This is a genomic window from Hymenobacter coalescens (assembly GCF_054783195.1).
Map to the genome: position 1 here is coordinate 173,015 of NZ_BAAGRA010000003.1, position 57,475 is coordinate 230,489.

The 57,475-nt window shown below is 66.4% G+C and carries 45 protein-coding genes (2 of these 45 cut by a window edge); 24 read left to right on the forward strand and 21 right to left on the reverse strand.

The features are described from left to right. The 3 genes from ACYVKQ_RS02815 to ACYVKQ_RS02825 form a co-directional block, all read left to right on the forward strand. Positions 1–439, forward strand: partial view of a superoxide dismutase gene (locus ACYVKQ_RS02815; RefSeq protein WP_460575402.1) — the 3' portion only. Its footprint begins 311 nt before the window's first position; only the last 439 of its 750 coding nucleotides appear in the window; the start codon falls outside the window, past its left edge; the stop codon is at positions 437–439. 517 nt (positions 440–956) lie between these two features. Further along, positions 957–1,994 (forward strand): aspartate--ammonia ligase, encoded by a 1,038-nt coding sequence (asnA, locus tag ACYVKQ_RS02820; RefSeq protein WP_460575404.1) that lies wholly within the window; start codon positions 957–959, stop codon positions 1,992–1,994. A gap of 148 nt (positions 1,995–2,142) precedes the next feature. Next, entirely contained in the window at positions 2,143–2,790 is a 648-nt protein-coding gene (locus tag ACYVKQ_RS02825; RefSeq protein ID WP_460575406.1) for a YIP1 family protein, read from the forward strand. An 88-nt stretch (positions 2,791–2,878) separates the two neighbouring features. Here ACYVKQ_RS02825 and ACYVKQ_RS02830 read toward each other — a convergent pair whose 3' ends face one another. From ACYVKQ_RS02830 to ACYVKQ_RS02850, 5 genes are all read right to left on the reverse strand, one after another. Further along, on the reverse strand, positions 2,879–3,883 hold the full coding sequence (locus tag ACYVKQ_RS02830) for a zinc dependent phospholipase C family protein (RefSeq protein ID WP_460575408.1): 1,005 nt from the start codon (positions 3,881–3,883) through the stop codon (positions 2,879–2,881). 192 nt (positions 3,884–4,075) lie between these two features. Then, the gene (locus ACYVKQ_RS02835) at positions 4,076–4,297 is read right to left on the reverse strand and encodes a PID-CTERM protein-sorting domain-containing protein (protein WP_460575410.1); all 222 of its coding nucleotides are present in this window, start codon (positions 4,295–4,297) and stop codon (positions 4,076–4,078) included. 82 nt (positions 4,298–4,379) lie between these two features. Next, a complete protein-coding gene (locus ACYVKQ_RS02840; RefSeq protein WP_460575412.1) occupies positions 4,380–7,499 on the reverse strand; it encodes a nidogen-like domain-containing protein in 3,120 nt (1,039 codons plus the stop codon). A 180-nt stretch (positions 7,500–7,679) separates the two neighbouring features. Next, positions 7,680–8,972, reverse strand: coding sequence for a flavin monoamine oxidase family protein (locus tag ACYVKQ_RS02845; RefSeq protein WP_460575414.1), 1,293 nt, complete (start codon positions 8,970–8,972; stop codon positions 7,680–7,682). A gap of 249 nt (positions 8,973–9,221) precedes the next feature. Next, positions 9,222–10,133 (reverse strand): NAD(P)/FAD-dependent oxidoreductase, encoded by a 912-nt coding sequence (locus tag ACYVKQ_RS02850; RefSeq protein ID WP_460575416.1) that lies wholly within the window; start codon positions 10,131–10,133, stop codon positions 9,222–9,224. Between the two features lie 132 nt (positions 10,134–10,265). Here ACYVKQ_RS02850 and ACYVKQ_RS02855 point away from each other — a divergent pair, with 132 nt between their 5' ends. After that, a complete protein-coding gene (locus tag ACYVKQ_RS02855) occupies positions 10,266–10,601 on the forward strand; it encodes a winged helix-turn-helix transcriptional regulator (protein ID WP_460575417.1) in 336 nt (111 codons plus the stop codon). A gap of 12 nt (positions 10,602–10,613) precedes the next feature. Here ACYVKQ_RS02855 and ACYVKQ_RS02860 read toward each other — a convergent pair whose 3' ends face one another. From ACYVKQ_RS02860 to ACYVKQ_RS02870, 3 genes are all read right to left on the reverse strand, one after another. After that, positions 10,614–11,312 carry a ClpP family protease gene (locus ACYVKQ_RS02860; protein WP_460575419.1) on the reverse strand — a complete coding sequence of 233 codons (699 nt, stop codon included), beginning with the start codon at positions 11,310–11,312 and terminating at the stop codon, positions 10,614–10,616. A gap of 111 nt (positions 11,313–11,423) precedes the next feature. Continuing rightward, complete coding sequence (locus tag ACYVKQ_RS02865) at positions 11,424–11,720, reverse strand: hypothetical protein (RefSeq protein ID WP_460575420.1); 297 nt, start codon at positions 11,718–11,720, stop codon at positions 11,424–11,426. A gap of 4 nt (positions 11,721–11,724) precedes the next feature. Next, the gene (locus ACYVKQ_RS02870) at positions 11,725–12,312 is read right to left on the reverse strand and encodes an RNA polymerase sigma factor (RefSeq protein WP_460575422.1); all 588 of its coding nucleotides are present in this window, start codon (positions 12,310–12,312) and stop codon (positions 11,725–11,727) included. 95 nt (positions 12,313–12,407) lie between these two features. On the opposite strand from ACYVKQ_RS02870, the gene ACYVKQ_RS02875 reads away from it, so the two are divergent. Both ACYVKQ_RS02875 and ACYVKQ_RS02880 read left to right on the forward strand, forming a co-directional pair. After that, positions 12,408–13,271 (forward strand): hypothetical protein, encoded by an 864-nt coding sequence (locus ACYVKQ_RS02875; protein WP_460575423.1) that lies wholly within the window; start codon positions 12,408–12,410, stop codon positions 13,269–13,271. Between the two features lie 206 nt (positions 13,272–13,477). After that, positions 13,478–14,389: a cation diffusion facilitator family transporter gene (locus ACYVKQ_RS02880; RefSeq protein WP_460575425.1), complete on the forward strand. Its 912-nt coding sequence runs from the start codon at positions 13,478–13,480 to the stop codon at positions 14,387–14,389. An 88-nt stretch (positions 14,390–14,477) separates the two neighbouring features. Here ACYVKQ_RS02880 and ACYVKQ_RS02885 read toward each other — a convergent pair whose 3' ends face one another. Next, positions 14,478–15,002 carry a DinB family protein gene (locus ACYVKQ_RS02885; protein WP_460575427.1) on the reverse strand — a complete coding sequence of 175 codons (525 nt, stop codon included), beginning with the start codon at positions 15,000–15,002 and terminating at the stop codon, positions 14,478–14,480. Between the two features lie 65 nt (positions 15,003–15,067). Then, the gene (locus ACYVKQ_RS02890; RefSeq protein WP_460575429.1) at positions 15,068–16,045 is read right to left on the reverse strand and encodes a helix-turn-helix transcriptional regulator; all 978 of its coding nucleotides are present in this window, start codon (positions 16,043–16,045) and stop codon (positions 15,068–15,070) included. A gap of 537 nt (positions 16,046–16,582) precedes the next feature. Here ACYVKQ_RS02890 and ACYVKQ_RS02895 point away from each other — a divergent pair. Beyond that, entirely contained in the window at positions 16,583–17,701 is a 1,119-nt protein-coding gene (locus tag ACYVKQ_RS02895) for a pectate lyase family protein (protein ID WP_460575432.1), read from the forward strand. A gap of 181 nt (positions 17,702–17,882) precedes the next feature. On the opposite strand, the gene ACYVKQ_RS02900 is transcribed toward ACYVKQ_RS02895, so the two are convergent. After that, complete coding sequence (locus ACYVKQ_RS02900) at positions 17,883–22,841, reverse strand: LamG-like jellyroll fold domain-containing protein (protein ID WP_460575434.1); 4,959 nt, start codon at positions 22,839–22,841, stop codon at positions 17,883–17,885. Positions 22,842–23,243: 402 nt separating this feature from the next. Here ACYVKQ_RS02900 and ACYVKQ_RS02905 point away from each other — a divergent pair, with 402 nt between their 5' ends. Further along, positions 23,244–24,299 (forward strand): bifunctional transcriptional activator/DNA repair enzyme AdaA, encoded by a 1,056-nt coding sequence (locus ACYVKQ_RS02905; protein ID WP_460575436.1) that lies wholly within the window; start codon positions 23,244–23,246, stop codon positions 24,297–24,299. Between the two features lie 168 nt (positions 24,300–24,467). Continuing rightward, on the forward strand, positions 24,468–25,007 hold the full coding sequence (locus tag ACYVKQ_RS02910) for a DinB family protein (RefSeq protein ID WP_460575438.1): 540 nt from the start codon (positions 24,468–24,470) through the stop codon (positions 25,005–25,007). Between the two features lie 129 nt (positions 25,008–25,136). On the opposite strand, the gene ACYVKQ_RS02915 is transcribed toward ACYVKQ_RS02910, so the two are convergent. Continuing rightward, positions 25,137–26,090 carry a hypothetical protein gene (locus ACYVKQ_RS02915; protein ID WP_460575440.1) on the reverse strand — a complete coding sequence of 318 codons (954 nt, stop codon included), beginning with the start codon at positions 26,088–26,090 and terminating at the stop codon, positions 25,137–25,139. Positions 26,091–26,609: 519 nt separating this feature from the next. Between ACYVKQ_RS02915 and ACYVKQ_RS02920 the strand changes: the two genes are divergently transcribed. From ACYVKQ_RS02920 to uvrA, 5 genes are all read left to right on the forward strand, one after another. Then, complete coding sequence (locus tag ACYVKQ_RS02920; RefSeq protein ID WP_460575442.1) at positions 26,610–27,008, forward strand: cupin domain-containing protein; 399 nt, start codon at positions 26,610–26,612, stop codon at positions 27,006–27,008. 135 nt (positions 27,009–27,143) lie between these two features. Then, positions 27,144–28,748 carry a protein adenylyltransferase SelO gene (locus ACYVKQ_RS02925; protein ID WP_460575513.1) on the forward strand — a complete coding sequence of 535 codons (1,605 nt, stop codon included), beginning with the start codon at positions 27,144–27,146 and terminating at the stop codon, positions 28,746–28,748. A 64-nt stretch (positions 28,749–28,812) separates the two neighbouring features. Then, positions 28,813–30,156, forward strand: coding sequence for a leucine-rich repeat-containing protein kinase family protein (locus ACYVKQ_RS02930; RefSeq protein WP_460575444.1), 1,344 nt, complete (start codon positions 28,813–28,815; stop codon positions 30,154–30,156). Positions 30,157–30,158: 2 nt separating this feature from the next. Beyond that, positions 30,159–30,605 carry a peptide-methionine (R)-S-oxide reductase gene (gene msrB / locus ACYVKQ_RS02935; RefSeq protein ID WP_460575446.1) on the forward strand — a complete coding sequence of 149 codons (447 nt, stop codon included), beginning with the start codon at positions 30,159–30,161 and terminating at the stop codon, positions 30,603–30,605. Positions 30,606–30,858: 253 nt separating this feature from the next. After that, the gene (uvrA, locus tag ACYVKQ_RS02940; RefSeq protein WP_460575448.1) at positions 30,859–33,417 is read left to right on the forward strand and encodes an excinuclease ABC subunit UvrA; all 2,559 of its coding nucleotides are present in this window, start codon (positions 30,859–30,861) and stop codon (positions 33,415–33,417) included. Between the two features lie 39 nt (positions 33,418–33,456). On the opposite strand, the gene ACYVKQ_RS02945 is transcribed toward uvrA, so the two are convergent. From ACYVKQ_RS02945 to ACYVKQ_RS02965, 5 genes are all read right to left on the reverse strand, one after another. Then, entirely contained in the window at positions 33,457–33,732 is a 276-nt protein-coding gene (locus tag ACYVKQ_RS02945) for a hypothetical protein (protein WP_460575450.1), read from the reverse strand. 138 nt (positions 33,733–33,870) lie between these two features. Further along, entirely contained in the window at positions 33,871–34,164 is a 294-nt protein-coding gene (locus ACYVKQ_RS02950) for a hypothetical protein (protein WP_460575452.1), read from the reverse strand. Between the two features lie 44 nt (positions 34,165–34,208). Further along, positions 34,209–34,517, reverse strand: coding sequence for a hypothetical protein (locus ACYVKQ_RS02955; protein WP_460575453.1), 309 nt, complete (start codon positions 34,515–34,517; stop codon positions 34,209–34,211). A 228-nt stretch (positions 34,518–34,745) separates the two neighbouring features. Continuing rightward, entirely contained in the window at positions 34,746–35,600 is an 855-nt protein-coding gene (locus ACYVKQ_RS02960; protein WP_460575455.1) for a universal stress protein, read from the reverse strand. Between the two features lie 301 nt (positions 35,601–35,901). Then, positions 35,902–36,675, reverse strand: a complete 774-nt coding sequence (locus ACYVKQ_RS02965; protein WP_460575457.1) for a hypothetical protein — start codon at positions 36,673–36,675, stop codon at positions 35,902–35,904. Between the two features lie 513 nt (positions 36,676–37,188). Here ACYVKQ_RS02965 and ACYVKQ_RS02970 point away from each other — a divergent pair. Continuing rightward, positions 37,189–38,694 (forward strand): NCS1 family nucleobase:cation symporter-1, encoded by a 1,506-nt coding sequence (locus tag ACYVKQ_RS02970; protein WP_460575459.1) that lies wholly within the window; start codon positions 37,189–37,191, stop codon positions 38,692–38,694. A gap of 122 nt (positions 38,695–38,816) precedes the next feature. Here ACYVKQ_RS02970 and ACYVKQ_RS02975 read toward each other — a convergent pair whose 3' ends face one another. After that, positions 38,817–39,005: a hypothetical protein gene (locus ACYVKQ_RS02975; protein WP_460575461.1), complete on the reverse strand. Its 189-nt coding sequence runs from the start codon at positions 39,003–39,005 to the stop codon at positions 38,817–38,819. A gap of 131 nt (positions 39,006–39,136) precedes the next feature. Between ACYVKQ_RS02975 and ACYVKQ_RS02980 the strand changes: the two genes are divergently transcribed. From ACYVKQ_RS02980 to ACYVKQ_RS02990, 3 genes are all read left to right on the forward strand, one after another. Further along, complete coding sequence (locus ACYVKQ_RS02980; RefSeq protein ID WP_460575463.1) at positions 39,137–39,745, forward strand: class I SAM-dependent methyltransferase; 609 nt, start codon at positions 39,137–39,139, stop codon at positions 39,743–39,745. Positions 39,746–39,909: 164 nt separating this feature from the next. Further along, the gene (locus tag ACYVKQ_RS02985) at positions 39,910–40,725 is read left to right on the forward strand and encodes an alpha/beta fold hydrolase (protein WP_460575465.1); all 816 of its coding nucleotides are present in this window, start codon (positions 39,910–39,912) and stop codon (positions 40,723–40,725) included. After that, on the forward strand, positions 40,722–41,915 hold the full coding sequence (locus ACYVKQ_RS02990) for a PAS domain-containing sensor histidine kinase (protein WP_460575467.1): 1,194 nt from the start codon (positions 40,722–40,724) through the stop codon (positions 41,913–41,915). The genes ACYVKQ_RS02985 and ACYVKQ_RS02990 overlap by 4 nt, the downstream gene beginning before the upstream one ends. Before the next feature lie 10 nt (positions 41,916–41,925). Here ACYVKQ_RS02990 and ACYVKQ_RS02995 read toward each other — a convergent pair whose 3' ends face one another. Beyond that, positions 41,926–43,380: a SulP family inorganic anion transporter gene (locus ACYVKQ_RS02995; RefSeq protein WP_460575469.1), complete on the reverse strand. Its 1,455-nt coding sequence runs from the start codon at positions 43,378–43,380 to the stop codon at positions 41,926–41,928. A gap of 311 nt (positions 43,381–43,691) precedes the next feature. Here ACYVKQ_RS02995 and ACYVKQ_RS03000 point away from each other — a divergent pair, with 311 nt between their 5' ends. From ACYVKQ_RS03000 to ACYVKQ_RS03025, 6 genes are all read left to right on the forward strand, one after another. Further along, complete coding sequence (locus tag ACYVKQ_RS03000; RefSeq protein ID WP_460575472.1) at positions 43,692–43,982, forward strand: hypothetical protein; 291 nt, start codon at positions 43,692–43,694, stop codon at positions 43,980–43,982. 253 nt (positions 43,983–44,235) lie between these two features. Then, positions 44,236–46,032 (forward strand): carboxypeptidase regulatory-like domain-containing protein, encoded by a 1,797-nt coding sequence (locus ACYVKQ_RS03005; protein WP_460575474.1) that lies wholly within the window; start codon positions 44,236–44,238, stop codon positions 46,030–46,032. A 240-nt stretch (positions 46,033–46,272) separates the two neighbouring features. Next, positions 46,273–46,503 (forward strand): DinB family protein, encoded by a 231-nt coding sequence (locus ACYVKQ_RS03010; protein WP_460575516.1) that lies wholly within the window; start codon positions 46,273–46,275, stop codon positions 46,501–46,503. A gap of 70 nt (positions 46,504–46,573) precedes the next feature. Beyond that, positions 46,574–46,810 carry a DinB family protein gene (locus ACYVKQ_RS03015; RefSeq protein WP_460575514.1) on the forward strand — a complete coding sequence of 79 codons (237 nt, stop codon included), beginning with the start codon at positions 46,574–46,576 and terminating at the stop codon, positions 46,808–46,810. 252 nt (positions 46,811–47,062) lie between these two features. Then, a complete protein-coding gene (locus ACYVKQ_RS03020; RefSeq protein WP_460575476.1) occupies positions 47,063–48,070 on the forward strand; it encodes an SDR family oxidoreductase in 1,008 nt (335 codons plus the stop codon). Positions 48,071–48,397: 327 nt separating this feature from the next. After that, entirely contained in the window at positions 48,398–50,179 is a 1,782-nt protein-coding gene (locus ACYVKQ_RS03025) for a DUF885 domain-containing protein (protein ID WP_460575479.1), read from the forward strand. A gap of 146 nt (positions 50,180–50,325) precedes the next feature. Here the strand turns inward: ACYVKQ_RS03025 and ACYVKQ_RS03030 are convergent, their stop codons facing one another. Together ACYVKQ_RS03030 and ACYVKQ_RS03035 are read right to left on the reverse strand one after the other, a co-directional pair. Further along, positions 50,326–52,998 carry a TrlF family AAA-like ATPase gene (locus ACYVKQ_RS03030; RefSeq protein WP_460575481.1) on the reverse strand — a complete coding sequence of 891 codons (2,673 nt, stop codon included), beginning with the start codon at positions 52,996–52,998 and terminating at the stop codon, positions 50,326–50,328. 273 nt (positions 52,999–53,271) lie between these two features. Next, positions 53,272–57,475, reverse strand: partial view of a DNA repair ATPase gene (locus ACYVKQ_RS03035; RefSeq protein ID WP_460575483.1) — the 3' portion only. It continues 824 nt past the right edge of the window; the window shows 4,204 of its 5,028 coding nt (coding positions 825–5,028); the start codon falls outside the window, past its right edge; it ends in the stop codon at positions 53,272–53,274.

Consider the following 57,475-nt stretch of genomic DNA (forward strand, 5'->3'; position numbering starts at 1 on the left):
CAAGCAGCCCGACGCGGTGCGCAACAACGCCGGCGGCCACTGGAACCACTCGTTTTTCTGGCAGCTGCTGGCCGCTAAGGGTGGCGGGCAGCCCACCGGCGAGCTGGCCGCCGCCATCACCAAGGACTTCGGCTCCTTCGACAAGTTCACGGAGGAATTCACCAAAGCCGCGACCGGCCGGTTCGGCTCCGGCTGGGCCTGGCTGATCCACGACCCCAAAGCCGGCAAGCTGGCCATTACCAGCACCCCGAACCAGGACAACCCGCTGATGGACCTGCCCGGCATTCAGCGCGGCACGCCCATCCTCGGCCTCGACGTGTGGGAGCACGCCTATTACCTGAAGTACCAGAACAAGCGCCCCGACTACGTGAAGGCCTTCTGGAACGTGGTGAACTGGACCGAAGCCGGCAAGCGCTACGAGGCCGCCAAGAAGGGCTAGCGCCGCTTCGCTGTCGGTCATCAACGGCCTTTCCACTGCCGCAACCGAGCCATCGGGTGCGGCAGTGGTCTGCCGGGAGCTTGGTCGACTGAATTCCGGGCCGACGGATGCATATGGCGGTATTTCCCGTTCGCCGCGTAGGCGCGAAGGGGTTGTCTTGGAAAAATTATTTGCTGATTATTTTTGCTGCGTAAATTTACGTTTCTATTTTGGCTCCTGAAACGCCCAAAAAGCACCTGCATGCGTCATTTCGCCAACAGCCTCAATAACCAAAACCGGAACAATAATCTGTTCCGCGATGGAAGGCTATTGGTCTGATCGACAGACTCAAAATCATGAATTGATTTCGTCAGCCTTCCGATTTTCGGAAGGCTTTTTTTTCGCCCTTACGCGCGCATTTCCGGGTTTCCGTCACCGAAAAAAACCATTGTTTTTTCGGCCGGGCACCGCCTTGTCTTTGCTTGGCATAATTCAAAAAACAAGTCACCTACATCGTACACACAAAAGCCCCCTGATTATGGAAACGGCCACCGCCTCCGCCCACACCCTGAGCCCCGTCGGGCTGCTCAAAACCGAGGAAGCCATTGGCTTCGTGAAGGACACCTTCGCCCGCGAGCTGGCCCGGCAGCTGCAGCTCACCAAGGTCTCGTCGCCCATCGCCGTGCTCGACGGCACCGGCATCAACGATGATCTGAACGGCATTGAGCGCCCTGTATCGTTCCCCGTCAAGGCCCTGGACGAGCGGCGCGCCGTGGTGGTGCACTCCCTGGCCAAGTGGAAGCGTCTGCGCCTCACCGAACTGGGCATTCCGGCCGGCCGCGGCATCCTCACCGACATGCGCGCCCTGCGCCCCGACGAGGATTACTCGCCGATCCACTCCATTTACGTGGACCAGTGGGATTGGGAAAAGCACATCCGGCCCGAGCAGCGCACCGTAGCCTTCCTGCAGGAAACGGTGACGAAAATCTACGACGCGCTGCGCACCACCGAGCTGCGCGTGGCCGAGGAGTACCCCGACATCACGCCGATTCTGCCCGCGCAAATCACGTTTATCCACGCCGAGGACCTGCTGCAGCGCTACCCCGAGTTGACGGTGAAGCAGCGCGAAACCGAAGCCGCCCGCGCGTACGGCGCCGTGTTTCTCATCGGCATCGGCGGCGAGCTGAGCCACGGGCAGAGCCACGACGGCCGCGCCCCCGACTACGACGACTGGAGCACCGAAACCGCCGCCGGCCGCTGTGGCCTGAACGGCGACATCCTGCTCTGGCACCCCGGCCTGCACACGGCCTTTGAGGTGTCGTCCATGGGCATCCGCGTCGACCAGGCGGCCCTGCGCCGGCAGCTGGACGTGCGCGGCTGCTCCGAGCGCGCCGAACTGCCCTTCCACAAAATGCTGCTCGACGGGCAGCTGACCGAAAGCATCGGCGGCGGCATCGGCCAGTCGCGCGTGACGATGTTCATGCTGCGCAAGACGCACATCGGCCAGGTGCAGGTGAGCATCTGGCCCGAGGCCGTGCGCGCCGAACTGCTGGGCACGGGCGTGGAGCTGCTGTAGGGAAGGACCAAGGGAATAAGGGTTTGACCCGCAGCGGGCAGGAGCATCGGCTTCTGCCCGTTGTTTTTTATTGCTGAAGCCGATGCCAGCGGGTAGCTTGGCGGGTATTTTTCCTGGCCAAGCCCCGCGGGCCCTATTCACTCTCTTTATGTCTATCGACTCCGTTCGATTCCTGCCGTTCTGGTCGGCCCTGTACCTGCGGCCCCGCGCGTTTTTTCGCGGTTACCTCGTCGAGACGGACCGCCCACCTTACTTTATCCTGGCCATCCTGCTCTACGGCATGGGGCACGGGGTGGAGCGGGCCGATAAGCAGCTGACCAAGGCTGACCTGGGAGGACGTCTGGAGCAGGTCGAGTGGCTGAACCACTGGCCCAGCTACTGGACGGTCGCGGTGTTGGCCGGGGTGCTGGGGGGCTACCTAGCCTATCTGGTGGCCGGCTGGTTTTACGACGTGCGCCTGCGCTGGTCCGGCGCCCGCAGCAACCTGCCCCTCGCCCGTCAGCTTTACCTGTATTCGAGCGTGGTGGGTAGCGCCGCATACGTGCTGAACGCGCTGCTGGCTACTTTCCTGCTGCCGCGACCCTACGGCGTCGAAGACGACTTTTCCACCACCGAGGGCGTGGGCAGCGCGGTTATGCTGTTTTTCATGTTTTACTCGGTGTACGTCAGCTACTGTGGTGTGGTCACGGTCACCGATGCCGCGCCGCGCAAGGCCCGGTGGTGGTTTCTGATCCTGCCCGGGGCGCTGTACGTCATGGCGCTGGGCGTGCTGGGGTGGGCGCTTGCCCGGGCCTGAGGCCTGCCCGGGGCCGCCCCGAAAACGCAAGCCCCGCTGCGGTGCCGGTTGGCTGCAGCGGGGCTTGCGTTTTGAGCGAAGAACCGGCTTACTTCGGAAACTCCGTGAACGAGGAAAAGTCCACCATTTTGCCTTTCTCCAGCAGCTTCAGCTCGGCCTTCAGGTTCTTGGCGTTGCTCTTGGTGGTGTACTCCGTGTCGAGCTTCGTGAGGTCGGGCTTGCCGGCGTTGACCCAGGCCGTATACCAGAAGTTGGCCGTGGCCTGGGCCGCCACGCGCAGCTGCCGCTGCACCAAGCCGTTCAGCGCCTTGTGGTAGGCGGCCGTGTAGGCCGGAGTGTGGTAGGAGCTGTTGAACATGTTCTTGCGCGGTTTGTCGCCGGCCATTACGTACACCTGGGCGGCCGGCACCTCGGCGGCGGCCAGCTTCTCGGCGGCCAGCAGGGTATCGGCGGCGGCGTGGCTCTGGCGGATGATGCGCCAGATTTCGGCCACCGGGTCCTGAATCAGCTTCGGCTCGGCGAGCTTGAAGTGGTAGGTCGGCCCGAACTGCTCCACCGTCTGCGACTCGAAGAAAGCGTGGATGCCCTTTTGCCCGGTTTTCTGGCCGTCGTGGTTGGAGGAAGTGTGCAGCGGCTGGGTAGCGTCGCCGAAGTAATGGCCCATGTCGGCGGCCAGGAAGAGGATTTCGTCCTTCCGCTGATTCTTCATGGCCGTGGTCAGTTTGGCGAGCATGTCCTGCAGGTACCAGGGCAGGCGGCCCTGCTTGTCCAGGGTGGCCGCGTCGTATTTGGCGTAGGCATCGGCCGCCACGAGCGGCACCTCGCTGAGGGTGCCGTAGTCCTCCAGGTCGATGAAGTGGCGCGGAAACTCGGCCTTGTCGTTGATGGTGTACTTGCGCGAGTCGGGAATCACGGCCTCCGTGACCACAAAGTCGATGTGGTTGTAGAAGAACGTGCGCATGGGCGCGGGCAGGGCCAGCACCGCAGCGCGGTTGATGCGCTGGTGCCCCCAGTTGCCCCAGGCCAGCAGCAGCGAGGGAGCGGTAACGAGGAGCGCAGCGGCCAGCACCGCGCGGCGACGAATCGAAAACATGGCAGAGGAAAGAATGGGAAATCGGAACCGCAAAGGTCCGAGGTTTGGCGACGGCGTGCAACGGAAAAAATCGGCGTCGACCGGGCTCGGGTGCCCCACCCAGGACACAAGCAACAAGCCCGCCGCAGCGGGGGCTGCAACGGGCTTGTATCCGGCGGCCCACCCCGGAAGGCGCAGGCCGCTAACCACCGCTTACCGGCGCTTGCGCAGGCGGCTGAGGGCGTACGTCGCGCCGCCAGCCAGCAGCAGCGAGGCGCCGCCGTCGAGGGGCACGGCCGTGGGGTCGGCGGGTGGCTCATTGCTGGGCGCGGGGCCGCCCGAGCCCGGCGTCTGCGCCTGCAGAGAGGAAGCGTGGCACAGCAGCAGCGCCGTCAGGCCCAGGCCCGCGCGCAAAGTCTTCAACAAAGGAGTCATGAAAGGGAGGGTTGATGGGGCGCTGCCGGCAGGGAAAGCCCGCGGCAGCGCCCGGTAATCAATAGAGGTAAACCCGGCGGCGTTATTCCACCACTAGGCGCTTGGTCGCCGTGCCGTCGGGCAGCGTCACGCGCACCGAGTACACGCCCTTGGCCAGGCCGGTGAGCGGCAGGGCCACCGCCGCGCCGCGAGCCGCGGGCACGTGCTGCGTGAGCACCTGCTGGCCCAGGGCGTTCAGGATGCGCACTTCCACGGGCCGCTGCGTAGCCGGCAGCCCAAGCGACACCGTGCCCCGGGCCGGGTTCGGGTACACCGATACCGCCGCGTTCAGCTGCGCCTGGTGCGCGCCCGTTACGCTGCGCGGGGCAAACTCCACCGTGAAGCGGCCCGCGGCCTGGTTGGGCGCCAGGCTGCAGCTGTAGGCGGGCTGCTGCCGCAGGTCGATGGCCGCGCCGGTTTGCGCGTCGCGCAGAGTGGCGGCCCAGCCTGCGGGCAGGTTCAGCAGCTGCGCGGCCTGCAGGGTGTAGGTGCCGGCCTGCGCCACGCGCACCGTCAGGGGCACCGTCACGGGCGCCGCGGCCAGGGCGGGCAGGCCGCTGACGGACAGCTCCTGGGTGCCGGCCACGGCGCCGATCTGCACGGCGTTGCCGTTGCCGAGGCGGAAGGCGTCGTAGCCCGCGTCGAAGCCCGGTGTGGCGCCGCCCTCAAAGTACAGGGCTACCTCCTCGGAGGCCGTGCCGGATGCGTTGCGCAGCTCCAGCCGCAGCAGCGGGCGCGTCTCCACGGCCGTGCTGCGCTGCACCGCCGGGTTTTGGTAGGTCGTGAGGCGGGCGGCGTTGGTGAAGGTCAACGCGCCGGCGGTACCCGGGGCCGAAGTGCGCACGAAGAAGGCCTGGCCCATCGGCAGGATGTTGGAGCCGCCGTTGGCGGGCACGCCGTTCACGTAGCTGGCGTACGAACCCGCGTACTGCCCGCTCGAGCGGAACACGTACACGGCGTTGTCGAGGCCGGTGCGGGTGAGCTGGTTGAAGTCCACCGGGGCGGGGTAGGGGTTGCCCAGCAGGTGCCAGCCGGCCTGGTTGCCCGCGTCGCGGGCGAGGCCGATGCGGGCCAGGTCGCCGTTGCCGAGCGTGCCCACAAAGTCCATGATCTGGCGGCCCATCAGGTTCACCGTGTAGCCCCGGCCGGGCACCATCGGCTCGCCGGTGCCGAAGGGCGACACCCAGCCGCGGTCAAAATCGGCCACGGTGTTGCCGGCCGTCACGCGGCTCTGTTCGTAGCTGAACACGTTCGGGAAGGGCGTCACGCTGCCCGGGTTCGGGGCCGAGTTGTAGGCCGGGTTGACCACCGGGCTGAAGCCACCGGCCGGAATGGTCAGGTCGGCCAGCGTGGTGTTGGTGACGGGTGCCGCGAGGTGGCGGTAGCCCATCTGGGCCAGGCTGGGCGGCCCGATGAAGCGCTCCACCGTGGCCGCGCCGAGCACGGCGGCCGTGCCGTTGTTCACGACCATAGCGGTTTCCGAGCCGTCGAAGCGGGAGTGCAGGGTCAGGCGGCCGTTGGAGGTCAGGTTGCCGTTCAGCGTGAGCACGCGGTCGAGCAGCAGCGGCTGGTTCAGCACCGCGCCGGCCGCCCCGATGGTCACGCTGTAGATGCTCGTCTCGCCCGAGCCGCTGAACGTCTGGGCCGTCGCGCCGTTGGTTTGCAGCAGGCCGGCGCCGAGCAGCAGGCCGTTGTTGGTGAGGTTGCCGCCGAGCGAGAACACGCCGCCCGCGGCCACCGTCAGGTTGGCGCCGCTGGCAATGGTGAGGTTGTTGACGGCCGCCGCGCTGCTGAGCACCGGCATGTGGGGTACGCCGGCGGGCACCACCACGTCGTCGGTGGCGGTGGGCACGGCGCCGGCGCTCCAGTTGGCCGGGTTGGTGTACACGCTGCTCACCGCGCCGGTCCAGCGGTTCACGGGCAGCACCACCACCGTCAGGTTAAACTGCTGCTGCCCCACGGGCGTGCCGTTGTCCACGGCCAGCAGGCTGATGGTGTGGGTGCCCACGTTGCAGGCCGCGCCGGTCACGCTCAGGCTCACCGTGGGGTTGGCCGTGCCGTTGTTGCTGACGGTGGTGCTGCAGAGGCCGTTGGTGTTGGTGGTTACGGTAACCGTCTGCCCGGTTTCCGGCCCGAGGAATTGCAGGGCCAGGTTGCGGGTTTCGCCCAGGGCCAGGGTGATGGTGCTGCCGGGCGGCATGCCCGCCACCGTGGGCTGCGCGTTGGTGGTCACGCTGCCCACGCGGAAGGAGAGGCACTGGTTGTCGAGCCAGTTGATGCCGCTCTCGTCCTGGTTGTTGGGGTGCGAGCTGTCGTTGATGTTGAAGCGGCCGACCTGCACGAAGCTGGTGCCGTCGCCCTTGTTGATGCCCACCGTGGCCGGCGTGCCGCCCACCCCGAAGCCGAAGCCGTTCTGCCCGTTGTCCGCGTCGCCGGTGGTCCACTGCATGTCGCCGTAGGAGAAGAACACGTCGTCGCCGGTGAAGCCCGGGGCGGTGTTGGCCTTGATGACGAGCTGAAAGGTGTTTTTCAGGTCCGAGTGGCGGGCGAAGTAGGCCACACGGTTCCACGTCACCACGAACTTATCCGGAAACTTCTTGAAGTAGATGTTGCCGCTGCTGTGCGTGGCCGTCGTGTCGTCCATTTCCACGTCCACGTCGGCCCAGAACGGGGCAATCATGGGCGTTGTCGTGGGGAAACCCGTCGCCGTGAAAGTGGTGAAGCCCGCCCCGAAGGAAATGTTGCCGTTCGAGTTGACGTACACTTCGTTGTAGACCTGCCCGTACAGCGAGAAGTTGAAGCCCAGCGGAATCGGGCCGATGAAGGCGTCGTCGTTGCCGTCGGTACGGGGGAAGTGCTGCCAGCCGCCCGCGGCCGTGGTGTCCAGCGGCTCGAAGCAGGCCGGCAGCGTAATGGCAGCAGGCGCGGAGCCCGTCGTCGACGCCGTGCGCGGCCGGGTTTGGCGCGCCGGCGCCGGGAGAGGGGCCAGGCCGGCCCGCTGTCGTTTGCGGGCAGCATAGGTGGGGTCGGCAAAAGCCGGTGACCACGACGCGGAAGCGGGTCGGGCGGGCCGCTGCTGGGCCTGCGCCGGCTGCAGGGCGGCCCAAGCCAGCAGCGCGGCCGGTGCGAGCAGAATGGGTAAGCGGGGAAGGGGTGCCGTCATAGCTGGGAAATAGGTAGAAAAGGGGAAGACGGCACGAATGTATTTCCCCAATCCGCATAAAAACACCCTTGTCACATCATCATGTGACAGCTACTAAACCCCCGTTCACGCGCTGGATTAAGCCTTCTGAAGCAAGGCAAACGGCCACTGCTGCTCCCCGTCAACGCCCTTGCCGCCGGCTCAGATGAGCTGCTGCGTAACGGCCACGGCGCTGGCCAGCGCGGCCTCCACGGTGCCGCCGGCCGGACCGGCGTACAGGGCCTCGCCGGCGAAAAACAGCGTGTCGGCTACCGGCGTGGCCAGCACCCGCCGGGCGCGGTCGGCGTCCACGGTGGCGTAGGTGTAGGCGCCGCGCGTCCACGGATCGGCGCCCCAGTTGGCGACGCGGTGCGCCCGCAGCCGGGCCCGTAGCCAGGCCTCGGTGGTGCCCAGTACCTGCGCCAGCGAGGCCAGCGCCTCGCTCAGCACCGCTTCTTCCGACGCCGCCGGATCGGCCGCCGGGCCCCCGAGCCAGCCCGTGAGCAGCGGGCGCGGGTCGGGCTGCTGGCTCCACCAGGTGGGCACCGGCGCGTCGGCAAACAGGAAGCCCAGGCCGGGCAGCGGGCGAAGCAGATCAGGGCCGGCCTCTTCCCAGAACGGCGCGTCGAACTCCAGCACCACCTTGATAACCGCGCCGAAGCCCAGTGCCCGCGCCGCCGCCCGCAGCCCCGGCAGCTCCGGCTCCAGGCGCAGGCCGCCCGCCGCGCCGGGCGGCACCTGCAGCACGCCCAGCGGCACGGTTACCAAAGCCTGCCGGGCCTCGAAGGTGGCGGTAGGGCCCGCGCAGTGGGCCGTTACGTGGCCTGCCGACCAGTGCAGGGCGTGCACCGGCGCGCCGCAGTGCAGGCGCACGCCCGCCGCCCGGCACTGGGCCAGCAGCAGCTGCACCAGGCCGTCGTAGCCGCCCACCGGGCGCGGCGAATCTTCGGCGCCGCCGGCGGCCCACTCCTCGCGCAGGGCCAGGGTGCTGGCGCGGCGCGGGTCAGCCAGGTCGTAGCCCTCGGCGAAGCGCGTGACCTGCTCGCGCAAGGTGGCGTTGGCCGCGCCGGGAAAGTGGCGCTGCAGGAAGTCGGCGAGCGGCAGGTCTTCCTGCAGCGCCTCCAAAGCCGCCAGCAGCCGCGGCATTTCGGCAATGAATTCCTCGGACTCCTGCAGCTGGCCGTCTTGGTACTGGTAGGCCGTGCCGGCGGTATCGTGCCAGGCCACGTCCGCCTCGCGCAGCAGCGCCCGCGTCAGCGGGGCGTCGCCGTGGATAAACTCGGCCCCCAGCTCCACCGGCGCCGAAAAACCGTGCCCCGTGAGGGTGTGGATGCGGCCGCCCACCCGGTCGCGGGCTTCAAGCAGGGTGACGCGGCGGCCGGCGCGGGCCAGGTCGCGGGCCGCCAGCAGGCCGGCCACGCCGGCACCGATGATGAGAATGGCAGATTCGGACATACACAAGGGTTCTGCCCGCTATACGGCTGCCGCCGGCCGCAGATGCCCGGCTGGGGCCGAACTCCCAGGCCGGCACCGGCTCAAAAACCGATAACGCAAGCGCCGCCCGAACGCCTCCAGCGCCCTGCCGACCTGCCAGACTGGGTAGAAACGGGGCTTAGCACCGCTGGCCTGCCCTCTGCCCACGCCGGCGGTCGGCTGCCCGCGCTGCGGCCTCACGGCCAGGTAGCCGCAGCGCGTGGCCGGGAATCAAAAGTCAGCCGCAATCAGCTCGTGGTTGAGCATGGCCGCCGCGAAGGCGCCTTTGGCCACGGCCGCCGCCAGCTGCCGCAGGGGGGAGGCGTTGTCGCCGGCGGCGTACAGGCCCGGCACGCTCGTGCGCCCGGCCTCGTCGCAGCGCAGCAGGCCCGTTTCCGTCAGCTCAGCGCCCAGCTGGGTGACTATATCCGAGGCCTGCGCGAAGGGCACGCGGGCAAACAGCGCCCGCAGCGGCAGCCGGGCGCCGCCGGCCAGGTGCAGGTGCTGCAGCTGGCCAGCGGCGTGCTCCAGGGCCCGGATTGGGTCCTCGACAACGGTAATGCCGTGGGCCGTCAGCCGGGCCGCCTGCTCCGCCGTGAAGGTGGCCGGGCCGTTGGTAAACAGGCGCAGATTGGGGCTCCAGTGGTGAATCAGGCGCGCGAATTCAAAGCCCACGTCGCCGTTGCCGAGCACGCCCAGGGGCTGGTCGCGCACCTCGTAGCCGTGGCAGTACGGGCAGTGCAGCACCGAAATGCCCCAGCACTCGGCAAAGCCCGGCACGGGCGGCAGCTCGTCGCGCAGGCCGGTGGCCAGCAGCAGCCGGCGTCCCTGAAAAGCCTCGCCCCCGGCCGTTTCCACGCTGAAGCCGTCGGCCAGCGCGGTGGCCTGGGTGGCCGTGGCGGGCCGCAGCTCCACGGTCGGGTAGGCGCCCAGCTGCGCGCGGGCCAGGGCGGCCAGCTCGGCGGGCGGCACCCCGTCGCGGGTGAGGAAGCCGTGCGAGTGGGGCGACTGGCGGTTGCAGGGCTGGCCGGCGTCGAGCACCAGCACCCGGCGGCGCGAGCGGCCCAACGTGAGGGCCGCGCTCAGGCCGGCGTAGCTGCCGCCGATGATGAGCACATCGTAAGGAGCGTCGTGAGAAGGCATAAAGCACGAGGAAAGGAGCGTGGGGCGCCGGCCGGCAAACCTTTCCCGCAGCGGCGCGCTTTACAAAACTACAGTCGGCCTCCGCCCCCGCCGCTGTAGCTTTGTAGAGCTACTTTCCGTTTGTATAGGCCGATGTCCAACCCGACCACCCAGGAACTTCGCCCGCTCTGGGACGCCCTTGCCGTCGTGTGCGGGCGTTGGCGGATGCCCATTATTCATTGCCTGTGCGGCCAGCCGCTGCGCTTTTCCGAGCTGGAAGCGCACCTCGACTGCATCACGCCCAAGGCCCTGGCCGAGCACCTGCGCGCCCTGGAGCTGAACGGGCTGGTGAGCCGCGAGGTGGTGCCCTCGCGGCCCGTCGTCACGCGCTACGGCCTGACGGAGTACGGCCACTCGGTGCTGCCGCTGCTGCGGGAAATGCGCCGCTTCGGCGAGACCCACCGGCAGCACCTCACGCAGCAGGGCTAGCGGCCCGCGGGGCTACGCCGGCGTGCGTTCCAGCACCTCGTCCACCAGGCCGTACGCCTTGGCTTCGTCGGCGCGCAGCCAGTAGTCCCGGTCGGAGTCGGCGTGGATTTGCTGGATGGTTTTGCCGGTGCGCTCGGCGTAGATGCTGTACAGCTCCTGGCGCAGCTTTACCACTTCCCGAGCCGTTATTTCAATATCGGCCGACGGGCCCTGCACGCCGCCCGAAGGCTGGTGAATCATCACGCGGGCGTGGGGCAGGGCCGAGCGTTTGCCCAAGGCGCCCCCGCACAGCAAAAACGCGCCCATGGAAGCGGCCAGGCCGGTGCAGATGGTGGCCACATCGGGCCGGATGTACTGCATCGTGTCGTACATGCCCAGGCCGGCGTACACCGAGCCGCCGGGCGAGTTGATGTAGAGCAAGATGTCCTTCTGGGCATCCACCGATTCCAGGAACAGCAGCTGGGCGACGATGATGTTGGCGATGTTGTCGTCGACGGCGGTGCCCAGGAACACGATGCGGTCCATGATCAGGCGCGAAAACACGTCGATTTCGGCGAAGCGCGTCGGGCGCTCCTCGATAACCGAGCGCGTCATGCCCGTGACGACCGGCCGGGCCAGCCCTTCCACGTGGTGTTGGTACTGGTCGAGGCGCAGGCCGCTCAGGCCCTGGTGCCCGACGGCAAAGCGGCGGAATTCGGCGGAGTAGTTCATTGCAGAAACGGGGTAAAAGAAGGCAAGACGAAGCCGGGCCACGGCAAAACGGCCGCGGCAACAGGTGAAGAAATCAGGGAAGAAGAAGTGCGTTGGAAAGGGCCCGAACGCCTAGCCGCGCGGGCGGAAGCGGCGCCGGAGTAGGGCGCGCAACCCCGCCGCAGCCCCGCGCAGCCAGCCCCCAGACGCGGGGCCGTACAGCTCCCGGTGAATCTGGCGCAGCTCGCGGCGCAGCTGCTGCCGGCCCGCCAGCTGCAGGCCCTCGTACAGCTGCTGCTGCGTGGCCGCGTCGTGGGCCAGCGCCGGGTCGAGCAGCAGCTCGAGTTGCCAGGCGGCGGCTGCGGCGGGCGCGGCCGGGGCCAGCAGGTGCGCTTCGATGCGCTGCAGGCGGGTTAGTTCGGGGCGCATGGCATCAGGCGGTTAGGGCGTCGGCGGTGTGCTGCCAGGCCTGGCGCACGGCGCGGCGCAGGTGTTCAAGGCACTTAAACTTCTGCACCGTGGCCGAGCGCACGCTGCGGTACGCGTGGGTGTGGGCAATCTGCTCTAGCGGCTGGCGGTGGTAATAAAACGCCAGCAGGATGCTCTGGCACTTCTCGCCGAGCTGTGCCACGTAGTCGAGCACCGAGCGGGCTTCTTCGTCGGCGGGCGGCTCGGGCTCAGACCACGCCGCCGCGTCCGCATCGAGGTCGGTGAGGGGCAACTGCCGGCGCCGGTGCAGCTCGCGCCGCCACAGGTTGCGGCTGATGGCGACCAGAAAGGTGCTCGGGGCTGCCGTGAGCACCAGCGTATCGGCCACGGCCTTTTCGTAGAGCACGATCAGCGCGTCCTGAAACACATCCTGGGCATCCTGCGCCGAGCCGCCGCGCTGCTGCACGTGCCGCCGCACCAGCGGAAAGGCGCGCCGGTAGAGGCGGGTAAGCGTACCCGCGCGGTCGGTGCGCAGGGCCGTGCGCAGCGCGGCGGCGTGGTCGGCGGGCGGAGCAGAGAGGGCAGCAGTCATGGCAGCAGCGGGGAGTGGTACTGGTTAATCGGCGGGGCGGCGAAATATCACCCGGGGCAGGCTAAAAATTACGGATTTTGCTTTCCGTCAGGTACTTGTTTCTTTGCGGGGCCGCCGCCCTCACCCTGTCGCGCCCCCTGCTGATGCTCTACGCCGATTTCGCCCTATCCCAGCGCCTGGAGCGCACCGAAGCCCAGTGCAACGTCGCCTTCGTGGAGGCGCGGGCGCGGCGGCAGCCCGGCAGCGGGGCCGCGTGGCGGGCGGTAGCCGGCGCCTACGCCATGTTCGACGGCCCCGAGTCACCGCTGACGCAGACTTTCGGCCTGGGCCTGTTTGACCCGGTAGGGGCGGCCGATTTGGACGAGCTGGAGCAGTTTTTTACCGTGCGCGGTGCACCCGTCATGCACGAAATCAGCCCGTTGGCCGAGGCGTCGTTGCTGCCCTTGCTGGCCGAGCGCGGCTACCGCCCGCTGGAATACACCAGCGTGCTGTACCGCCCCCTGACGGCCGAGGCGGCCTTCCCGGCCGCACCGCAGGGCCCGCTCCGCGCGCGCCGCATCGAGCCGGGCGAGGAGCTGCGCTGGGCGCAGACCTCGGCCGCCGGCTGGGACACCGAAATGCCCGGCCTCGCCGACTTCATGCTGGACTTCTGCCAGATCAGTGCCCACAGCGCCGGCACCGAACCTTTTCTGGCCGAGTGGGAGGGCGAGGCCATTGCCGCCGGCGGCCTGTTCGTGCACGCGGGCGTGGCGCTGCTGGCCGGCGCCAGCACCGTGCCCACCGGCCGGCGCCGGGGGGCGCAGCTGGCCCTGCTGGAGGCCCGGCTGCGGCTGGCCGCGGCCCGCGGCTGCACGGTGGCCATGATGGGGGCACTGCCGGGCAGCCAGTCGCAGCGCAACGCCGAAAAGCAGGGCTTTCGCATCGCCTACACCCGCACGAAGTGGGCCCTGGCGCGTTAGGCCGGGATTTGCCCACCGCGGGGCGGAACTTGGCGGCGCGGCAGCGGGTTTGAGCAGGCCGTAACCGCCGCTGAGGCCGGCCCTGGTCGGAAATTGTGCGTGGCGCCGGCGCAACGGCGCGTCTGCTTGCGCCGCTGCGCCGTACTTTTGCGGGCTACGCCTCGTCATTGTTGGCCCCGCGGCTTTTGCTTCACCCGCTTTCACCCATGCAAGAATCGACTCCCTCCGTGCGGCCCACCGTGGCCCGCGTACAGCGCGGGCAGCGCAGCACCCTCGTGGGCATCGGGGCCAACCTGCTGCTGGCGGTGGTGAAGGCGGCGGCCGGCGTGCTGGGCAATTCCTACGCCCTCATCGCCGATGCCATTGAGTCGACGGCCGACGTGTTTACCTCGCTGATGGTGTGGCTGGGGCTGCGCACGGCCGCGCGCGAGCCCGACGAAAATCACCCCTACGGCCACGGCAAGGCTGAACCCCTGGCCTCGCTGCTGGTGGCCGCCGCGCTGGTGGTGGCCGCCGCGCTCATCGTGTGGCAAAGCGTGCTGCACATCCTTACCCCACACAAGGTGCCTTCGCCCTTTACCCTGCTGGTGCTGGCCGGGGTGGTCATCGTGAAGGAATGGCTGTTTCGCCACATCGACCAGGTGGGGCAGGAGGTGGGCAGCGGGGCCGTCAAGGCCGACGCCTGGCACCACCGCAGCGACGCCATCACCTCGCTGACGGCCTTCGTGGGCATCAGCATTGCCATCGTGGGCGGGCCCGGCTACGAGGCCGCCGACGACTGGGCCGCCATCGGCGCCTCGCTGATCATAGTTTTCAACGCCTACCACATTTTCCGGCCGGCCCTCGGCGAAATCATGGACGAGGCCCCCGCCGGCTCCTGGCCCGACGACGTGGCGCGCATCGCGCGCACCGTGCCCGGCGTGCTGGGCACGGAGAAGTGCATCGTGCGCAAGATGGGCCTGGAGTACTTCGTGGATTTGCACGTGCTCGTCGACGGCGACATCAGCGTGCGGGAAGGACACGCCGTGGCCCACGCCGTGAAAGACACCGTCATTGCCGAGCTGCCCATGGTGTACGACGTGCTGGTGCACATCGAGCCGGAAGACTGGCACCAGTAGGGACAGTCGGGCGAATCCAGCGCAAAAAGAGAACGTCATTCCGAGCGAAGTCGAGGAATGACGTTCTCTTTTTGCGGCTAACCGCGGCTTAGCTCGGCCAGTTCTGTTCGTCGGCGCTGGGGCCGTAGGGGCCGGGCACGGGCACGTCGAGCAGGCGCAGGTACACGGTGAGCTGCCCGCGGTGGTGAATCATTTGGCTGATGAGGTGGCGCACCACCGAGGCGCGCGACTGGCGTACGAGCACCTGCTCGCCGCTGCGCATGGTCCAGATTTGCTCCAGGTCATCGGCCGTGGCGGCCTGCAGGCCCGCGGTGGCCGCGGCGGCGCGCTCCTCCAGGTAGGCCAGCAGCTCGGCGGTGCTGCCGATGGGCGTGGCCGGCGCGTTGTCGAACACCGCCACGTCCAGGTCGGTGGACTCCAGCGTGTCCTTGATCCAGCCGAGGACGTCGGCGGTGTGGCGCAAGAGCTGGCCCAGGCGCATGGACTTGGCGTGGGGCTGCCAATCGAGCTGGGCTACCGGGGCGCGCTCGAACACGCGGCGGGTCTGGGGCACTTCTTCGTGCAGCTCGGCGAGAAATACTTGGGCGGGGGCGGCTACCAGGGCGGTTTCCATGGGCTTGTGTGGGGTTTGGGTTGATTGATAGCCCAAACTTCCGGCCCCCAGGTGACAGCCCTATGTCAGCAGACTTCGGCCGGGGCGCAAAAAAAATCGTGGGCGGCGCGGGCCAGCTCGCGCACCCCATCCTGCAGGCTCAGCGGGGCCAGCACCTGCACCTGCCCGGCAAACAGCAGCAGCCAGCGGCCAAACTGCTCCAGGCAGCAGGGCACCAAGGTCATTTCCACCCAGCCGGTGGCGTCGGGCGCCAGCTCGTGCTTCCAGCCGAAATGGTGCTTCTCGAACTGGACCTGGTTGAGCACCCGGGGCCCGAAGCGCACCACCACTACCTCGCGCTGCCAGAGCCGCGCCTGGTCGGCCCAGTAGGTTTGCAGGGTGTCGGGGCGCGCATCGAAGGCCTCGTCGAGCACCTGCAGGCCGGCAATGCGGTCGAGGCGGAAGTCGCGGAACTCCTGGCGCAGGCGGCAGAACGCCACCACGTGCCAGTGCTGCCCGAAGTACAGGCCGATGGGCTCCACGTCGCGGCGGGAAGGCGTGCCCTGATGGCCGGCGCGGTACTCCAGGCGCACCACGCGCTGGCGGGCAATGGCGTCGAGCAGGGGCTGCTGGGTGCCAGTGGCGGGCGCGGACAGCAGCTGCGGGTGCCGACGCGGGCCGCTCACCACCCGGATGCGCGAGCTGAGGGCCTCCACGTAGTCGCGGTCGGGGCGGCGGAGCACGGCGCGCAGCTTGTCCATGGCTTCCTGGCTGAGGCGGGCGGTGTGCTCGTCGGCCAGGCGGGCGGTCAGCTTTTCGGCGGTGAGCAGGGCCGTGGCTTCCTCGCGCGAGAACATGACCGGCGGCAAGCGGTAGCCCTCGGCCAGCGAGTAGCCCACGCCGGCCTCCCCGCAGATGGGCACGCCGGCTTCTTCCAAGGTGCGCAGGTCGCGGTAAATCGTGCGCAGGCTTACCCCGTAGCGTTCGGCCAGCTCGGGGCCCTTCACCACGCGTTTGGCCTGCAGCTGCACGAACAGGGCGGTGATTCGGTCGAAGCGGTTCATGGTGCGGGCAAGGTAACAAGCAGCGGGCTGAAACGGGAAGCAGCGCCGGCCCGGCTTACTCAATGGCGTGCCGCCAGAGAAGCCTCGTTGGGCAGCCTTGGTCACTCGGATGGCCAGCCAGGGGCTGCGGACTACACGCCGCGCTACCGCCATCCTCTCCTGAGCCGGGCCCGGATGCCGGCCAGAATAGCGGCGTGTTGGAAGTCGGTGGTTTTGTGAAACAACAACACGGCGGGCCGGGGCCGTCGTGAGGGCAAGCGCTTGGCGGCCGGCCGCGGAAAGCACACCGGCGGTAAAATCCCAAGTAGAACAACGCTTTTCATTGCGTCGCTTGCCAACAGCAAAGGCAAGGTACGCGGCCCGCGCGGGCAAGCTGGCCTCGCGCCGGATGCCTTAGGCAACGTTCCCGACAACGTTTGCATAAATAAACCGGGCGCAAGGGTGCCGATTTTTCTCCCCGGCCAGGAAATTGTACCGTGCCGGGCTTTACCCGGGTCCTCCGCGGCACCTTCCCTCTGACTCGCTTTTCCCTTTAGCATGATCAATCTTTCCCCTGATTTGGGAGCCGGCCCTGGCCGCAAGGCCACGCAGGCCGCACGCACCCTGCTACTAAGCGGTGCGCTGCTCACCGCCCTGCTCAGCTGCGGCACCAAAAACAAGCCCACCGACCCGGCACCGGCGCCCACGGAAACGCCCGGCACCCCTGAGCCGGCGGCGTTTGTCCAGACGGGCTTCTCCACCCAGAACGGCGGCACCACCGGCGGGGCGGGCGGGGCGGTGGTCACGGCCACCACGCTCGACGAGCTGCGCACCTACGCCACGAGCAGCACGCCCTACATCATCAAGATTGACCGCACCATCTCGGGCGGCGCGCAAGGGGCGGCCATCAACGTGAATTCCAACAAAACCCTGCTGGGCGTGGGCACGGCGGGTTTCCTGGAAGGCGTGGGGCTGAACATCAGCAGCAAGCGCAACATCATCGTGCGCAACCTGAAGTTTACCATGTCCACCGTCACCACCACCTTCATCAACGACGAAGGCCGCCCGCAGGTGGCTGCCAACGACGGGGACTGCGTGACCATTCAGGGCAGCAGCCAGAACGTGTGGATCGACCACTGCGAGTTCTTCAACCGCGACCCGGCCACGCAGCCCAATCAGGACCTTTACGACGGCCTGGTGGACGCGAAGGGCAACAGCGAGTACATCACCGTGTCGTGGTGCTACTTCCACGACCACCACAAGTGCCACCTCATCGGCTCGTCGGATACGGATACCTACGACCGGAAGATGACCTTCCACCACAACTACTACTCCAACATCAAGGAGCGCGTGCCAAGCTACCGCGGCGGCACGGCCCACGTGTTCAACAACTACTTCAAGCACGTGGCCGGCTCGGGCGTCAACAGCCGCGTGGGCGCCTGCCTGCTGGTGGAGAAGAACGTGTTTGAGGACGTGCGCGACCCGGTGGTGTCGAAGAACAGCACCGTGCTCGGGAAGTGGTCGGCCAGCGCCAACCAGTACCTGAACTGCACCGGCTCGCAGCCCACCAACGCCTCGTGCACGCTCACGCCGCCGTATGCCTACTCCGGCGTGCTCAACAGCGAAGCCGACGTGAAGGCCGAGGTCGTGGCCAAGGCCGGCGTCGGCAAGCTGTAGCCAACCCAACCGCTCGCAACAACACAGGCTCTGGCAACCGCCGGAGCCTGTGTTGTTTTCAGACGCGCCGACGCCCGCCGGGCCCCGCGCCGGCCGAAGCGCGACGACCGGCTGCCGCGCAAAATAAAACCGGGCCTCCGCCACTGGCGAAGGCCCGGTTCGAAAAGCCGAGGCCGGGGCGCTACGGCACCACCACGCGGCTGGTGAAGCTTCCCGTGGCCGTCGTCAGGCGCACCAGGTAGGTGCCCGCTGCCAGGCCGGTTACGGGCAGCGTGCCCTTGGCCGTGGCCGCCACGCTGTGGCGGGCCAGCTGCCGACCGGCCAGGCTCAGCAGCTCCAGCTGGCCGGCTTCGGCCGCGCTGAAGTGTAGCACGCCGTCGGTAACGGCGGTGGGATACACCGTGAAGGACGCCAGGCCGCTGGCCGCGCGGGCGGCTTGCGGCCGCAGATCCGCAGAGGCCGCCGGGGCGCTGGCCGTGGCGCCGCGCAGGGCCGTGGGGCAGGCGCCGAGGCTGCAGCCGTGCTGCAGGTGCGCCGGCACGGCGCTGGCCGCTACGCTGATGAGGTTACCGTCGTGGCACACTGTCACCTTGTTGCCGTGGGGGCCGCTGCGGGCATCAATCACCTCGATGGTCACCTCCGCCGTGGCCGCGCAGCCGAACTGGTTGGTGGCCGTTACGGTGAAGGTGTAGCTACCGGCAGCGGTGGGGGTGAAGACGGGGTTGGCCGCGGCCGCGTTGCTCAGGCCGGCGGCCGGGCTCCAGGCGTAGGTGGTCGTCGCGCCGTGGGCGGGCACCGAGGCCGTCAGCGTGAGGGCCTGCGCGCCGTAGCCGAGCACTACGGTGCGGGCGTCGGTGCCGGTGGGCGTCTGGTCGAGGCGGCTCACGGCAACGGCCGGGGCCGGCACGGCACCCACCACCGTCACGGTAGCGCGGGCCGACGCCTGGTTGCCGTTGGCGTCGGTGGCCGTCAGCACCACTTCCTGCGGACCCACCTGCGAGCAGTCGAAGGCGGTGCGGTTCAGGGTGAGCGAGGCCAGGCCGTAGTCGTCGCGGCTGCCGTTGTCCACGTCGGCGGCCGTGATGGTGGCCGCGCCGTGCACCAGCGTCACCGAGAGGTTGCGGGTCGTCACCGTGGGGCGCACCGTGTCGGCCACCGCGAAGCTCCACACGTCGCCGGGGGCCGTTTCCCCGTCGCGCACGGCATCCACGCGCCAGAAGTACTGGCCGAGCTGCGTGAGGTTCGGGGCCGCGAAGCCGGGCGTGGTCAGGCCGGTGGCGACGGGCGCCAGCGTGGCGGCCGAGGTGCCCAGCAGTACGTTGTAGGTTTGGGCCGAGCCGCTCCAGCTGAGCGGCACCGTGCCGTAGCCGACGCCGGTAGCGCCGTCGGTCGGGCCAGGGCTGGTAGCCTTGGCCACCAGCGGCGAGCCGGCCAGCAGATGGGCAATTTCGGCGTCGCCGAGGGCGTAGTTGTAGAGGCGCACGTCGTCGAGCAGGTCGCGGAAGGGCTTGTTCTCGGCCGAGTTGCCGAGCAGCAGCGGGTCGGCCTTGCCGATGGTGCCGGTGGTGTAGGCGCGGGTGGCCACGAGCGTGCCGTTCAGGTACAGCTTCAGCGTCTTCGAGGCCACGTCGCGGATGGCCACGATGTGCTGCCATTGGTTGGTGAACAAATTGTTCGGGGCGGCCGAAACGCGGAAGGCGGCGTCGGTTTTGGTCGTGCCGTCGTCGATGCTGAAGGTCAGCACCCCGTCGCGCAGCTGCAGGCCGTACCACTTGCCGGTGCCCGCCTCAAACGTGCCCTTGTGAAACAGGTAGGTGTCCTTGGCCGGCGCGGGCGAGGAGGTGTAGTTGTTGAGCGGAATCTTGGTCCAGAGCGACACGGTGAACGAGTTCTGGTCGAAGAGCAGCTGCGGGGCGCTAGGCACGACCACGGCGCCGTTGCTGGCGCTGGTCGGGCCGAAAAGCAGGCTGCTGCCAAACTTGCCGTCCGGGGTCGGCTGCTGGCCGGTCCACTGGCTGGTGCCCAGGCCGCGCAGGGTCGCGTCGTGGCGGTAGTTGCTGTGGTCGCGGGCCACGGTGCCGGTGGTTTCGTCCAGCTTGTAGTGCGCCACCAGCCCGCGGGGGTTGCCGGTGCGGAACGACCAGGTTTCGCCGGTGGTGGTGCCCAGGCTGCTGACGGCATCCACCCGCCAGAAGTAGGCGGTGTTGGCCGTCAGGTTGGTCAGGGTAGCGGCCGCGTCGGCCAGCGTCACGTCGCCCACGAAGGCCAGGCTAGTGGCCGAGGTGCCCAGGTAAAGCTTGTAGGAGTCGGTCTGGTAGCCGCCCTGCCAGCCCACCCGCACGTCGCCGAAGCCTTCCACCACGGCGTTGGGCGCCAGCGAGGGGTTGTAGGCCTGCAGAGGCAGCGGGCCGGCGTGGCGCAGGCGGATGATGTCCTGGGCCGACAGCACGTAATTGAATACCTTCAGCTCGTCGAGCTGTCCGGTGTAGGGCGCCGGGGCGTTGGCCGTGGCGGCAAACTCCAGCTCGCCGATGTTGCCGATGATCAGGGCGCTGGTTTCGCCGATGCCGTTGGCCTTGGTGGTGATTTCCTTGATGAGCGTGCCGTTCTGGTAGAGCAGCAGCTTCTTGTTGGGCACGTCGCGGATGGCCACCACGTGCACCCACTGGCCGGAGTAGAACAGCGTGCCGTCGGTTTGCAGCTCGTCCTTGTTCACGTCGTCGTCGATGGCGAAGCGCAGCTGCCGGTTCTTGAACTCGATGTCGAAGCGCTTGCCGGTGGCCCCGGTGGCCGCGTTGCGGGTGATGGAGCCTTTGCAGAGCAGGTAGGCGCTTTCGTTGTTGGTCTGCGGCAGCGTGGCCGGGTCGGCCTTCATCCAGAATGACAGGGAGAAGGAATTGCGGTCGAGGTAGAGCTGGTCTTGGTGCGGAATGCGCACCACGTAGCGCGAGGGGTCGGCGGTGGCGAAGTTCAGCGCCCCGTTTTCCTTGCCCGGCACGCGGATGCTCTGGTCGTCGTCGTCGAGGCCGAGCACGCCGTGGTTCTGGTAGCTCGACTGGTCGAGAATCTGCAGCCCGTCGGCCTGGGTTTCGTCGAAGGCCCAGTGGCCCACCATTTCAGGCACCACGCTGCCGGTGGTGCGGAACGACCACACCGGGCCTTCGGTAACGCCTTTGGCGTTGATGGCGTCCACGCGCCAGTAGTAGGTCGTGTTGTCGGCCAGGCCCGGCACGGTGTAGCTGGGCGCGGCCGCGTAGGCCACGTCCGCGCGCTTGGTCAGCGCCCCCGGCGAGGTGCCGAAGTACACGCCGAAGCTCGTGGTATTGGCCGAGCCCGTCCACTTCAGCTGAATGCCGCCGGCCGTGAGGTCGGCGTACTGCAGCCCGTCGGCGGGGGTGGGGCTGGCCGCCAGGCCCGGGGCCGACGGCAGGGCCGGGGTGCGCACCGTGGCCACCGTGCTGTAGGCCGATTCGGTGGTGGGCGTCACGGTCTTGAGCCGGTAGTAGTAGGTCGTGTTGGGCGTCAGGCCCGCGTCGGAGTAGCTCGTGGCATCGGCCGCGGGCTGCGCGATGACCGCGTAACTCGTGCCGTTGGTGGAGCGCTCCAGCACGAAGTGCGTCTCGGTGGTGGCGTTGTCAGTCCAGCTCAGCGTTACTTCGCTGCTGGGCGCGGGCAGCTCCGTGGAGGTGGCCAGCAGCTGCACGCCCGTGGGCGGCTTCACGAAGGCCGGCGCGGGCGTTTTGATCAGCGAGTTGACGTACACCTCCACGTTCAGGTACGCGGGCTGCGCGGTGCTGAAGGCCACCGCGTCGGCGGCGTTCTGGGGGTTCAGGCCGTGGCTGGTTTCCCAGGAGTCGGGCATGCCGTCCTGGTCCGAATCCGGGGGCGTCGGAGCCCCGAACACTTCGCCCAGGCCACCGTTGGCGAAGGGCAAGTCCGATTCGTTGTACACGTAGTAGCCCTGGGTACCCTTGGAGCGCACCTCGTCAATCATCAGCCCGTCGACCTGGTCGCGGCGCGGGTAGCAGGCCCCGGCCGAGTCGATGACGTGCTGGTAGGCCTGCACGGCCGTCAGGCGCGGCGCGGCCGCCGGGTAGGCAAAGGGCTGCGGCCGGAAGCCCGCGCCGACGATGCCGGGGTAGCCCACCGTGTCGTAGGGCACCAGGGTGCCGTTGAGCTGCCCGTCCCGGTCGTTGTCAAAGTAGTTGCCGGCCCCGTAGAGGTAGAACGTGCCGGTGCCGCGCGAGAAGGGCGTGGTCTTGCTGGGCGGGGTGAGCGGGCCGCCCACGAAGTAGTTGTTGATGATGTTCACCTCCGACACGCCCGCCGAGCCGCCCATGATGTAAGCGTCGCCCGACCAGCCGTAGTTCAGCTGGTTGCCGAGGCGGTTGCCGTTGCCCCAGTCGTACACCACGTTGTTGACGAACTCGTTGATGCCCTTGACTTTGGGGTTGCGGGTCTTGTTGCTGATGTAGAGGTTTTGGAGCAGGCTCACCTTGCCGCCGTCCGGGGTCTGGATCAGCCCGCCCGCCGAGTGGTTGACCTTGTGCAGGCCCTGCCCGATGATGGAGTTCTGGATGGTGATGTTGTCGGGCGCGGTGCCCTTGCCGTCCCAGTTGATGCTGAACACCTCGTCCATGCCCCAGGAAAAGGACATGTGGTCGAGGATGATGTTGGAGCCCTGCGAGAGGCCCGAGGCGTCGTTGCCCTGGTTGTCGGTGGCCCCGAGGCGAATGCGCAGAAAGCGCGCGATGGAGTTGCTGGCCCCGGTAAACGTGACGCGCTTGTTGAAGAGCACGATGCCGTCGCCGGGGGCCGTCTGGCCGGCAATGGTCACGTTGGGCGCCACCTGCACGTTGCTCTGCAGCCGGATGATGCCGCCCACGGCGAAGGTCACCACCCGCCCCGGCTGGCTCACCGCGTCGCGGAAGGAGCCCGGGCCGGAGTCGTTGAGGTTGGTCACCACGTACACCGAGCGGGCGGCCACGCCGCGGGCGCCGGTGGCGAAGCGGCCGAAGCCGTCCGCGCCGGGAAAGGCCACGGTCTGCGCCTCGGCCGCAGCGGCAGAAACGAGCTGTAGTGAAGCCACGGCGCCCAGGGCGGCCACGCTTCGCCGCAGCAAAGGGGTACTTGTTTTCATGTGGAATGGGTTTGGTAAGGTGCAGGGAGAGCAGGCCGGCGGCGGGGCCCTCTGAAGTAGTCAGTGAGCGGTTACTGACTTAGCCCGCCGCCGGGGCAATAGTATTCCGCTGGCCGCTCTGGCGTGTCCTGTACCTTCCTGCGAATCTTTGGATTATCGATTGTTCAGCCGAAAGCTTTCCCCACGGCCACGGCAGCGGCTTCTTGCGCGCGGCTACCCGCGGGCTGGCGCACCAAGACGGTGGTTTTGGTGCGGCCGCTTGCCACACGGGCACAGGAGACTGCCGTAGGGTGCGGCCCGGCCGGCAGCGCGCCCGTGCCGCCGGCTGAAAAAATAGGTGGACCGTTTTCGGTTGCCGGCCGGCACTGCGGCGGGCTACCTTCGTTCCAAAACCACTTTCCCATGACCGAGCAGCTCGCCGCCGAGTATTACCGCGCCCTGGTGGCCAAAGACCCGGCCTACGAGGGCACGTTCATCGCGGCGGTCAAAACCACGGGCATCTTCTGCCGGCCAACCTGCACCGCGCGCAAGCCCCGGCCCGAAAACGTAGAGTTTTTCGGCACGGCCGCGCAGGCCCAGCACCACGGCTACCGGCCCTGCAAGGTGTGCACGCCCCTGGCACCGCCCGCCGACGCCCCGGCCGAAATGGCGGCGCTGCTCCGGCAGCTGCACGCCCAGCCCGGCACCCGCCTGCCCGACGGCGCCCTGCGCGCCCAGGGCCTGGTGCCCAGCACCGTGCGGCGCTGGTTTTTGCGCCACCACGGCCTCACCTTTCAAGCCTACCAACGCATGGTACGCATCAACGCCGCCGTCAAGCAGCTGCAGGCCGGCCAATCCGTTACCGCTACGGCCTTCGAGGCGGGTTACGAGTCGCTGAGCGGCTTTCAGGATTCCTTTAAGGCGGTGTTCGGCGTGGCGCCTTCGGCCGGGCGCGGGCAGCGCGTCATCGACCTTGCGCGCCTGGAAACGCCGCTCGGCCCCATGGTGGCCTGCGCGGTGCCGGAAGGCGTGTGCCTGCTCGAATTCACGGACCGCCGCCAGCTCGAAACCGAGTTCAAGGCCCTGGCCCGCCTTCTGCAGGCGACCATCGTGCCCGGCCCGAACCCGCACTTTGCGCTGCTGGAAGCCCAACTGGCCGAGTATTTTGCGGGCCGCCGCCGCACGTTTTCGGTGCCGCTGCACCTGCCCGGGACGCCGTTTCAGCAGGCCGCGTGGCAGCAGCTGCAGCTGATTCCGTACGGGGCCACCCGCTCGTACCAGCAGCAGGCCACTGCCCTGCAGCAACCCGGTGCGGTGCGGGCCGTGGCCGCCGCCAACGGGCTGAACCGGGTGGCCATTCTGGTGCCCTGCCACCGCGTCATCGGGGCCGACGGTAAGCTGACGGGCTACGGCGGGGGCCTGTGGCGCAAAAGGCGCCTGCTCGATTTGGAAACCGCTCAGGGCCAGCTGGCCCTGTAGCCTCAGCTGGGCTCCGGCAGGCGCGTGGCGTACCGATGCCTTCGCCCCGGGTTCTGCGAGCTTTCCGGCTGGCTGCCGGTACGCGGGCCAAGCATGCCGAACGCCCAGGCAGGAGAAGCGCGGCAGCAGCCCGGCGCATGGCTGCGCCGCATGCCGTAGCTTCGCCGCATGAGTAGCTTCCGCATCACCCGCCCCGCCGCCTCCGAATACGGCGCCTACTACGACCGTTACATCCAGCAGATTCCCGCCGGGACCGACCCGGTGGAGCAGCTGCGCGCTCAGCAGGCCGAGCTCCGCGCCATGCTGGAAAATCTCTCCGACGAGCAGGCGTTGCTGCGCTACGCGCCCGGTAAGTGGAGCATCAAGGAGACGCTGGTGCACATCATCGACACGGAGCGCGTCTTCGCTTACCGCGCTCTGCGCATTGCCCGCGCCGACCAGCACCCCTTGCCCGGCTTCGACCAGGACCAGTTCACGGCCTACGCCGGCGCCGACGCCCGCGCCCTGGCCGATATCCTGCGGGAGTACGACGCGCAGCGCGCCGCCACCCTGGCGCTGCTGGCGTCGTTTACGGCCGAAGCATTTGCGCGCGTGGGGTCGGCCAGCGGCATGCCCGTGAGCGTGCGCGCCCTGGTCTACATGCTGCCCGGCCACGAGGCGCACCACCTGCAGCTCTGGCGCGAGCGGGTGCTTCCGCTGCTGGCCTGAGGCCCGGGCGTGGCGCCGCCGTGGGGCGGAGAGGAAAAGTCGCCGGTCGCCTCTGGGGTAGGCCGGTAAACGCACTGAGGCCCGGATTGCCCCGGGCCTCAGTGGTAGAAACTTGATTATGCCGAGCTCTTAGCGGCGGCGGTCGTTGCGGTCATCGTCGTCGCCGAACCAGTCGGAAATGCGGTCGGTCATGCGGTCAATAAAGCCGCGGTGCTCGCCCCTGTCCTGGTCGCGGTCGTCCTGGTAGCTGCCGCGGCTTTGGCGGTAGCGGCTGTTCTCGTCCTGGTCGTAGTAGTTCTGGCTGTAGCCCGAACGGCTGCCGTAGTTGTCTTGGCTGCCCATGCCGCCGCGGTTGCTCATGCCGGAGTTCATGCCCGACATGCTGCCCGAGCGGTTGTAGTCGTCGTGCTGATCGTAGCGGCTGCGGCCCATGCCACCCATGTTCTGCTGCGAGCCGTACTGGTCGCCGCGGCCGTAGTTCTGCGGGTTGGAGCCGCTGCTGTAAGCCTGCTGGCCGTAGCTGCTACCGTAGCCGCCCTGGTTGCGCGAGTCGTAATCGGAGCTCCCGTACGAGCCCGAGCCCATGCCCCGCGAGCGGCTGTCGTAGGAGGACGAGCCCATGTCGCGCGAGGAGGAGGAGCGGTACTGATCCTGCTGGCCGTAGCCACCGCTCATGCCGCGCGAGGAAGAGGAACCGTAATCCGAGCTGCCGCGGCCCATGCTGCCCTGGCTGCCGTAGCGGCTGTAGTCATCGTCGTAGCTGCTGCGGCCCATGCCCGAGTTCATACCCGAACTCATGCCGGAGCCCATGCCCGAGCCGCTCATGCTGCCCGAGCGGCCGCGGCCGTAGTCCTGGCGCCGGTCGTCATCGGTCGAGGATGAGTAGGAGCCGCTGCTGTAGCCGTAGCGGCCACTCACGCCGCGGGTGTTGTTGTCATCGTCGTCGTGGCGGCCGTACTGGTTTTGCGAGGAGCTGCGGCGGTTGTCATCGGAGCGGCTCCAGTCACGGTTTTGGTTGCCCGAATTCTGATTGCGGCCGCGGTAATCCCGGTCGTCGTCGTGGTGCTGATTGTAATTAGCCATGGCGGGAATGTGGGTTTTGGTTAGGCGTTTTTTTACCCGCAGCCCAGCCGAAAGGTTGCATTGCTTTTGCGGCGGCCGCATCGAAAATTTGGCTTGTGGCTTTCGTAACCGGTTGATAATGAAAACAGCGTTGTAGCTCTGCCCGCTAATGCCCAACGGGCCGTTCTCACGTCAGGGCCGCGCGGAGCGGGCAGCTGCGCACACCCGCAGCCGGCGGTGGCAACGCCCGACTGCCCGCTCCGCGCGGCCCCGATAAGTGGGTCCGCGCCACGCCCGCCGGTAAGCTGAAAGAAGCGGCGGCATCACTGGCTTCGTGGGGCGGGGCTACGCTCGACCCGGGAGTAAAAGCCAGCCCGGCGGCCGCGCAATCAGGCGGGACAGTTGCTACATACATTGCGCTATCTTTAGCCAGTCCCAAAGCCGAAGCCGGGCCGGTCAGAAACGCTCAGCGCCGCTGGAAAAACCGGACTGCCTGCTTCGGATCAGCGCCAACCCCGCCCACACCTAACTTTCGTTGATATGAGTCAGCACGACACCCTTCTGGCCCCCATTCTGGGCGCGCAGCACCGCCAGGTAGGCGGCGTAACCGTCGACGTGGTGCCCACGGGCGCGGCGCGCGTCAAGCGCATCGTGTATCCGGTGGGCTTCCGCTGGTCCGAGCACATGCAGCCGGTGGTGGGCACCGCGCTGTGCATGCACGCGCACGTAGGCTTTCTGGCCGCCGGCAGCATCGGCATCCGCTATGCCGACGGCGTTACCCAGACCTTCGTGGCGCCCCAGGTGGTAGCCATCGAGCCCGGCCACGACGGCTGGGTGGAAGGCGACGCGCCGGCCGTGCTCATCGAGTTCGATTTCGAGGGCGAAACGGTGCAGCGCCTGGCACTGCCGACGGTGCACGGGCAGGCTGGGGAGCATTAGGGTCTTGGAGGGTTAGAAAACTCCGTTGCCGGATCGGCCCCAGTAAAATCAACAGCCGGAATGGAAACCTGCGCGCCGGATGGGTGTTGGCAACCGGCGGCCGGCTGGCCGCGTTCGATTATCCGCCCACCCCATCTGAGCAAGCCCGTGCCGTCCCACTCCATAGATCAGGTCCCGTTTCAGAATTCCTTCGTCGATGAGCTGCGCGGCGAGGCCTCCGGCGACCGGCAGCCGCGGCAGGTACCCGGCTACGCTTATTCCCGGGTGACGCCCACGCCCGTGCGCGACCCGCACCTGCTGGCCTGGTCCGACGAGCTGGCCGCCCAGCTGGGCCTGAGCCGGCCGCCCACGCGCGGCGCGGCCGTGGAGGTGCTGGCCGGCAACCTCGTCACGCCCACGATGAAGCCCTTCGCCGCGCGCTACGGCGGGCACCAGTTCGGCAACTGGGCCGGGCAGCTCGGCGACGGCCGCGCCATCAGCCTGGGCGAGGTGGTCGACGTGGAAGGGCGGCCCTGGGAAATTCAGCTCAAGGGCGCCGGTCCCACGCCGTACTCGCGCCGCGCCGACGGCCGCGCCGTGCTGCGCTCTTCCCTGCGCGAGTTTCTCTGCTCCGAAGCCATGCACGCGCTGGGCGTACCCACCACCCGGGCGCTGAGCCTGGTGGGCACCGGCGACCTGGTGGTGCGCGACATGTTCTACAACGGCAACCCGCAGCCCGAGCCCGGCGCGGTGGTGGCCCGCGTGGCGCCCACCTTCGTGCGCTTCGGCAACTTCCAGCTGTTTGCGGCCGCCGGCGAAATCGACAACCTGCGCGCCCTGGCCGACTACGTCATCCGGCGCTACTACCCCGAGCTGGGCGCGCCGTCGGCGGAAGTCTACCTGCGCTGGTTTGCCGAAGTGTGCCGCCGCACGGCCGTGATGATTGCCCACTGGATGACGGTGGGCTTCGTGCACGGGGTGATGAACACCGACAACATGAGCATTCTGGGCCTCACCATCGATTACGGCCCCTACGGCTGGCTGGAGCCCTACGACCCGGACTGGACGCCCAACACCACCGACTTTGCTACCCACCGCTACGCCTTCGGGCAGCAGCCGCGCGTGGCCCTCTGGAACCTGATGATGCTGGCGCAGGCCCTCATCCCGCTGGTGCCCGACGTGCAGCAGCTGCGCCCGGCCCTCGACGAGTACGTGCGCATCTTCACCCAGACCCGTAACGCTCATCTGCGCCGCAAGCTGGGCCTGACGAGCGAGCAGCCCGATGACGAGGCGCTGCTCGAAGCTTTGCTCGAAGCCCTGGCCGTTGCAAAGGTGGACATGACCATCTTCTTCCGCCGCCTCGCGTACCTCGTCCCGGCGCTGCTCACGGCGCCCGAAAACGAGGCCGCCTGGGACGAGCTGCTGACCGCCGCAGCCTACCCGGAGTCGTCGGCGGAAGGGGTGGCGCAGCTGCGGGCGTGGCTGGTGCGCTACCTGCAGCGCCTGCGGGCCGAAGCAGCCGAGCCGGAGGCGCTGCGTGCGGGCATGCTCGCCGCCAACCCCAAGTACGTGCTGCGCAACTACCTCGCCGCGCAGGCCATCGAAGCCGCCGAGGCGGGCGATTTGGCGCCGCTGAACCGCTTGATGGCGGTGCTGAAGCGGCCCTTCGACGAGCAGCCCGAGCACGAGGAGCTGGCCGCCAAACGCCCCGAGTGGGCCCGCGAAAAGCCCGGCAGCGCCACGCTCTCGTGCAGCTCTTAACCCGGGCCCGGCGCGGATACGCGTACGGCCGGGCGTTTCGCGCCGGCTTTCCGACCTTTGCCCCATGCATACCCTGGAGCAGCTGCGCGCCGGTGCCCTTGCCGGCGCCCGGCGCCTCGATTTATCGGCCGGCCTGACGGAATTTCCCCGCGAAATATTTGACCTGGCCGATACCCTGGAGGTGCTGAACCTCTCCGGCAATCAGCTCGCGGACCTGCCCGCCGACCTGCACCGGCTGCACCGGCTGCGCATCCTGTTCTGCTCCGACAACCGCTTTACCCGCGTGCCCGAGGCGCTGGGCCGGTGCGCGCAGCTGAGCATGGTCGGCTTCAAGGCCAACCAGATTCGCACGCTGCCCGCCGCAGCCCTGCCCCCCCGGCTGCGCTGGCTGATTCTGACCGACAACCAGCTCGACGCCCTGCCGCCCGAAATCGGCCGGTGCACCGAACTGCAGAAGCTCATGCTGGCCGGCAACCGCCTCACGGCGCTGCCCGCAACCATGGCCGGCTGCACGCGGCTGGAGCTGCTGCGCATCGCCGGCAACCAGCTCGCGGCGCTGCCGGCCTGGCTGCTCACGCTGCCGCGCCTCGCGTGGCTGGCCTACGCTGGCAACCCGTTCGCCGACCGCAGCGAAACGGCGGTGGTAGCCCGCCACCCCATGCGGCGCATCGCCTGGACGGAGCTGACGCTGCACGAGGTGCTGGGCGAAGGCGCCTCCGGCGTCATCTACCGAGCCGACTGGCAGGGGCCGGGAGCCGCGCCGCGCGCCGTGGCCGTGAAGCTGTTCAAGGGAGCCGTAACCAGCGACGGGTTGCCCCGCAGCGAAATGGATGCCTGCATCAGCGCGGGCCGCCACCCCCAGCTGATCGGCGTGGAAGGGCAGGTAGCTGGGCACCCGGCGGGCACCGAGGGCTTGGTACTGACGCTCATCGACCCGGCCTACACCAATCTGGCCGGCCCCCCCAGCTTCACCACCTGCACCCGCGACGTGTACCCGGCCGAAACGCGCTTCAGCTTCGCGGCGGCGCTGGCCATTGCCGGGGGCACGGCCGCCGCGGCGGCCCACCTGCACGCCCAGGGCATTCTGCACGGCGACCTGTACGCCCACAACCTGCTGACCACGCCCGCGGGGGCCTGCCTGCTCGGCGACTTCGGCGCGGCCAGCTTTTTCGAGCCCGATGACGCGGCTACGGCCCGGGCCCTGCAGCGCCTGGAGGTGCGGGCCTTTGGCTGCCTGCTGGAAGAGCTGCTGGAGCGCTGCCAAGTGCCGGCCGGCGCGGAGGCTTCGGTGGAAGGCCTGTGGGACCTGCAGCGGCGCTGCGTGCAGGAAGAAGTAGCCGCTCGTCCGTTGTTTGCGGCCATTGGGCAGGAGCTGGCCGCCGCGCAGGTGCGCGCAGCGGCGGTGTAGCCATGTTGCGCTGGGGCGACATCATCAAGTACGCCAAGTACGGCAACCCCGAGCCGCCGCGGCGGGTGGAGCGGTCGGAGGCGGAGTGGCAGGCGCAGCTCACGGCCGCGCAGTTTGCCATCCTGCGCGGCCAGGGCACCGAGCCGCCCTACCGCAACGCCTACTGCCGTTCCTACGAGCCCGGCGTGTACGCCTGCGCGGGCTGCGGCAGCGTGCTCTTCGACGCTACGGCGAAGTACCACGCCATATCGGGCTGGCCCAGCTTTACCCGGCCCGTAGCCAAAAATGCCGTGTGCTACGCCTTCGACGACAGCCACGGCCTGCACCGCATGGAAGTGCGCTGCAACGTGTGCGGCGGGCATCTCGGGCACGTCTTTCCCGATGGCCCGGAGCCCACCGGCCTGCGCTACTGCATCAACTCCGCCTGCCTGCTGCGCCTGGATGCGTAGCGCAGCTACGGCAAGAGCTGGTACTGCGGAAGGCTGATCGAACGGTCGAAAAAGGTGGGGTTCTGAAATGCCGCCTTGCGCTTACGCCCCGTTCGGCTGCATCGGGTGGCCGCTTGGCGCAGCAGGGTGCCTGGAGTTTGCCGACAGAGGGGAAGGGCCGCGCTGCCGCTCTCAACGAAGTTTTCGCGGCTGGGCGCGGATGTCGCGCCGTGGGCTGCGTATGCTTGCCTGATCTTTCCTGCAATCCTTGCCCATGGCCAAACCTGCTTCCCCGCCTTCCGATCAGGACTTCACCGGCTTCGTGCGCGTGCGCGGCGCCCGGGAGCACAACCTCAAAAACGTCGACGTGGCAATCCCGCGCGACGCGCTGGTGGTGTTTACCGGCGTGTCGGGCTCGGGAAAGTCGTCGCTTGCGTTCGGCACGCTTTACGCCGAGGCGCAGCGCCGCTACCTGGAATCCGTGTCGCCCTACGCGCGGCGGTTGTTTCACCAGATGGCCGTGCCCGAGGTCGACAGCATCGACGGGCTGCCGCCGGCGGTGGCCCTGCAGCAGCAGCGCGGCACGCCCACCACGCGCTCCTCGGTGGGCTCCGTCACCACGCTCTCCAACCTGCTGCGCATGCTCTACTCGCGCGCCGGCGACTACCCCGCCGGGCAGGGCATCATCTACGCCGAGGCGTTTTCCTCGAACACGCCCGAAGGCGCCTGTCCGCAGTGCCACGGCCTGGGCCGCATCTACGAAGTGACGGAGCAGAGCATGGTGCCCGACCCCTCGCTGACCATCCGCGAGCGGGCCATTCAGGCCTGGCCCCAGGCCTGGGGCGGCCAGAACCAGCGCGACATCCTCGTCACCCTCGGCTACGACGTGGACATTCCGTGGCGGGATTTGCCGCAGGCGCAGCGCGACTGGATTCTCTTCACCGACGAGCAGCCCGTGGTGCCCGTGTACCCCGGCTACACGCCCGCCGAAACGCAGCGTGCCGTTAAGCGCAAGGAGCCGCCCAACTACATGGGCACCTTCAGCAGTGCCCGGCGCCACGTGCTCCATACCTTCGCCAACACGCAGAGCGCCCAGATGAAAAAGCGCGCCCTGCAATACATGCTCAGCACCGAGTGCCCCACCTGCGGCGGCAAGCGGCTGCGGCCCGAGTCGCTGGCCGTCACCTTCGCCGGCCTCGACATTGCCGACATGTCGCGGCTGCCGCTGAAGCGGGTGGCGGAGCTGCTGCGGCCCTACGCCGAAGGCACTGCCCGGGGCCGCAAGAAGCACGACGCCGAGCACCCCGAGCAGGCCGAAGTGGCCCGCCGCATTGCCTGCGACCTGGTGGCACGTCTCGCCGTGCTCCTGGACTTGGGGCTGGGCTACCTGGCGCTGGAACGCAGCACGCCCACGCTCTCGCCGGGCGAGCTGCAGCGCCTGCGCCTGGCCACGCAGCTGTACTCCAACCTGTTCGGGGTGGTGTACGTGCTCGATGAGCCCAGCGCCGGCCTGCACCCCTCGGATACCGAAGCGCTGCTCACCGCCCTGCACACCCTGAAAGGGGCCGGCAATTCGCTGTTCGTGGTGGAGCACAACCTCGACGTGGTGCGCCAGGCCGACTGGCTGGTGGACGTGGGGCCCGCGGCCGGCGAGCAGGGCGGCGAAATCCTGTACAGCGGCCGGCCGGCCGGCCTGCAGCAGGTGGCCGCCTCGCAGACGCGGCGATACCTCTTCGGCGAGGCGGCGGGCGCCGCCCCGGCACCCCGGCCGCCCCAGGGCTGGCTGCGGCTGGCGGGCGTCACGCGCAACAACCTGCAGGACCTGGAGGTGGCCTTTCCGTTGGGCGTACTCACCACCGTCACGGGCGTGTCGGGTTCGGGCAAGTCCAGCTTGGTCAGCCAAGTGCTGGTGGAGTTGGTTAGCGAAGAACTAGGCGTGAAGCACGAGGAAGCCGGAACGGCGGACGAAGGCGAAGCCGATCTGCTGCAATCCTCGTTTGTGACGCTTCCTGCCGAGGGCCGTATCGTGGAAGGGATGGAAGGTATCCGCCGGCTGGTGCGCGTGGATCAGAAGCCCATCGGGCGCACGCCGCGCTCCAACATGGCCACCTACACCGGCCTCTTCGACCACGTGCGCAAGCTGTTCGCGGCCACGCCCGCCGCCCGCAAGCGCCGCTACGACGCGGGCCGCTTTTCTTTCAACGTGGCCAAGGGCCGCTGCGAGCATTGCCAGGGCGAAGGCTTTGTGATGGTAGAGCTGCTGTTTCTGCCGAGCGTATATGCGCCGTGCCCCACTTGCCACGGCGCCCGCTACAACGCCAAAACGCTGGAAATTACCTACCGCGACAAGAACATAGCCGAGGTGCTCGGGCTGACGGTGGACGCCGCCTGGGAGTTCTTCGACGAGGAGCCCACCGTGCAGCGCGCCCTCACGGTGCTGCGCGAGGTGGGCCTGGGCTACCTGCGCCTCGGCCAGCCCGCCACCGAGCTGTCGGGGGGCGAGGCCCAGCGCATCAAGCTGGCCACGGAGCTGCAGAAAGCCCAGCGCGGCCACGCGCTCTACGTCCTCGACGAGCCCACCACCGGCCTGCACCCCGCCGACGTGGAACGGCTGCTGGCCCAGCTCGAGCGGCTGGTGGAAGCCGGCAACACCGTCGTGGTAGTGGAGCACGACATGCGCGTGGTGGCCAGCAGCGACTGGGTGCTCGACATGGGCCCCGGCGCCGGCGACGAGGGCGGCCGGGTGGTGGCCCAGGGGCCGCCGGCTGAGGTGGCCCGGGCACGGGAAAGCCGCACGGCGCCGTACCTGGCGCGCTTCCGGCCGCCGCGCTAAATTCCGGGAGCCCGCCCGTTGTCCCGCTCCCGGGCCGCGTCAGCCCAGGTGCAGGAGGCTGGCTGCGGGCGGGAGTGGGGCGGCGCCGGCCTGCACGACGGGCGTCGCGGCCGCGACGCCCGTCGTGCAGGCCGGGTCGTAGTAAAGCACCACGTACCCGGCGGGGGCGCCCATGGGCAGGTGCGAGCGGTCAAGAACGGACTGTGCGCGGTGCGGGCCACGCACTCCCAGGGCTGGGCGGGAGCGGCGGTAAACGTGCGCGTACTGGCCGGCGGGCACCAGCCGCAGCGGTGCACGGAGCAGGGAGAGGGGCATGGTGTTCTGGGGCCGGGCCGGCGGATACATCGAGGCACAGCCGATGTTAGCGTCCGGGCGCCCAACGCCGAAGCCGGGCGTTAGGCCCTCGGCGTTGGGCTGAATCTGCGTGCGTTAAATGCGGATTTGCCGGCCGGTTTAGTTCTGAGCATTTGGATCGAAGAACTGCTCGGCGTCTTCCAGGGAGGTAGCCACGGCCCAGGCAATGTGCTGCAGCCCCACCAACTCGCGGGTGGCCGGGTACGCGTCGAAATACTGCTCCGTGATGAAATCAGCGGCCTGCGCGGTACCCATGGAGGCCCACAGCAGGCGGGGCATATCGAGGCGCCAGCGGTGGGAGCCGGCGGAGGCCCGGCATTTGATGCGCACGCGAACCGTTGCGGTGAGGGGGGCCACACTGGCCTGAATGGTGTAGGAAATGGCGTCGCTCATGCAGGCGGAGGCAAAGGGAAGGCCCGAAAGCCGGTCTGGAGGAGTTAGGAGGAAGTACTCAGCAGCCGTTCCTGGTAATGGAGGCTCAGGCTGGTGGCAATGCGGCGCCGCACCGTGTAGTGGCCCAACCGGCGAACGGCCTCGGGCTGCTGACTGCGGTAGAGCTGCAGCACCAGCGTGGCGGCCGCCCGGGTGCCCAGCGACTCCCAGAGCAGGTAAGGCAGCTCAATTTCGCGGACGTCGGTGCCCGTCCGGGTGTGCGTAACCAGGATCAGGGCTACCACGGGCCCATTCGCTTCGGTGTACACGCGCAGGATACACCAGTGACTGCCGGGAAGCGTCGACTCGGGCATAACGGGAACGATGAAGGTGCAGGGGTAATACGATCAAAGATGCTCAGCGGTAGCAGCTTAACCGGACCGTATAAAGGATCATTTTGCCGTGTGAAATACCGATTGGCCGGGCCCGTACGCTACGTATTCCGCCGGGAGCCGGCCACGGCTCCGCCTGATGAGCGCGGCGGCCGTGCGGCTACGCTGCGGGCCGTTGCCGCCGGCAACCCCGCCACGGGAGCGGCGGCTTCAGGGCTGGGGATGAAAGGTGAGCACCGGGGCCGCTGCATGCACGGCCACGCTCTCGGCAATGCTGCCCTGCAGAAAATGGCGCAGGCCGGTGCGGCCGTGGGTGAGCATCACCAAAAGGTCGGCGTGGGTTTGCTCGGCGTAGCGCGGAATGCCGGTGCGTACCTGCGGGGCGTCGAACACGTCGGGCTCGTAGGCTTCCAGCTCGTGGCGGCGGGCAAAGGCGTGGATGCGGTCCACCGCCGCGCCGTACTCGTCGGCGCTGGTCACCACGTCCAGCAGGTGCAGGGTGGCTTCGGGAAAGGCTGCGCACACGTGGCGCAGGCTGGCGGCGGCTTGATCGGCTTCCGGGGTAAAATCGGAGGCAAAAACGATGTGGCGCACCTCAAACTGCGGGGCCGGGTGCTTCACGGTGAGCACCGGGCAGGGGGCCAGGCGCACGAGGCGCTCGGCGTGCGAATCGGGGGTGAACAGGTGGGAGCCGGGGCCCTGCTCGTGCGCCCCCACCACCACCAGGTCGATGTGGTGGGCCTTGATGACTTCCAGCACGGCCTCCTCGATGTCGCCGGTTTCGATGCGGTCCTGCACCGGTACGTCCGGCGCGGAGCCGGCGGCCTCGGCCATGAGTTGGTGCATGCGGTGCTTGGTGGCCTGCAGCAGCTGCATCATGTAGAGGCCGTTGAGCCCGCCGCCGCCCACCGCGCCCCCGCTGGATACCAGCCCGGCGGCGCCCGGTGAGTCCACCACGTGCAGCAGCGTGACGTGCCCGCCCGTGCGGTGGGCCAGCTGCAGGGCTACCTCGAAGGCGTTGTGCGCTTCGGGCGAAAAATCAGTCGGGACGAGGATGTTACGCATGGCGAGGAACTGAAAAAGCGTGAACTGAGGCAGTGCTAGCTCGATAATCTACATAATTTCATGCAAAATTTTATAATTACTTGTTTGTGCCGGCCCTGCAGGAATGCTGCTCACGGGCAGCCAGCGGCCAACCGGGTGCCTGCTTTTGGCGCACGGGAACCGTATCGGTTTGCCCTCGGCGGTGGGGGCCGGAGGGAAGCTGGGGCGGCGCTTGACAGCGGCCCCCGCAGGCGACAGCCGGGGAGATGCGCCAGCCGAACAGCGGCTTAAACAAAAGTCCGCCGCAGGCAGGCGCCGGGGACTATTGCACGGTAATCCCGATGCGGGGTGCATAGCTTTTCCAGTAGCGCAACAGGCTATACAGAAACAGCAGCAGGCCGCTCATTTCCAGCGTTTCCTCCGTCGTCATGGCCAAGATGTACGGCGTGCTGGCGGCACTCAGGTCGTCGTAGGCGATGAATAAATAGCCCCCCAGCATTTCCATGCCGAGTACACCGCTGATGTAGACGAGGGCCGAGGCGGCAAACCATTTTCGCACGCTTGGCGGCAGGGCAAAAAAGAATTTCAGGTACGCCAGCCCGAATACTGCTACGAAGGTTCCCCCGGCCAGCACCCAAGGAAAACGCAGCCAGCCCGAGAACTGGTAGGCGTTGCGGAAAGGCTCAATCAACAACTCGTGCATGCCGACGACCTCGTCTACCGATAACGCCAGAAACACCACCGCCAAACCCCGCCAGTGACTAGCGTATTCGTCCTTCTCGCTCCGTTTCAGGTGGCCCAGCAGCCCTGTTACCCCGGCTATCAGAAACAACAGGGAGTAGGAGAAATAGGTCGGCAGGTTGGATTCGCGGTCGAAGTAAAACAATTCCCAGTGCGGTACCACCACGCCCACTTGGTGAAGCTCAACGATCAGCAAATTCAAGAACACCAAGAGCAAGGCACCGAGGACCAACCGGGTCAGCACGATATTGACGTTCAGGGTCAGATAAGGGACGCGCCTCGCGGGGCCATCGAGCGGCGGCTGAGGACCAGTTAGCGGCGTGGCAGGGAGAGGTTCCTGGGTAGTGCTGCGCATACGACGGACGGGGAAGCGTTCGGGGCGGAAAACAGGATCTGGTTGCCAAGCCGGTGGCATGGTCTCTATCATTTAATATAACAAAACACATTAAATGTTTGCACTGATGTTTCTACAAACTGCATTTAATAGGTATGTGCGCCGCTGGTACACAAGTACCTGTGGTGCGACTGGCTCGCAAGCCCGTTCTGTTCTACAAGCCTGGAACTGACACGGGCGCCAGAGCCATCGGGGAATCGGCGGCGCAGGCGCTGCCAGGTTCCGGCCCAACGCCGCCGCCGGGCCCGGTGAAGCGCGGGCTGCGGGCCGGGTGTGGCGAGTGCTGAGGCCGGGTATGGCGATGCGCGCTGATCAGGCCCGTAGGAAAGCGAAGCCCACGTTGTCAGCCGCAAACGCTCTACGAGGTGGAGGCGCGGGCAAGCGTTCGGAATTGTGCCGCCGGCTAAAAGGCGTGGTTGCGAATTACTTGCGCAAACTGCTTTCTTTAAGGCCAAACTATGTTGGCCCCGTCTCATGAACCCGACACCACCCGCAGGCACTGAGCCGCTGAGCCCAGGACTGCTGAGCGAAGATTTGGCCCCCCTTCCACCCGCGGCGCGCACCTGGACCACCGCCAACTACGCCGCGCTCTGGATCAGCATGAGCCTGTGCATTCCTACCTACATGCTGGCCTCCTCGCTCATCGAGGGCGGCATGAACTGGTGGCAGGCCTTGCTGACCATCTTCCTGGGCAACACGGTGGTGCTGGTGCCGATGCTGCTCAACGGCCACGCCGGCGCCAAGTACGGCATCCCGTTTCCGGTGTTTGCGCGGGCCAGTTTCGGGGTGCGCGGCGCCAACGTGCCGGCCCTGCTGCGGGCCGTCATTGCCTGCGGCTGGTTCGGCATTCAGACGTGGATCGGCGGCTACGCGCTCTACCAGATGGCGGTGCTCTGGGTGCCGGCGTTGGGCACGCTGCCAGCGGTGTTTCCGGCCTCCTGGGGGCTAAATACGGGCCCGGCGCTGGTGTTTTTCGCGTTCTGGCTGCTGAACATGTACGTGGTGTACCTCGGGGTGGAAAGCATCAAGAAGCTGCTGGTGTTCAAGGCGTTTTTTCTGCCGGTTGCCGCCGTAGCGCTGCTGTGGTGGGCCATTTCGGCCGGGCACGGGCTGGGCCCCATTTTGGCGCGGCCGGCCAGGTTTACCTCGCCGGCCGCGTTCTGGGCGTACTTCTTCCCGGCCCTTACCGGCATGGTGGGCTTCTGGGCCACGCTCTCGCTGAACATCCCCGATTTCACCCGCTACGCCACCTCGCAGCGGGCGCAGGTGCTGGGCCAGGCCCTCGGGCTGCCCACGTCGATGACCCTGTTTTCCTTCGTGGGCGTGGTAGTCACCTCCGCCACCTTCGTCATTTACGGCCAAACCATCTGGGACCCGGTGGTGCTGGCGGCCCGCTTCGAGAGCAAGCTGCTGGTAAGCGTGGCCATGCTGGCCGTGGCGCTGTCCACGCTGGCCACCAATATCGCGGCCAACATCGTGAGCCCGGCCAACGACTTTGCCAACGTGGCGCCGCAGCGCATCAGCTTCACCACCGGCGGCTACATCACCGGCGTGCTCGGCCTGCTCATCTTTCCCTGGAAGCTCATTGCCGACCCCTCGGGCTACATCTTCACCTGGCTGGTGGGCTACTCGGCCCTGCTCGGCCCCATCGGCGGCATCCTGATTGCCGACTATTACCTGCTGCGCCACCAGCAGCTCGACGTGCCCGACCTCTACCGCTACGACGGCCGCTACGGCTACCGCAACGGCGTAAACTGGCAGGCTATGCTGGCGCTGGGCCTGGGCATTCTGCCCAACGTGCCAGGCTTTCTGCTGGCGGTGGGCGCGCTGCCCGCCGGCTCGGTGTGGCCCTGGCTGGCTGCGGTGTACCACTACGCCTGGTTTGTCGGCTTTTTCCTCGCGGGTGGCCTGTACGTAGCCTTGATGCGGCCCCGCGCGGCCGCTGCGCCAGCGGCTATGGGGCCCGTCGGGACGGCCTGAGTGCGCCCTTCGCGTCGACGCCCAAGCACCCGTTGCCCGGGCCTTGGGCTTTCGTAACATCACCTAACGGATGATGCCGTGGCGCGCCGCCCGGCTGGCGCGGCACCTTTACCGGCCCTTTGTTAGGCCTCGGCGCTACCGACCTTGTGCAGGCGGTAGTAGTACACGCCGGGTGCCGCGTCGGCGCCCCAGTCGTGGCGGTATTCCGGGCTGGCGTGCACGAGCTGGCCCCAACGGGTGTAGAGCTCCAGCGCCCAGGCGCCGCGCGTCAGCCCGACGGTGGCGAACCGGACGTGTGGGCCGCTGACCAACTAACTCGCTTGAAAAAAGCCGGGCTGGCGTCTTGGCGCGGCCGCCGACGACACCCGGACCGCCCTTGGCCGTACAAGCGACGGGTGCGGCGCCCGTTCGGGCCCCGCGCATTCCGTCTGTTCTTACGCCCATGCCCTCGTTTCTCGAAGAATTCCTGCGTAATCCGGCCGTCGTCGGTTCCCTGGTACCCAGCTCACGCGAGCTGACGGAGCAGGTCGTGGCTCCCATCGACTTCGCCCGCGCCCGCTGCATCGTGGAGTACGGGCCGGGCACCGGCGTCTTCACCGACATGCTGCTGCAGCGCCGCCGCGCCGAAACCCACATCGTGCTCATCGAAGTAAACCGGCGCTTCTGCCAGCTGCTGCAGCAGCGCTACGCCGGCCAGCCCCACGTGCACGTCATCCACGGCTCGGCCGATAAGACCGCTGCCTACCTGGCGCCGCTGGGCCTCGAGCGGGCCGATTACGTGGTGTGCGGCCTGCCGTTTTCCTCGTTGCCGCGGCGGCTGGGCTGGCGCATTCTGGAGCACACCCGCGACCTGCTGCTGCCCGAGGGCCGGCTGATTCTGTTTCAGTACTCGCTGCGCAACCGGCGCCTGTTCGAGCGGTTTTTTCGGCTGGCCCAGCACGAGCACGTGCTGCTGAACCTGCCGCCCGCGCACGTGCTCGTGTACACCCCCGCCGCACCCGCCACCGCCGACAACCCCGTAGCGGCGGCGGCCGCTCCGGCCCGCGCCTGACCGCTGCTGGCCCGGGCTGCCTGCCGCGCCGGGGCCCAGCCTAGCGACACCGAAAAACAAACGGGAAAGCGTGTCCGGGCCGCCCGTAAACGTTACCTTCGAAACCCGAGGCGTCCGGCGGCGCGATACTCGTGCTTGGTTCGCCAACTGGTCACCACGCAATTATGGATGTTCTACAGCGCAACCATGTCACCGTAACCGGGGCCGGCGAGCAGGCCGTGGTGTTCGTGCACGGCTTCGGCTGCGACCAGCACATGTGGCGCTTGGTAGCCCCGGCCTACGAGGCGCGTTACCGGGTGGTGCTGCTGGACCTGGTGGGAGCGGGCAGTTCCGACCTGACGGCCTACGACCCGGCCCGCTACCACTCGCTGCAGGCCCACGCCGACGACGTGCTCGAGGTGCTGCGTGCCCTGAACCTGCGCGAGGTCGTGCTGGTGGGCCACTCGGTGAGTGCCACGATTGTGATGCTGGCCGCCATCAGCGAGCCGGCGCGCGTGGCGCGGGTGGTGCTGGTAGCGCCCTCGCCGCGCTTCCTCAACGATGCCGCCTCGGGCTACACCGGCGGCTTCGAGCGGGCCGACATCGAGGAACTGCTGGCGGCCATGGACGACAATTACCTGGGCTGGTCCGGGGCCATCACGCCGGTTATCATGGGCCACCCCGAGCGGCCGGAGCTGGCGGCGGAGCTCAACCAGAGCTTCTGCCGCACCGACCCCACCATTGCCCGGCACTTCGCCCGCGTAACATTTCTGGGCGACCACCGCGCCGACGTGCCCCGCCTGCGCACCCCGGCGCTGATTCTGCAATGCGCCCACGATGCGCTGGCCCCCGTGGCGGTGGGCCAGTACCTGCACCGGCAGCTGCCGGGCAGCACGTTCGTCGTCATCGACACCTCCGGCCACTGCCCGCACCTGAGCGCGCCGGAGGCCACGGCCGCTGCCATCGACCACTTTCTGGGCGCTGCGCCGCTGCTGCCATGAGCCCCACCAACGACGAGCCGCTGCCTGAACTGGACCTGCGCCTGACCCAGGAAAACCTCGACGACCTTTACGAGCACGCGCCCTGCGGTTACTGCACCTGCCTGCCCGACGGCACCCTGGTGAAGCTGAACCAGACCTTGCTCGGGTGGCTGGGCTACCGCCGCGAGGAACTGGTGGCCCGCCACTGCCTGCAGCAGCTGCTCACCGTGGGCGGCCGCCTGCACTACGAAACCCACTGCGCCCCGCTGCTGCTGCTGCATGGGCAGGTGCGCGAAATGAGCTACTCGTTGCGCCGCCAGGACGGCACCACCCAGCCGGTGCTGCTGAACGCCAAGCTGCTGCGCGACACCGACGGCCAGCCGCTGGCCGTGCGCGTGACCCTGTTCGACATCACCGACCGCCGCAAGTACGAGCAGGAGCTGCTGCGCGCCAAAACCCACGCCGAGCAGCAAAGCCAGCAACTGGCCCGCGCCAACGAAGCCCTGGTGTCGAAAAACGAGCAGCTCACCCGCATCAACGCCGACCTGGACAGCTTCGTGTACACGGCTTCGCACGACCTGAAGCAGCCCGTCAACAACATGGCCGGGCTGTTCGCGGAGCTGAAGCGCACCGCCACCTTTCACGACCCCGACGCCGTGGCCATGGTGGGCATGTTCGAGGATGCGCTGGGGCAGATTCTGGAAACCATCGACGGGCTGACGGCGGTGGTGCAGCTGCAGCGCCAGCTGGAGCAGGTGCCTGTGGAGGAAGTACAGCTACGTCCCTTCGCCGAAGAAATCATCCGCAGCCTGCAGCAGCGGCTGGGCGAATTCGACGCCGTTTTTACCCTCGACTTTGCGGCCGTGCCCAGCCTGCGCATGGCCCGGCCCGGCCTGCACAGCATGCTCTACAACCTGCTCAGCAACGCCCTCAAATACGCCGCGCCCGGCCGCAGCCCGCACGTGCGGGTGTCCACGGCCGCGGCCGACGGCGAGGTGGTGCTGGCGGTGCAGGACAACGGCCGCGGCATCGACCTGGAGCGCCACGGCCGGGAGCTGTTTCAGCTGTTCCGCCGCTTCCACCCCGAAGTGGTGGGCTCGGGCATGGGGCTGTACCTGGTTAACCGGCTGGTGCACCAGGCCGGCGGCCACGTGGAGGTGGATAGCGCGGTGGGCGCGGGCACCACGTTCCGCATTTACCTGCCGCAGTAGCCGCCGGCCGCTATTCCGCGTCGGAGGCCACGCGGTACTCCGGATCTTCGAGAATGTTGACCTCGATCAGGGCCGCCGCGTTGTGCAGCAGCTGGCGGCAGTCGGGGCTGAGGTGGCGCAAGTGCAGGGTTTTGCCCAGGCGCTGGTAACGTTCGGTGAGCTTGTGTAGGGCGTCGATGCCGGACATGTCGGCCACGCGGCTCTCGTGGAAGTCGATGACGACCCGGGCCGGGTCGTGGGCCACGTCGAACTGCTCGGCGAAGCTTTGCACCGAGCCGAAGAAGAGCGGCCCGACGATTTCGTAGTGCTTGGTACCGTCGGCGGCGCGGGTGGCGCGGGCGCGGATGCGGCGGGCGTTTTCCCAGGCAAAGGCCAGCGCCGACACCACCACGCCCAGCAGCACGGCCAGCGCCAGGTTTTGCGACACGGCCGTGACCAGCGTCACCAGCACCATCACCAGCACGTCGGTGAGGGGCATGCGCCGCAGGATGCGCAGGCTGGCCCACTCGAAGGTGCCGATGACCACCATGAACATCACGCCCACCAGCGCGGCCAGCGGCAGCCGCTCGATGAGCCCCGAGCCCACCACCACGAACAGGGCCAGGGCCACGGCCGCCACCACGCCCGAGAGGCGCCCGCGCCCCCGCGACTCCAGGTTCACCATCGTCTGCCCGATCATGGCGCAGCCGCCCATGCCGCCGAACAGGCCGGAGGTCATGTTGGCCAGGCCCTGGGCCACGCAGTCCTGGTTGCTGCGCCCGCGCGTGTCGGTCATCTCGTCGACGACGGTGAGGGTGAGCAGGCTTTCGGTGAGGCCCACCAGGGCCATGACGAGGGCGTAGGGAAACACCAGCACGAGCGTGTTCCAGTGCAGCGGCACCTCGGGCAGGTGAAAGCGCGGCAGGCCGCCGGCAATGGAGGCGATGTCGCCGACGGATTTCGTTTCGAGCCCGCCCACAATCACCAGCGCCGATACCACCACGATGGCCGCCAGCGAAGCCGGCACGGCCTTGGTGAGCCGTGGCAGCAGGTACACAATGGCCATGGTAAGGGCCACCAACCCGAGCATGAGCAGCAGCGGGGCGCCCGTGAGCCAGTGCTCCGCGCCGGTGGCCGCGTCGCGCACCTTGAACTGCTCCAGCTGCGCCATGAAGATGATCAGCGCCAGCCCGTTGACGAAGCCGTACACCACCGGCTGCGGCACCAGCCGGATAAACTTGCCGAAGCGCAGCAGCCCGATAACCACCTGCATCAAACCCATCAGCAGCACGGCGGCAAACAGGTACTCGGGGCCGTGCTGCACCACCAGGCTCACGATGACCACGGCCACCGAGCCGGCCGCGCCCGAAATCATGCCGGGCCGCCCGCCCAGTACGCTGGTGATAAGGCAGATGATGAAAGCTGAGCCGATGCCCACCAGCGGGCTGATGTGGGCCAGCAGGGCAAAGGCCACCACCTCGGGCACCAGCGCCAGGGCGGTGGTCAGGCCGGCGAGAATTTCGTTTTGGGGGGTTGACTTGATACTGCGCGAGGTAGGAGCGAAGCTGCATCATGAACGGGCGGGGCGGGACAAAAGAAAAGCCGCGCGCTTCGACGGGAAGCGGCGGCACGGAGCAGGCGGGCCAGGGCGCAGGGCCGGGTGAGCCTGACGCGGGGAGTGGAGCCAAGAGGCAGTCGAAGCGCAAAAGTACGCAGCCCCGGGCCGACTTCGGGCCCGCCGGACACGATCCGGCCCCGCCAAGGCGGCCATACCGGAGCGGGAACCGGTTCAGCGGCGTGGAACAGCTGATTGAGTTTGAGCAGCGCCAGGCAGCGCCGCAGCAGCGGGTCCGCGTTGCGCAGCCTGATGTCGGCGCCGGCCTGGCACAGCACCAGCAGCTGCGACACGACGTGGCTGACGCCGAGCGTGCGCAGGCAGCGCGGGTGGCCGCAGTCCACCAGCAGCTGCGGGCGTGGTCGGCCCGGTTCCGCCAGGTTCTTAGGGGCCGACTACGCAGCGCAAAATCCGCCCACGCGCAATTTAAAAGCCGTGGTTACGGCGTCTCCCCGGCCCCGGGTTTTGCTTAAGGCCGGGTCGCCAGGTGGCGGCAATGAGGCTGAATTCAGGGGAGGAGCCAGCCGTAGCAGCAGACCTTCTACTCGACGCGCCGGCAGCCGTCTGCTGTCGGGGCGTTTGGCAGTGACCCGGGCCCGTGGTCGGCGCATCACATCATCGTGCGATTGGGGGCCGTGCGGGCCCGAAATACCTTTGCCGCATCCGGCGAATGCTCGCGGCCTGGGCCCCGAAGCGGACGCTTTCCCCTTTATGCTGGTTTGCGTGATGATGTCCGCTTTGCTGCGCAGGTACGCCCTGCTCGTTGTACTGCTGTCGGCCCTGGGTGGGCTGGGCAGCTGCAAGAAAAACCCCGTCGAGCCGCCCGCGCCGGTGGACGAAACGGCCACCGCGGCCCTGCGCGGCGTCGTGCTCGACGAAGCGCAGCAGCCGGTAGCGGGGGCTCAGGTGCAGGTGGGCACGAGCACGGCCACCACGACGGCGGCCGGCACCTTCGCCTTCGACGCGGCACCCGTGGCCGACGGCCGCTGCGTGGTGCGGGTGCGCAAGACCGGCTTTTTCGAGTCGGTGGTGGGGCTGCGCCCGCAGCAGGCCACCGCGCAGACGCAGGTGACTCTTACCGCCCTGGGCACGCCGCTGGCCTTCACGGCGGGCACGGCCACCACCCTGCAGGCGCCCGGCGGGCTGCGCGTGGAGCTGCCCGCCGGGGCCCTCACCCGCAACGGGGCCGCCTACACCGGGCCCGCGCAGGCTTACGTGCGCTACATCAGCCCGAGCGACCCGCAACTGCCGCGCCTGATGCCGGGCGGCGACCTGGCAGCCCTGAACGCGGCCGGCGCGGCCCAGGTGCTCATCACCTACGGCGCGGTGCGCGTGGAGCTGGAAGCCGGCGGGCAGCCGCTGCAGCTGGCCACCGGCCGTCCCGCCGAGCTGCGCTTCCCGGCCGCCGGGGCCACCGAGGCCAGCATACCGCTCTGGCACTTCGATACCGAGGCCGGGCTCTGGAAAGAGGAAGGCCGGGCCACCCGCACCGGCGGCGAGTACGTGGGCACGGTGAGCCACTTCTCGGCCTGGAACCTCGACATGGCCGCCGACCAGTCCTTTGTGCGGGGCCGCCTCAGCGACTGCGGCGGCGCGGGCATGGCCGGGGTGCGCCTGCGCGTGGGCCAGACGGAAACCAGCACCGATGAGCAGGGCTATTTCGGGGCCGCCGTGCCGGCCGGTACTGCCACCACCATCCAGACGGCCTGGCCCGCCGGGGCCGGCCCCGGGCTCACGGTGGCCACCGTGCCGGCGCTGGCCCGCCAAGGCGTGCACGAGCTGGGGGCCGTGGCCGTGTGCATTCCCGCCGTGCGCGGCCGCCTCGTCGATTGCAGCGGCCAGCCGGTGAGCGGGGCCGTGCGGCTGCTGGGCAGCAACGGCAGCGTGCTGGCGGCGGCGGCCGTGGGCGGCGACGGCCGCTTTGCGCTGCCCGGTCCGAGCGGCAGCAGCGTTCAGGTCGAAACGTTTTTGGGCGGGGGCACCACGGCCCGCTTCGCGGCGCAGTTGCCGGCCGCCGGCAGTGCCCCGGCCCAGCTCGGCGACCTGCGCACTTGCGGCAGCACCACGGGCGGCGCGGTGGTGATGAGCTTCACCCTCGACGGCGACGGCCGCAGCAACGAGCTGATTGAGCTGCGCGACGTACCCTCGTATTACGACCGCCCGAAGGCCTGGCGCAGCGGCAACAGCACGGCCGTGGTCATGGGGCGTTCCACGCAGACGTTTTACCACTCCGCCGCGCTGCAGATTCCGGGCACCGGCGTGGGCACCTACCAATCGGCGCCCGGCACCCTGCCCAGCGTGTTGAGCCTGGGGCTGAACGGCCCTGCCCCAGCCATCTTCTACGAAACCAACACCGGCGCCTCGCTCACCATCACCGTGACGCAGTACGACGCGGTGGGCGGGCGCATCAAAGGCACCTTCTCGGGCACGCTGCGCAAGCGCGTGGGCACGGGGCCGCTCAGCACCACTACCGTAACGGTGAGCAACGGCTCCTTCGATTTTCCGCGCGTCGCCGATCAGTAATCAGGGGGCAGTCCGGCGCGCCCTTGTCAGCTTAAGCCAACCGCTATGCCGTGAGCAGTGCTGTACGGCCGCCGGCGGCCGACCCAGCCCTTGCCCTACGTCCAGCCAAAGGCGCCGGCGCACTGCCGGCGTCTTTGGGCTTTTTACCGCCGCCTAAGCTGGACGGAGTTACGAACTGGGTAGGGCAGACGGTAGGCGTGCGTTGGGGCGCTGCCGGTTGCGTTGCTATGTTGACCTGCCATGGCATCTACTTCTCTTTCCGAGCTGCAGTATCCCATCGGGCGCGCCGAGCTGCCCGACGGGCCCCTGACGCCTGCTGAGCGCCGCGTGTTCATCGAGCAGATGGCCGCCCTGCCGGCCGAGCTCAGGCATGCCGCCCGCCAAGCCGGAGGCGTGCGCCTCGAGCAGCCCTACCGCCCGGCGGCTGGACGGGCCGGCAGGTGCTGCACCACGTGGCCGATGTGCACATGAATTTTTACCAGCGGTTTCACCCGGCCCTGACGGAAGAGCACCCCAGTATCCGCCCCTTCGACCAGGACGCCTGGGCCGCTCTGCCCGACGTCGATGCGCCGCCGTGACCGTGTCGCTGGCCCTGCTGGAAGCCCTGCACGCACGTTGGGTGGTGCTGCTCCGGCACCTGAACGAGGCGCAGTGGCAGCGCCGCTTCTACCACCCCCACTACCAGCGCAGCTACACCCTGGAACAGGCCCCGGTGCTGGCCAGCTGGCACGGGCGCCACCACCCGGCTCACCTGCAGCTGCTGAACCGGCGCAGCTGATAGCCGGGGAGGCCCGGGGGCGCCGTGTACCCCGGCTTGCGCTACGGCGTGGCGTGGAGCCGGCAATAAGGTTCGCGTCGAGGGGCGCGTAGCGAGGGGCGGAACCAGCGGCCGAACGGGGCGCCCGCACCTGCGCCGCGCACGCGCTTTCCCTTCATCCTGCCACGCGTGCCACACGCGGCGGGGGCCGGGCAACTGTGGGCCCCGTTCCGTGCGTAAGGAAAAACTAACCTTAACACCGCGTGAATCATTATGAGAGAAGAAACCAAACTTAGCCGGCGGCAGGTCATCAGCGGCTTAGGCGCCAGCCTGGCCGTGGCGGCTGTGAGCCCGGTGCTGTCCGCCAACGGGGCAGCGCGTCCGGCCGAAGCCGCCGCGGAGCCGCTGAAAGATCCGACCACCGCCTATCCGAAGCCGCCGTTCAAAAGCCAGTCGCAGCCGTGGCCGGGGCTGGCAGGCCAGATGGACCCCAAGCCCGACCACGGCGAGAAAAGCTACAAGGGCTCGGGCCGGCTGAAGGGCCGCAAGGCCCTGATTACGGGCGGCGACTCGGGCATGGGCCGCGCCGCCGCCATTGCCTACGCCCGCGAGGGCGCCGACGTGGCCATCAACTACCTGCCCGCCGAAGAGGCCGATGCCAAGGAAGTCGTGGCCCTGATCAAGGCCGCCGGGCAGAAGGCCGTGGCCATCCCCGGCGACCTGCGCGACGAGGCCTTCTGCAAAAAGATGGTGGACGAAGCCGTGCGCCAGCTCGGCGGGCTCGACATCTTGGTCAACAACGCCGCGCGGCAGCAGCAGCGCCAGTCCATCCTGGACGTGACGAGCGAGGACTTCGACGCGACGATGAAAACCAACATCTACGCCCCGTTCTGGACCATCAAGGCCGCCCTGTCGCACCTCAAGCCGGGCTCGGTCATCATCGGCACCACCTCCGAGCAGGCCACCGACCCCTCGGCCGACCTCTACGACTACGCCCAAACCAAGGCAGCTACCAGCAACTACGTCCGCTCGCTGGCCAAGCAGCTCGCCCCGAAGGGCATCCGCGTCAACGGCGTGGCGCCGGGCCCCATCTGGACGCCCTTGCAGGTGAGCGGCGGAGCCACGCAGGAGAAGCTGGTGAAGTTCGGCGGCGACACCCCGATGGGCCGCCCCGGGCAACCCGTGGAGCTGGCTTCCATCTACGTGCAGCTGGCCGATCCGCAGGCCAGCTACGCCACCGGGCAGGTGTACGGAGCCGCCGGCGGCAAAGGCATGCCGTAACGGAGCGCCGCTGCCCCACGCTCCGGCACTGCCGGAGCGCGGGGGCGTTTTTGCTAGGTGGGCGTGGGCGACGCATAAGGGCAGAAGCGCCCGGCATTGCCGTCAGGAAAACGCGCCCGTTGTCAACGTTGGGCGCGGGGGGTGTTGCCGGAGCTAGCACCTGCCCCGGTGGGTGGAGGCCTGGTCGGGAGGCGCGGGGGTGGCGGAGTAGGGCCGGCAAGGCCAGCTCGAAGACGCAGTGCCCGGCTGCGCCTGCTTTCGGAGCGGGTACCAAGCAGCGTGCGGCATTTTGTGCTAGATTCAGCCCGTATCTTCCCTTGTTCCCCAGTGAAACGTCTGCTCTTCTCTGCTGCCCTGGCCCTTGCGGTGCTGGGCACGCTGCCCAGCCACACCACCGCCCCCGCAGCCGCCGATTCGCCGCAACTGGCGAGCATGTTTGAGCAGTACTGGGACGAGCGCGCCCGGCTGTTCCCGCTGGAAGCCACCGGGCAGGGCGACAACCGCTACAACGACCAGCTGCCCAACGACGGCACCCAGGCCTACCGCGAAGCCCAGCGCAGGTTCTTTCTGCAGTACCTCGATGCGCTGAAGAAATTTGACCGCAGCAAGCTCTCGGCCAACGACCAGGTGAGCTACGACATCTTCGCCTACGAAATGCAGCAGCGCCTCGACGGCCTGAAGCAGCTCAGCTGGATGATGCCTTTTTCGCAGTTCAACGGCTTGCCCATCGCCCTGGCGCAACTAGGCGCCGGCGCCGGCAACCAGCCCTTCAAAACCGCCCAGGACTACGACCACTGGCTGGGCCGCGTGCGCGCCTACCCCGTGTGGGCCGATACGGCCATCAGCAACATGCGCCGCGGCCTGCGCGCCGGCATCGTGTTGCCCCGGCCCTTGGTGGAAAAGATGCTGCCCCAGCTCCAGGCCATGGTAACGCCCGATGCCAGCAAGAGCATCTTCTACGGCCCCATCAATAAGCTTCCGGCCGCCGTGCCCGCCGCCGAGCAGCAGCGCCTCACCGCTGCCTACCAGCAGGCCATCAGCCAGCAGGTAGTGCCCACCTACCAGAAGCTCCACGACTTTCTGAAGAACGAGTACCTGCCCAAGGCCCGCACCACCACCGGCCTTTCGGCCGTGCCGGGCGGCGCGGGCATGTACCGCTACGCCGTGAAGTACTGGACCACCACCGACCGCACCCCCGACCAGATCTACCAGACCGGCCTGGACGAGGTGAAGCGCATCCGGGGCGAGATGGAGAAAATCAAAGCTGAGGTGGGCTTCCAGGGCGACCTGCAGGCCTTCTTCACCTACCTGAACACCGACCCGAAGTTCATGCCCTTCAAGACGCCCGAGGAGGTGCTCAGCGTGTACCGCGGCATTCAGGCCAAAATCGACCCGAACCTGAAGAAGATGTTTGGCCGCGTACCCAAAACCAGCTTTGAGGTGCGCCAGACCGAGGCCTTCCGCGCGGCTTCCTCCTCGGCGCAATACGTGCGCGGCCTGCCCGACGGCTCCCGCCCCGGCATCTTCTACGTGCCCATCGTGGATGCCACCAAGTACAACGTGACCCGCGGCATGGATGCCCTGTTTCTGCACGAAGCCATACCCGGCCACCACTACCAGATTTCGTTGCAGCAGGAGAACACCGCGCTGCCCAGGTTCCGCCGCTTCAACGGCTACAGCGCTTTCAGCGAAGGGTGGGCCCTGTACGTGGAAAGCCTGGGCCGGGAGTTGGGCGTGTACACCGACCCCTACCAGCGCATGGGCGCCCTGAACACCGAAATGCACCGCGCCATCCGGCTGGTGGTGGATGTGGGCATGCACCACAAGGGCATGACGCGCGAGCAGGCCATTCAGTACATGCGCGAAAACCGCTCCATCGACGAGCAGGCCGCCACCGCCGAAATCGAACGGTACATGGCCCTGCCGGGGCAGGCGCTGTCCTACAAAACCGGCCAGATGCACATCCTGGGCATGCGCAGCAAGTACCAGCAGCAGCTCGGCCCCAAATTCAAGCTCAGCGCCTTCCACGACGAGCTGCTGGCCAACGCCGCCATGCCGCTGGCCATTGCGGAGAAGACGATGGACGGCTGGGCGGCGCGGCAGAAGTAAGGATAAAAAAAAGGCCCCGGTGTTTACCGGGGCCTTTTTTTGAGAAGCTATGCTGCCTAGGCAACTGGTAGGTGCAGCCTCCCAGCAAAGCTGGTCACGAGCTGCAAGCTCGCGCCAGTCGGGGATGAGGTACAGTTCAGATCTAGCTAATCAATACCGTATATCTGCTTTCTTCTATTGAATGCCGATTTTCCGCCTTCAAGTATGTCACAACAATGGTCTCTAGTTTGAGGATTATCAATGGAACCTCTGTCCATAACAAGAGATTTTAAGCTAGTGCTTTTCAGAGGTGCGATTAGCTCGGCATCTCCAAGGACAGCTATATTCGAATTGTGTGTGACAATTATAACTTGGCGTTTTTCTTTTATGCGCCTTAAATTTGTTACAATTGTTTTATAGATAAATTCGCTATCAAGGTTGTCTTCAGGCTGGTCAATTAGTAGAGGTACTTTGCTCTTTGACTGTAATAGAATCGCCAACAGGATTGACTGTTGCTGGCCTAGTGATAAACTAGAAATTGGCTTAGAATGTGGCTTAGGCTTGCCATTGGTGTCATGCACAATTTTTGTTATGGTTATGGAAGGCTTGTCGTCATATTTAAGTGATTCAAAATCTTCGTAACAATAAGATTGGTTTAATTTTAGAAATATTTTATCAATATCTTGGTCAGTAAATGTCCTTGCCCCATCTTCATTTTTTATATTTTGAAAAGGTTCCTTTGTTTTTTTTCTGACTGATCTGATAAACTCGTCAACAGGAAAATTATTGCTAATTATCTTTGCTTTGGATACTTGAACTGTTCGCCATTCCATCGTTGATTTTATCTTGTCTTCAAATTCTGGAGAATACAAGCCTTTTTCATACTTTACCGACACATGAAGGCCATCAACACTGTTCTTTAAATTATCGTTTATTAAACTTGCGAATGCTGATCTTGTATAATAAATCTTGTTCCTTACATCACGTAGTTTGGTTGCTAACTCTGTCCTGCGATTAAGCAAATTTCCTAGCTCTTTCTTTTGTTGCAAAAGTTTATTTAGCCTGCTACTGTAATGGTTGGCATCCTTAGCCATTTGGTTAATTTTGCCTAAGTCAAAAGGTATGCCTTTTTGATCAAGTTCATGTTTTTTAGTATCAATTCTTGTTTGTATTTCTGCTTCTTTACTGGCCCAATTGGTAAGTTGTGTTCTTAAATCATTTATCTTTTCAGTTAAAATATAATTTAATTCATTTGATTTAAGTTCTACCGCATCCGCAAATTCCTTTACAGTGTTTTTAACATGAAGAAAATGATCTTTTCCTACAATAATATTTTTGTATTCAAGAGCATCAAATCGTAAAAATACATCTTTGTCTGAAAGGATTTTCTTGTATTTGTCAATGAGTTGCTTGAGTTCATTGACTATGGTGTTTCTAATTTCTCTTTCTGTGATTAAGGCAGTTTGGAGTTCAACTAATTCGCCTATTTTGTCGGTTTTGAGTTGTTCTAGTTTCTTTTCAAGATTAATCTTCTCCCGTTCTGTTTCTTCAATTCCACTAACTTCTATTCTTAATTTGTTAATTATTAGTTTGTTCTCGATAAGTAATGCTCTAGTTTCGTCCTCTTCTGTCTTTAATACTTCAACATCTATAAACGAATCCAAAAAATCAATCAAAACGCTTGGGTCTTGGTCGCTATTCTGTATAGTGTCTGCAGTTTGACCTTGTCCATAACTTTCAATGGGAATTTTTGTAATCCCATTTACAGGGTCAGTATAATTGATTGTTTTGCCGTTTTTTTCGCGCACAAAATTAAGAACTCGGCCAGTTTCGTCTTCATAATATAAGCTTATTGTTTCTGGCCAAACATCACTATCAACAACTCTTGAAGTAGATGCGTTGCCAGATGATTCCCTTAGTGATTCAAGGAAAGTAGATTTTCCGGCTCCTCGTCCTCCTATAATACAAGTAAGGTTAGAACTGAATTGTACAACTTGGTTGTCTAATAGCCCTCCCTGTATTTTAATTCCAATAAATTTCGGGGTTCGCTCAGGAATTAGTTCTTCTAGACGCACTCTAGAGTTGTGGCTAATTAGAGCCACTTTAAAGGCTTGGAAATTTAAATGATCGATTTTGAAACGTGTTAATTTTTTTTCGCCATTTGCATTTGTGCCAAGCTTTGAGAGGACGTGAGAATCAGACGACATCAATTTTGCTAATTCAAAGTCTGCGGCGAGGCCCAACTTTGCACGGCGAAGGTTGATCATTCGTTTTCTGTCAGCACTTTCATCCTCATCTGTATAGAATTTATAGCTCGACTTACTACTGATTTCTAAACCCCATAGATTATTGTGGGTAAATACTTCTTCAAATGCAGGGCCGAATCGCCCAATGCTCTTTTCGAAGCCTGAGGTAAGCTCTATGTGTGCTAGTATACCAATTCCTTCAAATTGATAAGCAATATCTAGGCAATTTACAATGCCTTCTGAACATGTTTCTCTGTTCTTAGAAATTGTCAACTTTCCATAGAATTTTTTTAGATTATCAAAATCATTGAAATAAACTAATAAATGTCCTTGTGTAGTGCTAACTTCTATGCCAGGTATAACTAATATTGGCTTGCCTTCGGCATACTTGATGGCTCGTTTAACATTCCCTATTTCATTATGGTCTGTTATTGCAATGAGCTTTAATCCATTAGCAATAGCTGTATCAACAATGTTTTCAGGAGTCATATCTGGGTCTGTGACATCAAACGACCCTTCATCTCCAAAAGAATGTATATGTAAGTCTGCTCTTACAAATATGGCGCCTGGGCTTTGTGATTTTATTTCTTCCACTGGAAGTTTGTTAAGTAAGTGTAAGTTCTTGGCAATTTAGTCACGTCTATTTGATGTACAATGAGTACATGAGTGGTATTGGAAAATAGTACGTTACTCTATTGGCATAGGGTTTTCCATCATTTGGTGCTTTCAACATCCCTCAATCTGTTGTCTGCATAAGTGGGGCTAGAGTGATTGACAACAAGTGACATGTGGACGTGAACTTCAATGACGTACGCGAGCAACCACCCCTAGCCCCTCCTCAGCTGATGAGGGGAACTAGTTTCGGCTTTAGTTTATAGATGGGCCTTTCAGCGCCTCCCGAATCCCACTCAACCCGCCCGCAATAGCCTCCAGCCTAGTGAGCACCTGCAGCACCTGGCCGGCTTGGGAGTTGCGCAGGTTTTCCTGGTAGGTCTGCTTGATCTGCTGCCAGCGCGCGGCTTGCTCGGGAGTGAGCCAGCCCAGCAGCTCGCGGAGCTTGAGCAGGTTGGCTTCGGTGGCGCTGGTCAAGGTCTGGGCTTCGCCTTCGTAGTGGGAAGCCAGCAGCTGCTCGATTTCCTGCTCGTTCATGACGGGGCGCACTTTCTCGGCCAGCTTGTTCATGTTGCGGTAGGAGCCCTGCAACTTGAAGGGCGGCTCGGTGCGGTAGGCATCGGCCTGGGCGGCGCTGGCAATGTAGGCGGCGTTGACGCGGGCCACTACGTCGCGCAGGCGCAGCAGCTTCTGGAGCACGGCCACGTACTCATTCAGCTCCTCGGGGGCGTGGTTGCCTTCGAAGCTTAGGCCTTCGGCTGAGTTGGTTTCGGCCAGGCCCAGCAAGGTGGGCACGTCCTGCGGGGCCTGGGCGGCGAGGCGGGCCAGGGTGGGGTGGCTGGTGAGGGCGTTTTCGAGGTAGGAGCGGCGGAAGGCTTCCTCCGAGCCGGCCGTCAGTACGTCGCCCAGGTTGTAGATGTCGGCGCGGTTGGCCAGCATGTCGGGCAGCTTGAACACGTCGCCGGTTTCGGTGTAGGGGTTGCCTGCCATGACCACGCACACCTTGCGGCCGCGGAAATCGTAGGTGCGGGCCCGGCCCTGGTACACCCCCTCGATTTTGCGCTGGGCGTCGCAGAGCGAGATGAACTTCTGCAGAAACTCCGGGTGGCAGTGCTGGATGTCGTCGACGTAAATCATCACGTTGTCGCCCATCTCGAAGGCCAGGTTCAGCTTCTCCAGCTCCTGCCGCGCGCCCGCGTTGGGCGCCTGCGCCGGATCCACGCTCGTTACCGCGTGCCCGATGGCCGGCCCGTTGATTTTCATGAAAATCAGCCCCAGGCGGTTGGCCACGTACTCCAGCAGGGTCGTCTTGCCGTAGCCCGGCGGCGAGATGAGCAGCAGCAGGCCCATCAGGTCCGTCCGTTTGCCTTCCCCGGCCGTGCCGATCTGCTTGGCCAGGTTCGCCCCGATAAGCGGCAGATACACCTGGTCGATGAGCTGGTTGCGCACGAAGGAAGTCAGCACCCGCGGGCGGAAGTCTTCCAGGCGCATGTCCTCGGCTGCTTGCTGCAGCAGCTCCTTTTTCAGCGCCTGGTAGGCCTCAAACTGCGGCAGCGTGTGCGTGCGGTACTGGTGCAGCCGGCGGCGGAAGGCGGGGAAGTTGAGGTGGTATTCCTGGTGGTTGGTTTTTGCTTCTTGATTGTTGGCAACAATGCGGGCGTGGTTGCCGCGCATGTTGGCCAGCACGTCGGTCAGCGGGGTGCGCACCACGCGCTCCGGGGCGTAGCTGCGGGTGGCAAGCAGCGCGGCGGCTTCGTCGCAGTAGGCGTCCGCGGCGGTTTGCGGGCGGAAAGCCTGCAGCCACTGCCGAATCAGCTGGAACTGCGCCGTCGGCTGCTGGCCCAGCGCGGCGACCGAGGCGTCGAAGGTTTCGCTGGCGCGGCGCTCCTTGAGCTGCTTCTGGAAGGCGTCGTACAGGTCGGCGGCTTCGGCGGAGGTGGTAAAGGGCGTCGGCGGCGACTGAAGCTGCTCTACGCTGATGCTGCCCCGGCCTTCTACCAGGCCGCCCGGGCCGCCGGCCGGTTGGGGTGCGGCGAGGGAAGGCGCGCTGCTCTGCTGAATCAACTCGTGCAGTAGGTACTCACCGGCTTCGGCTACCTCGGCCGGGGTGAAGAGGCCGGTTTCCTGGGCGAATTGCTCGATGGTTGCTTGCAGCTCGGCAGTGAGCTGGCCGGTTTCCTGGGCCTCGGGAAACACCTGCAGCAGCAAGGCCAAGCCCTGAATCTGGCGCTGCCAGTGGGCTTTCGAGCCGGCCTCGGCGAAGCGGTGCCAGTAGAGCGCGGCGGCGGCGCGGGTGTCGGCGGGGTAGCGCAGCAGGCCAGCAGTGCGGGTGAGGCGCACCAGCGCGGCCAGCATCAGGGCCGCGTCGTGGTCGTGCACGCCTTTGAGGTAGCCCTCGGCGTAGCGCGGGGCCATGTGCTGCTGCACGTAGCTGAGCAGCTCGGCCGGGCTCAGCCGTTCCAGCTCGGGCACCGACAGCACGGCCGGGGCACCGTCGGTGGCGGGGCGTGGGTGCTGGGCGGCGCGCAGCAGGTAATCGGCCAGGAACTCGGCGCGGTACACGTCGGGGTTTTCCGAGGGCAGCGTCTGCTCCCAGACGGGCCGCGCCTGCTGCACGGCTTCGCTCTCCACGGGCCGGAAGAAGTTGGTGCCGGTCAGGTGGTAGTGCAACTGCCCGTCGCGCAGCACCAGGGTCAGCTCCAGCGGCTGGGTGTTGACGGAGAAGGTGTAGGGGCCGAAGCGCACGGCCTGGCCGCCGTCGGTGAAGAGGTCGGCGCGGTCCTTGAGCTGGCGCACGGCGTCCTCGCGCACGGTTTTGAGGCGGGATTGGAGGTCGTCGGCCTTGACGGCGTCGCCCAGGGCCAGCAGCTCCTCCACGGTGCGGCGTACTTTTTCCACCATCAAATCGGCGGCGAAGTAGCTGTTGATGTCGGCAATGCTCGAGAGCTTGCTCACGCGGCCGTGCACGGCTTTGAGCATGCGCTCGGCGGCTTGGAGCAGAGCCGTGGCGCGCTGGTTGCGGGCCGCCACCAGGCTCTGCTTGCGGGCCTCGAAGGCTTCGTAGGCTTCCTCGCGGCGGGAGGCCAGCTGGCTCAGAAACTGGTCGAACTCCGGAAACTTGCCCTCCAGCTCCTCCAGCTGCACCATCAGGCGCGAGAGGTACTCGTCGCACTTGGCGGGCGTGTCCGACAGGTCCAAGTAATTCACCAAGGACTGTTCCAGCAGCTTGAGCTGGGCGGCAAACTCGGCCTGGGCTTCGGTGCCGGCCAGGGTCTGGCGGCGGCGCTTGAGGGCGGCCCGCAGCTGGTTGAAGCCCGCGTAGATGCCCGAAATGTTGTCGATGATGCGGGTGGTCTGCGTCGGGTCGGCAATGGGCAGGTTGCCCACCACGTCGATGAGCAATTCCAGCTCGGTGGCCACGCCGTTCAGCTCTTGTTCCAGCTTGCCTGCCTCGGTCACCGTCGGCAGCTGGTCGATGCCCGCGCCCAGGGCCTGCACGCGGTCCGCATAAGGCGTCAGGGCGTCGTCGCGCAAGAGAAAATCCACCGTGCGCTGGGCCACTTCCTGCGACAGGCCCTGTAGCTCCTCGGCGGCCTTGTCGACGGCCGCCGCGTCCACGTAGCGCAGCTCTTTCAGCGAAATCACCTGCCCGCGCACCTGACGCAGATCGGCCAGCTGCAGCACGTAGGTTTGCACGTCGGTGGCATCGGCGCTGCGCTTGATTTGCTCGCGCAGCTCCTGGGCGCGGCCGAGCGTCTGCTGGGTTTGCTCCTGGGTGCTGCGACGGATGCGCTGCACCTTGTCGAACTCCTCCACGGCGGCGGTGGCGGCCTGGCGGATTTCTTGCAGCGGCTCGACCAGCTTTTCGGCGCCGGGCTCCGCGAGCCAGTGGTAGGAGTCGGTGAGGGAGGTGGTGCGGCGGATCAGGTCGAGGTAGAGGCCGGTGTAGGAGTCGTCCTTGCCGATGAGCGTCAGCACCTCCTGTGCCTCGGCCATGGCCCGCACTATTTCCTTGTTGCCGAGCTTGCCGAGGTAGCCGTCCTGGGCGGCGGGCAGCTGGAAGTCGGGCGCCGTGTAGGGCGTTTGCCAGATCTGCACGGTGTGGTGCTTTTTGGGCTCCTCGTCGGCGCGGAAGTAGCACAGCTCGCCGTTCTCGAACAGCGCGTAGCCGTGGCAGACGATGGGCGCGGCCACCTTCTGGCTGATGAGGTTGTAGGAGAGGAGCAGGTACAGGCCGTTGTCCTTCTGGAAGAACACGTACAGAAAGTCCTCGCCGTTGGGTGCGGCCACGCGGCGCTCAAACACCAGCTCCGCGGGCACCTGCTCGAACTGCTTCCCGTCGCCGGTCTGCAGGTAGTAGCCGTGCGGGAAAATCAGGCCGTGGCCGTCGGGCAGCAGCACGCAGGCGTCGGCCAGGGCGTCGAGGCGCTGGGCCTGGCGCAGCTTGGTGTTGTAGAGG

Coding starts and splice junctions, on each gene's coding strand:
- asnA (WP_460575404.1), top strand. CDS start 957: ATGGAAACGGCCACCGCCTCCGCCCACACCCTGAGCCCCGTCGGGCTG.
- ACYVKQ_RS02825 (WP_460575406.1), top strand. CDS start 2,143: ATGTCTATCGACTCCGTTCGATTCCTGCCGTTCTGGTCGGCCCTGTAC.
- ACYVKQ_RS02830 (WP_460575408.1), bottom strand. CDS start 3,883: ATGTTTTCGATTCGTCGCCGCGCGGTGCTGGCCGCTGCGCTCCTCGTT.
- ACYVKQ_RS02835 (WP_460575410.1), bottom strand. CDS start 4,297: ATGACTCCTTTGTTGAAGACTTTGCGCGCGGGCCTGGGCCTGACGGCG.
- ACYVKQ_RS02840 (WP_460575412.1), bottom strand. CDS start 7,499: ATGACGGCACCCCTTCCCCGCTTACCCATTCTGCTCGCACCGGCCGCG.
- ACYVKQ_RS02845 (WP_460575414.1), bottom strand. CDS start 8,972: ATGTCCGAATCTGCCATTCTCATCATCGGTGCCGGCGTGGCCGGCCTG.
- ACYVKQ_RS02850 (WP_460575416.1), bottom strand. CDS start 10,133: ATGCCTTCTCACGACGCTCCTTACGATGTGCTCATCATCGGCGGCAGC.
- ACYVKQ_RS02855 (WP_460575417.1), top strand. CDS start 10,266: ATGTCCAACCCGACCACCCAGGAACTTCGCCCGCTCTGGGACGCCCTT.
- ACYVKQ_RS02860 (WP_460575419.1), bottom strand. CDS start 11,312: ATGAACTACTCCGCCGAATTCCGCCGCTTTGCCGTCGGGCACCAGGGC.
- ACYVKQ_RS02865 (WP_460575420.1), bottom strand. CDS start 11,720: ATGCGCCCCGAACTAACCCGCCTGCAGCGCATCGAAGCGCACCTGCTG.
- ACYVKQ_RS02870 (WP_460575422.1), bottom strand. CDS start 12,312: ATGACTGCTGCCCTCTCTGCTCCGCCCGCCGACCACGCCGCCGCGCTG.
- ACYVKQ_RS02880 (WP_460575425.1), top strand. CDS start 13,478: ATGCAAGAATCGACTCCCTCCGTGCGGCCCACCGTGGCCCGCGTACAG.
- ACYVKQ_RS02885 (WP_460575427.1), bottom strand. CDS start 15,002: ATGGAAACCGCCCTGGTAGCCGCCCCCGCCCAAGTATTTCTCGCCGAG.
- ACYVKQ_RS02890 (WP_460575429.1), bottom strand. CDS start 16,045: ATGAACCGCTTCGACCGAATCACCGCCCTGTTCGTGCAGCTGCAGGCC.
- ACYVKQ_RS02895 (WP_460575432.1), top strand. CDS start 16,583: ATGATCAATCTTTCCCCTGATTTGGGAGCCGGCCCTGGCCGCAAGGCC.
- ACYVKQ_RS02900 (WP_460575434.1), bottom strand. CDS start 22,841: ATGAAAACAAGTACCCCTTTGCTGCGGCGAAGCGTGGCCGCCCTGGGC.
- ACYVKQ_RS02905 (WP_460575436.1), top strand. CDS start 23,244: ATGACCGAGCAGCTCGCCGCCGAGTATTACCGCGCCCTGGTGGCCAAA.
- ACYVKQ_RS02910 (WP_460575438.1), top strand. CDS start 24,468: ATGAGTAGCTTCCGCATCACCCGCCCCGCCGCCTCCGAATACGGCGCC.
- ACYVKQ_RS02915 (WP_460575440.1), bottom strand. CDS start 26,090: ATGGCTAATTACAATCAGCACCACGACGACGACCGGGATTACCGCGGC.
- ACYVKQ_RS02920 (WP_460575442.1), top strand. CDS start 26,610: ATGAGTCAGCACGACACCCTTCTGGCCCCCATTCTGGGCGCGCAGCAC.
- ACYVKQ_RS02930 (WP_460575444.1), top strand. CDS start 28,813: ATGCATACCCTGGAGCAGCTGCGCGCCGGTGCCCTTGCCGGCGCCCGG.
- msrB (WP_460575446.1), top strand. CDS start 30,159: ATGTTGCGCTGGGGCGACATCATCAAGTACGCCAAGTACGGCAACCCC.
- uvrA (WP_460575448.1), top strand. CDS start 30,859: ATGGCCAAACCTGCTTCCCCGCCTTCCGATCAGGACTTCACCGGCTTC.
- ACYVKQ_RS02945 (WP_460575450.1), bottom strand. CDS start 33,732: ATGCCCCTCTCCCTGCTCCGTGCACCGCTGCGGCTGGTGCCCGCCGGC.
- ACYVKQ_RS02950 (WP_460575452.1), bottom strand. CDS start 34,164: ATGAGCGACGCCATTTCCTACACCATTCAGGCCAGTGTGGCCCCCCTC.
- ACYVKQ_RS02955 (WP_460575453.1), bottom strand. CDS start 34,517: ATGCCCGAGTCGACGCTTCCCGGCAGTCACTGGTGTATCCTGCGCGTG.
- ACYVKQ_RS02960 (WP_460575455.1), bottom strand. CDS start 35,600: ATGCGTAACATCCTCGTCCCGACTGATTTTTCGCCCGAAGCGCACAAC.
- ACYVKQ_RS02965 (WP_460575457.1), bottom strand. CDS start 36,675: ATGCGCAGCACTACCCAGGAACCTCTCCCTGCCACGCCGCTAACTGGT.
- ACYVKQ_RS02970 (WP_460575459.1), top strand. CDS start 37,189: ATGAACCCGACACCACCCGCAGGCACTGAGCCGCTGAGCCCAGGACTG.
- ACYVKQ_RS02980 (WP_460575463.1), top strand. CDS start 39,137: ATGCCCTCGTTTCTCGAAGAATTCCTGCGTAATCCGGCCGTCGTCGGT.
- ACYVKQ_RS02985 (WP_460575465.1), top strand. CDS start 39,910: ATGGATGTTCTACAGCGCAACCATGTCACCGTAACCGGGGCCGGCGAG.
- ACYVKQ_RS02990 (WP_460575467.1), top strand. CDS start 40,722: ATGAGCCCCACCAACGACGAGCCGCTGCCTGAACTGGACCTGCGCCTG.
- ACYVKQ_RS03005 (WP_460575474.1), top strand. CDS start 44,236: ATGATGTCCGCTTTGCTGCGCAGGTACGCCCTGCTCGTTGTACTGCTG.
- ACYVKQ_RS03010 (WP_460575516.1), top strand. CDS start 46,273: ATGGCATCTACTTCTCTTTCCGAGCTGCAGTATCCCATCGGGCGCGCC.
- ACYVKQ_RS03020 (WP_460575476.1), top strand. CDS start 47,063: ATGAGAGAAGAAACCAAACTTAGCCGGCGGCAGGTCATCAGCGGCTTA.